The 46,589-nt window shown below is 63.5% G+C and carries 37 protein-coding genes; 18 read left to right on the top strand and 19 right to left on the bottom strand.

The window, feature by feature from the left end; translation table 11 throughout:
- Positions 1-478 precede the first annotated feature (478 nt).
- The 3 genes from ACFQ24_RS09075 to ACFQ24_RS09065 are packed head-to-tail and all read left to right on the top strand — an operon-like array spanning position 479 to position 2,600.
- Positions 479-796: a ketohydroxyglutarate aldolase gene (locus tag ACFQ24_RS09075; RefSeq protein WP_380910485.1), complete on the top strand. Its 318-nt coding sequence runs from the start codon at positions 479-481 to the stop codon at positions 794-796.
- The gene (locus tag ACFQ24_RS09070) at positions 793-2,283 is read left to right on the top strand and encodes a PepSY-associated TM helix domain-containing protein (RefSeq protein WP_380910483.1); all 1,491 of its coding nucleotides are present in this window, start codon (positions 793-795) and stop codon (positions 2,281-2,283) included. Before ACFQ24_RS09075 ends, ACFQ24_RS09070 begins: the two co-directional genes overlap by 4 nt.
- Positions 2,280-2,600: a DUF3325 family protein gene (locus ACFQ24_RS09065; RefSeq protein WP_380910482.1), complete on the top strand. Its 321-nt coding sequence runs from the start codon at positions 2,280-2,282 to the stop codon at positions 2,598-2,600. The genes ACFQ24_RS09070 and ACFQ24_RS09065 overlap by 4 nt, the downstream gene beginning before the upstream one ends.
- A gap of 9 nt (positions 2,601-2,609) precedes the next feature.
- Here ACFQ24_RS09065 and ACFQ24_RS09060 read toward each other — a convergent pair whose 3' ends face one another.
- Both ACFQ24_RS09060 and ACFQ24_RS09055 read right to left on the bottom strand, forming a co-directional pair.
- The gene (locus tag ACFQ24_RS09060) at positions 2,610-3,968 is read right to left on the bottom strand and encodes an ATP-binding protein (protein WP_380910480.1); all 1,359 of its coding nucleotides are present in this window, start codon (positions 3,966-3,968) and stop codon (positions 2,610-2,612) included.
- Positions 3,965-4,693 carry a response regulator gene (locus ACFQ24_RS09055; protein WP_380910478.1) on the bottom strand — a complete coding sequence of 243 codons (729 nt, stop codon included), beginning with the start codon at positions 4,691-4,693 and terminating at the stop codon, positions 3,965-3,967. The genes ACFQ24_RS09060 and ACFQ24_RS09055 overlap by 4 nt, the downstream gene beginning before the upstream one ends.
- Before the next feature lie 343 nt (positions 4,694-5,036).
- Here ACFQ24_RS09055 and ACFQ24_RS09050 point away from each other — a divergent pair, with 343 nt between their 5' ends.
- The 4 genes from ACFQ24_RS09050 to ACFQ24_RS09035 all read left to right on the top strand — a co-directional run bounded on the left by ACFQ24_RS09050 (position 5,037) and on the right by ACFQ24_RS09035 (position 10,869).
- Positions 5,037-6,107 carry an efflux RND transporter periplasmic adaptor subunit gene (locus ACFQ24_RS09050; RefSeq protein ID WP_380910494.1) on the top strand — a complete coding sequence of 357 codons (1,071 nt, stop codon included), beginning with the start codon at positions 5,037-5,039 and terminating at the stop codon, positions 6,105-6,107.
- Positions 6,108-6,118: 11 nt separating this feature from the next.
- Complete coding sequence (locus ACFQ24_RS09045) at positions 6,119-9,271, top strand: efflux RND transporter permease subunit (RefSeq protein ID WP_380910476.1); 3,153 nt, start codon at positions 6,119-6,121, stop codon at positions 9,269-9,271.
- Entirely contained in the window at positions 9,268-10,632 is a 1,365-nt protein-coding gene (locus ACFQ24_RS09040; protein ID WP_380910474.1) for an efflux transporter outer membrane subunit, read from the top strand. The genes ACFQ24_RS09045 and ACFQ24_RS09040 overlap by 4 nt, the downstream gene beginning before the upstream one ends.
- A gap of 105 nt (positions 10,633-10,737) precedes the next feature.
- Positions 10,738-10,869: a hypothetical protein gene (locus tag ACFQ24_RS09035; RefSeq protein WP_380910472.1), complete on the top strand. Its 132-nt coding sequence runs from the start codon at positions 10,738-10,740 to the stop codon at positions 10,867-10,869.
- 188 nt (positions 10,870-11,057) lie between these two features.
- Here the strand turns inward: ACFQ24_RS09035 and ACFQ24_RS09030 are convergent, their stop codons facing one another.
- The 4 genes from ACFQ24_RS09030 to ACFQ24_RS09015 all read right to left on the bottom strand — a co-directional run bounded on the left by ACFQ24_RS09030 (position 11,058) and on the right by ACFQ24_RS09015 (position 14,206).
- On the bottom strand, positions 11,058-11,477 hold the full coding sequence (locus tag ACFQ24_RS09030) for an SWIB/MDM2 domain-containing protein (RefSeq protein ID WP_380910470.1): 420 nt from the start codon (positions 11,475-11,477) through the stop codon (positions 11,058-11,060).
- Between the two features lie 53 nt (positions 11,478-11,530).
- Positions 11,531-12,688 carry an L-lactate dehydrogenase gene (locus ACFQ24_RS09025; protein ID WP_380910468.1) on the bottom strand — a complete coding sequence of 386 codons (1,158 nt, stop codon included), beginning with the start codon at positions 12,686-12,688 and terminating at the stop codon, positions 11,531-11,533.
- Positions 12,689-12,699: 11 nt separating this feature from the next.
- Positions 12,700-13,629, bottom strand: a complete 930-nt coding sequence (locus ACFQ24_RS09020; protein ID WP_380910466.1) for a cupin domain-containing protein — start codon at positions 13,627-13,629, stop codon at positions 12,700-12,702.
- A gap of 172 nt (positions 13,630-13,801) precedes the next feature.
- The gene (locus tag ACFQ24_RS09015) at positions 13,802-14,206 is read right to left on the bottom strand and encodes a c-type cytochrome (protein ID WP_380910492.1); all 405 of its coding nucleotides are present in this window, start codon (positions 14,204-14,206) and stop codon (positions 13,802-13,804) included.
- A gap of 283 nt (positions 14,207-14,489) precedes the next feature.
- Here ACFQ24_RS09015 and ACFQ24_RS09010 point away from each other — a divergent pair, with 283 nt between their 5' ends.
- From ACFQ24_RS09010 to ACFQ24_RS08980, 7 genes are all read left to right on the top strand, one after another.
- Positions 14,490-15,143, top strand: coding sequence for a TetR/AcrR family transcriptional regulator (locus ACFQ24_RS09010; RefSeq protein WP_380910464.1), 654 nt, complete (start codon positions 14,490-14,492; stop codon positions 15,141-15,143).
- A 69-nt stretch (positions 15,144-15,212) separates the two neighbouring features.
- On the top strand, positions 15,213-16,469 hold the full coding sequence (locus ACFQ24_RS09005; protein WP_380910463.1) for an MFS transporter: 1,257 nt from the start codon (positions 15,213-15,215) through the stop codon (positions 16,467-16,469).
- Positions 16,470-16,536: 67 nt separating this feature from the next.
- Complete coding sequence (locus ACFQ24_RS09000) at positions 16,537-17,715, top strand: amine dehydrogenase large subunit (RefSeq protein WP_380910461.1); 1,179 nt, start codon at positions 16,537-16,539, stop codon at positions 17,713-17,715.
- A gap of 2 nt (positions 17,716-17,717) precedes the next feature.
- Positions 17,718-18,251, top strand: coding sequence for a MauE/DoxX family redox-associated membrane protein (locus tag ACFQ24_RS08995; protein WP_380910459.1), 534 nt, complete (start codon positions 17,718-17,720; stop codon positions 18,249-18,251).
- Between the two features lie 4 nt (positions 18,252-18,255).
- Complete coding sequence (locus tag ACFQ24_RS08990) at positions 18,256-18,858, top strand: methylamine utilization protein MauD (RefSeq protein ID WP_380910457.1); 603 nt, start codon at positions 18,256-18,258, stop codon at positions 18,856-18,858.
- Between the two features lie 26 nt (positions 18,859-18,884).
- On the top strand, positions 18,885-19,430 hold the full coding sequence (mauA, locus tag ACFQ24_RS08985) for a methylamine dehydrogenase (amicyanin) small subunit (RefSeq protein WP_380910455.1): 546 nt from the start codon (positions 18,885-18,887) through the stop codon (positions 19,428-19,430).
- An 11-nt stretch (positions 19,431-19,441) separates the two neighbouring features.
- Positions 19,442-19,954: a c-type cytochrome gene (locus tag ACFQ24_RS08980; protein ID WP_380910454.1), complete on the top strand. Its 513-nt coding sequence runs from the start codon at positions 19,442-19,444 to the stop codon at positions 19,952-19,954.
- 92 nt (positions 19,955-20,046) lie between these two features.
- Here the strand turns inward: ACFQ24_RS08980 and ACFQ24_RS08975 are convergent, their stop codons facing one another.
- Positions 20,047-20,346, bottom strand: a complete 300-nt coding sequence (locus tag ACFQ24_RS08975) for a hypothetical protein (protein WP_380910452.1) — start codon at positions 20,344-20,346, stop codon at positions 20,047-20,049.
- A gap of 23 nt (positions 20,347-20,369) precedes the next feature.
- Entirely contained in the window at positions 20,370-23,027 is a 2,658-nt protein-coding gene (locus tag ACFQ24_RS08970) for a TonB-dependent receptor (protein WP_380910490.1), read from the bottom strand.
- Between the two features lie 426 nt (positions 23,028-23,453).
- Here ACFQ24_RS08970 and ACFQ24_RS08965 point away from each other — a divergent pair, with 426 nt between their 5' ends.
- Positions 23,454-25,490 (top strand): tetratricopeptide repeat-containing sulfotransferase family protein, encoded by a 2,037-nt coding sequence (locus ACFQ24_RS08965; protein WP_380910450.1) that lies wholly within the window; start codon positions 23,454-23,456, stop codon positions 25,488-25,490.
- On the opposite strand, the gene qhpE is transcribed toward ACFQ24_RS08965, so the two are convergent.
- From qhpE to ACFQ24_RS08910, 11 genes are all read right to left on the bottom strand, one after another.
- Positions 25,466-26,122, bottom strand: a complete 657-nt coding sequence (gene qhpE / locus ACFQ24_RS08960; protein ID WP_380910448.1) for a subtilisin-like serine protease QhpE — start codon at positions 26,120-26,122, stop codon at positions 25,466-25,468. The genes ACFQ24_RS08965 and qhpE overlap by 25 nt on opposite strands.
- Complete coding sequence (locus tag ACFQ24_RS08955; RefSeq protein ID WP_380910446.1) at positions 26,115-27,863, bottom strand: ABC transporter ATP-binding protein; 1,749 nt, start codon at positions 27,861-27,863, stop codon at positions 26,115-26,117. The genes qhpE and ACFQ24_RS08955 overlap by 8 nt, the downstream gene beginning before the upstream one ends.
- Entirely contained in the window at positions 27,860-28,738 is an 879-nt protein-coding gene (locus ACFQ24_RS08950) for a hypothetical protein (protein WP_380910488.1), read from the bottom strand. Before ACFQ24_RS08950 ends, ACFQ24_RS08955 begins: the two co-directional genes overlap by 4 nt.
- Before the next feature lie 140 nt (positions 28,739-28,878).
- A complete protein-coding gene (locus ACFQ24_RS08945; RefSeq protein ID WP_380910444.1) occupies positions 28,879-29,892 on the bottom strand; it encodes a hypothetical protein in 1,014 nt (337 codons plus the stop codon).
- A gap of 86 nt (positions 29,893-29,978) precedes the next feature.
- Positions 29,979-30,359: a quinohemoprotein amine dehydrogenase subunit gamma gene (qhpC, locus tag ACFQ24_RS08940; protein ID WP_380910442.1), complete on the bottom strand. Its 381-nt coding sequence runs from the start codon at positions 30,357-30,359 to the stop codon at positions 29,979-29,981.
- Positions 30,356-31,804 carry a quinohemoprotein amine dehydrogenase maturation protein gene (gene peaB, locus ACFQ24_RS08935; RefSeq protein WP_380910440.1) on the bottom strand — a complete coding sequence of 483 codons (1,449 nt, stop codon included), beginning with the start codon at positions 31,802-31,804 and terminating at the stop codon, positions 30,356-30,358. Before peaB ends, qhpC begins: the two co-directional genes overlap by 4 nt.
- Complete coding sequence (peaA, locus tag ACFQ24_RS08930) at positions 31,801-33,525, bottom strand: quinohemoprotein amine dehydrogenase subunit alpha (RefSeq protein ID WP_380910438.1); 1,725 nt, start codon at positions 33,523-33,525, stop codon at positions 31,801-31,803. Before peaA ends, peaB begins: the two co-directional genes overlap by 4 nt.
- A gap of 175 nt (positions 33,526-33,700) precedes the next feature.
- Entirely contained in the window at positions 33,701-35,884 is a 2,184-nt protein-coding gene (locus ACFQ24_RS08925) for a xanthine dehydrogenase family protein molybdopterin-binding subunit (RefSeq protein WP_380910436.1), read from the bottom strand.
- Positions 35,881-36,348 carry a (2Fe-2S)-binding protein gene (locus ACFQ24_RS08920; protein ID WP_380910434.1) on the bottom strand — a complete coding sequence of 156 codons (468 nt, stop codon included), beginning with the start codon at positions 36,346-36,348 and terminating at the stop codon, positions 35,881-35,883. Before ACFQ24_RS08920 ends, ACFQ24_RS08925 begins: the two co-directional genes overlap by 4 nt.
- Positions 36,349-37,516: 1,168 nt before the next feature.
- Positions 37,517-38,536, bottom strand: coding sequence for a LacI family DNA-binding transcriptional regulator (locus ACFQ24_RS08915; protein ID WP_380910432.1), 1,020 nt, complete (start codon positions 38,534-38,536; stop codon positions 37,517-37,519).
- The gene (locus ACFQ24_RS08910) at positions 38,533-39,783 is read right to left on the bottom strand and encodes an MFS transporter (RefSeq protein WP_380910430.1); all 1,251 of its coding nucleotides are present in this window, start codon (positions 39,781-39,783) and stop codon (positions 38,533-38,535) included. The genes ACFQ24_RS08915 and ACFQ24_RS08910 overlap by 4 nt, the downstream gene beginning before the upstream one ends.
- A gap of 153 nt (positions 39,784-39,936) precedes the next feature.
- Between ACFQ24_RS08910 and ACFQ24_RS08905 the strand changes: the two genes are divergently transcribed.
- From ACFQ24_RS08905 to ACFQ24_RS08895, 3 genes are read left to right on the top strand one after another with little or no spacing between them, the layout of a single operon-like run.
- A complete protein-coding gene (locus ACFQ24_RS08905) occupies positions 39,937-42,399 on the top strand; it encodes a TonB-dependent receptor (protein ID WP_380910429.1) in 2,463 nt (820 codons plus the stop codon).
- Positions 42,400-42,423: 24 nt separating this feature from the next.
- A complete protein-coding gene (locus tag ACFQ24_RS08900; RefSeq protein ID WP_380910427.1) occupies positions 42,424-43,959 on the top strand; it encodes a tryptophan halogenase family protein in 1,536 nt (511 codons plus the stop codon).
- Between the two features lie 52 nt (positions 43,960-44,011).
- A complete protein-coding gene (locus ACFQ24_RS08895) occupies positions 44,012-46,237 on the top strand; it encodes a beta-glucosidase (protein ID WP_380910486.1) in 2,226 nt (741 codons plus the stop codon).
- Positions 46,238-46,589: the final 352 nt, after the last annotated feature.

Genomic DNA, 46,589 nt, shown 5'->3' with positions numbered 1-46,589 from the left:
GGCGTCTTGCACTTCCAACTCCCTTGATCGTCCAAATTATGAGCGAAACACAATGGACAGGTTTATCGCCTGCAAACCATTGAAACTAGGACACAAGACACGAATTGGTGTTGATATATGTAAAATTACACTTCCGTTTATTGCGACTTATATGTCCACTTCGCTGTCGCCCGGCCCGCAATTTCGCCCGGCTTGCAGCCGCGCCGATTATAGCCGCCGATGGAATTTCGCAGCGAGCTTCGGAGATCGCGAGCGCCGGTCCGCTCTCCGAAGAATATGCCGATTTCACTAACGGTTTGCTGCCGAGTCTACGCAAGCCGTGGTTCGGTCTTAAGCATCCGATCCCGCACCACCGTTCCTTGCTAATGCGATTGACTTGCAAACAATGGATGGTTACCCCTTTGGCGTCACCTCCGCGGAGAAGTCATGCATATCATCGCGTCCTCTTCAAGCCGCTCGTGCCGCAGCGACGACTGACATGGGAGATGCGAAACAGGCTTTCGGGAAGAGAGAGCGCCACGGCTGGCGTTATCGCACCAATGTGGGCATGCGGATTCTTGCCGCTACCCTTGGGGCGTATCTGCTGGCGTCGCTGGCGGCCACGGGTCTGGCGCTGCTGCTGCCAATGGGTCGTACCGAAGCCGTACTGATCGCCACCATGGCCGCCTTCCTCATTGCGCCTGGGGTGACGATCTGGGCCTTCCTGACCCGTCGTCCCCGCGATGCACTCGGGGGGATACTGCTCGCAGCGGGAGCGATGGCTGGTCTGATCTGGCTTGGAGGACGAGGCGCATGAGCGCGGTTCGCGAAGGCGCGCGGCAGTGCATGGCGTGGCTGCACGGCTGGACCGGCCTGCTGCTTGGTCATTTCCTCTTCATCATGTGTCTTGCCGGCACGCTCAGCCTCTTTCGCCCGGAGATCGGCCGGTGGATGCGGCCAGAGGTGCAGGGTGACCCCGACCCGGTCGCGGCGATCAGCGCTGCGACATCCTGGCTCAGCGTCCATGGTGGTTCCAACGGCTGGTATCTGTCCGCGCCTGACGAACGGTCCAACACGGTCGAGGCGACCTTCGATGGCGGCGATGGCTTCATCACGCGGGCGCTGGATCCCGTCAGCGGTGCCCCCCTGCTACGCGACACTCTGGGCGGTGAGTTCTTCTATCGACTCCATTTTGAGCTGGAACTGCCGTATCCCTGGGGGCGATGGCTCGCTGCGCTCGCCGCCATGGCGATGCTCGTCGCGATCATCACGGGCGTCATCGCGCATAAGCGCTTCTTCAAGGACATCTTCACCTTCCGCCCCGGCAAAGGCCAGCGGTCTTGGCTGGACGGGCATAATGTCGTGGGTGTGCTGTCCCTCCCCTTCCACATCATGATCACCTTCACCGGACTGGTGACGCTCGCCTCGCTGACCATGCCCTGGCCCGCGGCCGCGCTCTATGGCGACGATCTGACGGCGCTCTATTCCGACATGGCGCCGGGTGCCGTCACCCGCCCGGCAAGCGGGGCCAAGGCACCACTGGCCCCCATCGCGCCCATGCTCAGGCAGGCGCAGGCCTATTTCGGCGCTCCGATCGGCAGGGTGTATATCTTCAATCCGGGTAACGCGTCCGCGGTGGTCACCGTCTATCCCACGGAACGGCAGGCGATCGGCACTCTGCCTGCGGAAATGAGCTTCGATGGCGCAAGCGGCAAGCCGATCAAGGCTTGGACCGAAAAGCGGACGGCGGTGCGCGCCTATCATACCATCTATGGCTTGCACCTCGGCCATTTCGCGCCGCTTTTGACCCGATGGCTCTATTTTCTTGGCGGCGCGATGCTAACGATCGCCATCGCCAGCGGTTTGATCCTGTGGGTCGTCAAACGGCGGGAGCGGGCGCCGCTCTCCGTCGGCAACCGTCTGCTGGAACGGTTGAATGTCGGGATGCTGGGCGGCGTACCACTCGGCATGGCGGCCTTCCTCCTCGCCAACCGGCTGCTGCCGCTCGGCATGGCCGGGCGCGCCGAGGCCGAGGTATCCGTCGCGCTGTGGAGCGCAGGCGCCGGATTGGTGACGGGTCTTGCCTTGCCGCCTGCGCGCGGTTGGCCGCTGTTGCTTGGGCTGGTGGCGGCGACCTGCGGCCTCACGGTGCTGACGGGGCCTTTCTGGTCCAACGACGCAGTGATACCAGCCGGCAATATGATGCTGCTTGCGACGGCTGCCGTGCTTGCTGCGATCGTCTGGGCGCAGCTTCGCCGCCCGAGCCAGCCTGCCGGTCGGCGGTCGAGGGCGATGCCGGTATGACCGCGTCGGCCGGCTTTCTCTATCTGGCGCTCTTCGCCCTCGCCGCGCACAAGCAGCGTCATCGGCCTGCCCTGCTCGGGCCGTGGGAGCGCAAGGCGTTCGTGCCGCACCTCGATCTTGCGGGATGGCTTCTGATGCTGGTGTCGCTGCTCAGCCTTTATCCGGCTGACGACATCGGTATGGCGTTCGTCGGCTGGATCGGGCTTGTGGCGGCCGTCGCGTGTCTTGTGACCCTCGGCATGACCTACAGACCCTCGTTGGTGCAGAGCGGCGTCGCTGTCGCTTTGGCTATGATTATCTTCGGCCTGCTCGGTTAGGCTTTCCTCTCACCCCTTCATATCAATGGTGGCGATGAGCCCCCCTTCTTCCGCGTTGCGCAACCGCACGGATGCCTCGAAACTGAGCGCGAGCGAACGGGCGATGGTAAGGCCGATCCCGGTGCCGTGCCGCCCGCCCGGTTGGCTGCTCGCGCCACGCGTGAACGGCTCGAACATCTGCGAAATCTGATCGCCCGGCACGCCCGGTCCGGAATCGCGAACATGAATCAAGAGCCTGCCGTTCGCCCGCGCGCAGCTGATGTCGGCGCTATTGCCATATTTGACGGCGTTATCGACCAAATTGCCGACGCAGCGTGTCAACGCGTTGGGCTTCACCCGCACCGTGCCGCCGCAGCCGCTGACGAACCGAACGGGCTGGCCCAGATCCTGCGCATCTTCCGCCATGCTGGCGAGGAGGGAATCGATGTCGATGGCTGACCATTCCTCCCGCAATTCCGTGCTGCTGGCGAGGTCGAGCCCCTCCCGAACAAGGGTCTGCATCGCGTGATGATCGGCCAGAAGCCGCTCGCGCAGTTCCAGATTTTCGACCAGTTCGAGCCGCAACCGCAGCCGGGTGAGCGGCGTTTGCAGATCGTGGCTGATGGCGGCGAGCAACTGGGTGCGCTCGGTGAAGCCCGCCCTGGCGCGCCGCTGCATCAGGTTGAAGGTCGACAGCGCGGCGCGCACCTCTTCAGGGCCGCTTTCCGGGATTTCTTCCGGATCAAGGGACAGCGAGAAGGCTTCCGCCGCCCGCTCCAGCCGCCGCAGCGGCTTCGCCACGAAGCGCGCGACAAGAATGGCGAGCGCCGCCGAAGCCACGACGATCACGATCAGGTAAAGCGGGTTGAAGATGGTGCTGGGCGGCTTGGCGATCCGGGGAAAGGTAAGCGCCATCGCCCGTCGCGCCCCATGCATGTCGGTAAAGCGCACGATCCAGCAATCCGGTTTCGGCGCATCGATCAGCCCTGCCGCGCGGTCCTTCCGCTCATTGGGGAAGCAGAGACCGACAGGCACCTGCCCCGCCTCCGGCTGAGAGCGGGGACCAAACCGCTGCTGCAGTGCTGCTTCGAGGTCAGCGTCCGGCTCGCTCAACGCCACGCCTTCCGGGGCGGGATAGGCACCGAAGATGTCACGCGCCGCCATCATCTGTTCGACCCTTGCCGGATCGCGGCGGAGCCGCTCGGCGATGTCGACGGCGCTTGCAACCACTCTTTGCCGCCTGACGCGTTCGAAATCATGATGCCGCGTCCGCTCGGCCACGGTCAACGCGATCAGGGCTGCGACGGACATGCCGAGGGTAAGGATCAGGAAAATCTGCCCCGCCATGGTCCCGAAGAAGGTGCGGGCGCGTTGCAACGGCCGGATCATGAATAGTGAACCTCGCACGCCAGAACATAGCCCTCGCCCCGGACAGTCAGGATGAGTTCGTCGCCGCCCGGCACGGCGGCCAGCTTCTGCCGAAGACGGCTGACCTGAAGATCGATGGACCGGTCGAAGGCGGCGGTCGCGCGCCTTTCGGGCAAGAGCGTCTCGCGCGTCAGCACGGCGTTGGGTTCTTCGATGAAGCGGGTGATCAGGCGAAACTCGGCCGATGACAGCATGACCAGCCGATCGTCCGGCGCGACGAGCCGTCTTTGCTGAAGATCGAGCCGCCATGGTCCGAACGCGGCATAGCGCGTGGCAACGCGGCGCGGAGACGGTTCACTGCGCGCACGGCGCAGGAGATTGCGGATGCGCACCAGCAATTCGCGCGGCTCAAACGGCTTGGTCAGATAATCGTCTGCCCCCAGCTCAAGCCCCAACACCCGGTCGATGGCGCTGCCCCGGGCCGTCACCATGATGATCTGGACCGCCGATCCCGTTGCGCGGAGCTCGCGGCAGAGCGACAGGCCGTCCCCATCGGGCAGGTTGAGGTCCAGCACGATAAGGTCGATCTGCTCCTGGCGGAGTGCCTGACGCAGGTCGGCAAGGTTACCCGCGCCGAGCAGACGATAATTTTCCTGCCTCAGCTGTCCCAATATCAGGTTGCGGATATCGGCGTCGTCATCGACGACCATGATTGTCGCGGGACCGTTATGGGCAAGGTCTGGCATGGAGCCTCCCTATCGTCGATCGGGCGAAAAGTCGTCATCCCGAACGCGCATGATACAGGGTGATACAAAGTGATACTTTGCGAGAGCGGACGCAGACACAATGAAGACAAGTTCCTCTTTCCTGTAACGTGCAAAATTTCAAAGAGGGCTGTGTCGGCGCGCCGCCGACGCCAGCCGGAGCTCTCGACCAGCGTCCGCTGCGCGGCTCTCCCCCTTCCCCTGTCCTGCGGCAGGACGGTGGCGATGCTTCGGCTGGTCAGGCCAGGGACAGTTCGCCGCCATGCTTGCATCTTCGGTTCTTCAAAGCCTTCGGGTCGCACCATTGGCGCTTTGCATCCTCGTGATGGGATGCGCGGACAAGAAGCCGCCGAAGAAGGGGCCTGTCGAAGTGGGCGTGGTCACGCTGAGAGCGCAGAACGCGACCATCTCGACGGAACTGCCCGGGCGCACCGTATCGACCATGATGTCGGAGGTGCGCCCGCAAGTTGCGGGCCTGATCCAGAAACGGCTCTTTACCGAGGGCGCGATGGTGACGGCGGGGCAGCCGCTCTACCAGATTGACCCCCGCCTCTATCGCGCCTCGCGCGAGCAGGCGGAGGCAAGCCTGGCCAGCGCGCAGGCGACGCTGGTGGCCGCGCAAGCCCGAGCGCGGCGCTATCGCGGGCTGGGCGACACAGAGGCAGTAAGCGCCCAAGAGCGGGACGATGTGATCGCCACGGCGCGCCAGGCTCAGGCAGCGGTGCAGCAGGCGCGGGCCAACCTGCAGACGAGCAACGTCAACCTGGAATTCACGCTCGTGCGCGCGCCGATCAGCGGACGCGCGGGCCGGACGCTCTTCACTCCCGGTGCGCTCGTGACCGCCAGCCAGGCGGACCCGCTGACCACGATCCAGCAGCTCGACCCCATTTATGTCGATGTTACGCAGTCCAGCGCACAGCTACTACAGCTGCGCCGGTCGCTGGCCGCAGGAAAAACCTTGCCGGCAAGCGCCACGATCCGCCTGAAACTTGAGGACGGAAGCGATTATCCGGCCGAGGGCCGCATCGAGTTCGCCGAGCCGATCGTCGATGTCAACAGTGGCACGGTTACGCTGCGTGCCCGCTTCCCCAACCCGGACGGGCTGCTGATGCCGGGCATGTTCGTGCGTGTGATCGCGCCGCAGTCCGTGGTGCCCGGCGCCATCCTCGCGCCGCAACAGGGCATCAGCCGCGACCCCAAAGGCAACGCCACCGCGCTGGTGGTCAACAAGGCCAATCAGGTGGAGCGGCGGACGGTCACGGCCGGCCAGGCCATAGGCGATAAATGGCTGATCACCGCCGGTTTGAAGGCCGGCGACCGCCTGATCGTCCAGGGCACAGACAAGGTGCAACCCAAAGACAAGGTGAAGCCGGTCGCCATCGCGGCGTCGAAATAGGAGCCGGGGCCGTGCTGAGCCGCTTTTTCATCGACCGGCCGATCTTCGCCTGGGTTATCGCCATCGGCATCATGCTGGCGGGGCTTGGCGCGATGCTGTCGCTGCCCATCGCCCAATATCCCGACATCGCGCCGCCCGGCGTCGGCATCAACGCCACCTATCCCGGCGCGTCGGCCGAAACAGTCGAAACCAGCGTGACGCAGATCATCGAACAGCAGCTGACCGGCATCGACGGGCTGATGTATTTCTCATCCTCGTCTTCCGCGACGGGTCAGTCGCGCATCAGCGTGACGTTCCAGAAGGGCACCGACCCCGACACGGCGCAGGTGCAGGTCCAGAACCGGGTGCAGCAGGCGCTCAGCCGCCTGCCCAATCCGGTGCAGCAGCAGGGGCTGACGGTCACCAAACAGCAGACCGACTTCCTGATGCTGGTCGGCCTCTATGATGAAACCGACACCGCGACGCAGGCGGACATAGCCGACTATCTGGTCAACAATTTCCAGGACTCGATCGCGCGCATCGACGGGATAGGCGCGACCCAGATTTTCGGGTCGCAATATGCGATGCGGATCTGGCTCGATCCTTACAAGCTAGCCGCCGTCCGATTGATGCCATCGGACGTCACCGCCGCTATTCGCGCGCAGAATGTCGAAGTGTCGGCAGGCCAGATCGGCGCCGACCCTGCCCCCGCAGGCCAGCAGATCAACGCCACCGTTACGTCGCGGATGCGGCTGCAAACGCCCGAGCAGTTCCGCGCCATCGTGGTCAAGACGCAGAGCGACGGGTCTGTCGTTCATTTATCCGATGTGGCGCGGGTCGAACTGGGCAATGAAAGCTATACGACCACGGCGCAACTGAACGGCCATCCGGCTTCCGGCATAGCCTTGCAGCTGGCCCCAGGCGCAGACGCGCTCAAGACGGCCGAGCTGGTGAAGAACAGGGTCGCGGAACTGTCGGCCAACCTGCCCCACGGCTATAAGGTCGTCTACCCGCGCGACACCACGCCCTTCATCAAATTGTCGGTGGAGGAAGTGATTCACACGCTGATCGAAGCCGTGGTGCTGGTGGTCATCGTGATGTTCGTATTTCTGCAAAGCTGGCGCGCGACGCTGGTCCCTGCCATCGCCGTGCCGGTCGTGCTGATGGGGACGTTCGGCATCCTCGCCCTGTTCGGCTATTCCATCAACACGCTGACGCTGTTCGGCATGGTGTTGTCCATCGGCCTGCTGGTCGATGACGCCATCGTCGTCGTGGAAAATGTCGAGCGGCTGATGGAAGAGGAAGGGCTGTCGCCGCGCGACGCAACAATCAAGTCGATGGCCGAGATCGGTAGCGCATTGATCGGCATCGCCCTCGTCCTGTCCGCCGTGCTGCTGCCGATGGCTTTCTTCGGCGGGTCGACGGGCGTCATCTACCGCCAGTTTTCCATCACCATCGTGTCTTCGATGCTGCTTTCGGTGCTGGTCGCGCTGATCCTGTCGCCGGCGCTGTGCGCGACCTTGCTCAAGCCCACCGATCATGCGCAGCGCGACAAGGGCTGGGCCGGCAAGTTCAACCGCTGGTTCGAGCGGGTGACGAACGGCTATGTCCGCCGCACCGAGCGGGTGATGACGCGGCGCAAGCTGTTCTGGAGCCTTTATGCCGTGGTCCTGGCCATCCTGATCTTGGTGTTCGTGCGCCTTCCCTCCAGCTTCCTGCCGGTGGAGGACCAGGGGCAGGTGATGGTGCAGCTGACGCTGCCGGCGGGGGCCAAGTCGAGCCGCACCGCCGCCGCGGTGGACCAAGTGCAAAATTATTTCTCCAGCGACGAAAAGGACAATGTCGCCTTCGCCTTCATCTTGACGGGCTTCAGCTTCCAGGGGCAGGGCGAGAATACGGCGCAAGGCTTCATCAACCTGGCACCTTGGGACGAACGCAAGGGCGCCGCGAACACCGCCGGCGCGATCGCGGGGCGCGCGACCAAGCAGCTGGTCGCGATCCGCGACGCCAAGGTGCTGGCGATGACGCCGCCCGCGATCCGGGGTCTCGGCCAATCCAACGGCTTCACCTTCGAACTGTTGAACAGCGGCGGCTTGCCCCGCGAACGGTTCCTGGCGTTGCGCAACCAGTTAATGGCCGCGGCGCAGAAAGACCCCCTGCTATCCGGCGTGCGCGCGGCGACCCTGGAAGACACGCCCCAGCTGAAGGTCGACATCGATTCCGAAAAGCTCGCGGTTCTGGGGCTCACCCAAGCCGACGTCGATGACGTGCTCAATTCCGCCTGGGGCAGTCGCTACGTCAACGACTTCGTCGATCGGGGCCGGGTGAAGCGCGTGTTCGTGCAGGCCGATGGGCGCTATCGTTCGCTGCCCACGGATCTCGACAACTGGATGGTGCGGTCGGCCAGCACGGGGCAGATGGTTCCCTTCTCGGCCTTCGCGACGACGCACTGGACGATGGGTCCGACCACCCTCGCCCGGTTCAATGGCCTTTCGGCCTATGAGCTTCAGGGACAGGCTGCGGACGGCGCGAGTTCGGGCGAGGCGATGGACCGGATGGTTGAACTGCAGAAGCAACTGCCCCCCGGCACCAGCTATGCGTGGAGCGGGCTCTCCTATCAGGAGCAGCTATCGGGCGGACAGGCCCCTCTCCTCTATGGCCTTTCCGTCCTCGTTGTTTTTCTGTGCCTTGCGGCGCTCTACGAAAGCTGGTCGATCCCATTGGCGGTGCTGCTGGTCATACCGCTCGGGCTGGTCGGCGCGGTGCTGGCGGTGTGGGCGCGGGGTCTGGAAAACAACATCTTCTTCCAGGTCGGCTTGTTAACGACGATGGGGCTCGCGGCGAAGAACGCCATCCTGATCGTGGAGTTTGCGGAGCTGGCGCATCATGAGGGCAAGAATGCCTGGGACGCCGCTCTGGAAGCCGCGCGCCTGCGCTTCCGGCCGATCCTCATGACGTCGCTCGCCTTCATCGCCGGCGTCATCCCGCTGGCGATCGCCACCGGTGCCGGCGCGCAAAGCCGCGTCGCGATCGGCACGGCGGTGATCGGCGGCATGACGTCCGCGACGGTGCTCGCCATCTTCTATGTGCCCCTCTTCTTCTTCGCGATCGCCCGACTGTTCGGCAACGACAAGACAGGCTCGCCATCGCCGCACGCCGCTCCTGACGCAGGGGCGCTGGCATGATGCGCGGTGCCTTGCCGATCGTTGCGATCATGACCTTGGGGGGGTGCAACATGGCGCCCCATTATCAGCGGCCCGTCCCGCCTGTGCCCGCCGCCCTTCCCAAGGGTGAAGCCTATGCGCCGCAAGTGGCGGGCGCGGCCGGCCTGCCCTGGACCAGCCTGGTTCAGGATGCGCGGCTGAAGACGGTGATTGAGCGCGCGCTGACGAACAATCGCGATCTGCGCGCCGCACTGGCCAATGTTCAATCTGCACGCGCGCAATATCGTATCCAGCGCGCGGCGCAGTTGCCGACGGTAACTACGGATGCGGGAGCGAGCTTCACGCGGCGCAATGGCGAGAGGGCGGACAGCTATAGCGCCGATCTGGGGTTCAGCGCGTTCGAGATCGACCTGTTCGGTCGGCTGCGTAACCTCACCCAGTCCGCTCTCGAATCCTATCTGGCGACCGAGGAAGGCGCGCGGGCCACACGGATCGCGCTGATCGCGGAGACCGCCACCGCCTATGCCACGTTGGCGGCGGATCAGGACCTGCTGGCGCTGTCCCGCCAGACGGTGGCTAGCGCGCAGCGAACACTGGAACTCACGCAGTCCCTCAACAAGGCCGGGCTGGCCGGCAAGCTGGACGTGCGCCAGGCCGAGACGATCGTCGAGCAGGCGGCGTCCGATGTTGCCGCCAACATCACGCAGGTGGCGCAGGATCGCAACGCACTCGACCTGCTGGTGGGGGCACCGGTGGAGGAGGCGCTGCTGCCTTCGAGCCTTGCCGCATTGACGGAAGACATAGCGACCGTTCCGGCAGGGCTGTCGTCGGACACGCTGCTTCAGCGACCTGACGTCCTTCAGGCGGAGCATCAGCTGAAAGCAGCCAATGCCGACATCGGCGCGGCGCGAGCGGCCATGTTCCCCCGGATCAGCCTGACGGCTGCAATCGGCGTCGCGAGCTCCGCCCTCTCCTCGCTGTTCACAGGTGATGGCTTTACCTGGCAGACGACGCCGTCAGGAAGCCTGCCGATCTTCGGTGGACCCAACCGCGGCAATGTCGAATACAGCAAGGCGCAGCGCGATCTCTATCTCGCGCAATATGAGAAGGCGATCCAGACGGCCTTCCGCGAAGTTGCTGACGCACTGGCCCGAGATGGGACCATCGATGCGCAGCAGGCGGCGCAGCATCGGCTGGTGACGGCAAGTCGGCTCGCCTACGACCTCGCTGAACAGCGATACCGCGCGGGCATCGATCCATTTCTAACCGCGCTGACCAGCCAGCGTAGCTTCTACGCCGCCCAGCAGTCGGCGATCGCGACGGACCTGGCGCTGGTCAGCAACCGCATTCGCCTCTATCGCGTCATCGGTGCGGAACAGTAGTTCAATCGCATACTGGCCAGTATCATTTCATGCTCGGCTATTTTGCCCGCTTCCCGGCCATGCAGGCTGTGATAAGATGTGGCAAAAGAGAGGATGGAGACGGCCATGCTGATTTTGGCACGGTTGCTGGACTGGCTATGCAGCGCCTTTGCATCGGGCGCTCAGGACGCGTTGCGCATCAATCAGTTGATATGCCCATTCAGCGAAAAGGCTGGGCATCGATCGCCTCGCAACTGACACTAAGCGCTTGATTTTGCAATCTCGAGGCCCGCAGGCATGGTAGCCGCGGTAAGTGGCGCCCCAGATACTGATACAGCTTCCGATATAGACACGCACCATCGCTGACGCTCGCCTCTCCGGGTGGCGGCGCGATTGTGGATCGCAAACAGTCGGTTCTGATGTGCGCTAGTACGAACCGGCCAAACTCACCCTGTCTTGGCCGTCAAATGCTTGCTCAGATGCTTGTTCATCTCAAACATGCTGACCGATTTCTTGCCGAAAATCTTGCCCAGTTTCTCGTCGGCATTGATCTGGCGACGGTCTTTCGCGTCCTGAAGGTCGTTCTTTTTGATATAGTCCCAGATCTTGGACACGACTTCGCTGCGCGGCAGATCCTTCGCGCCGATGATGTCGGCAAGTTCGGGCGAAGGTGTGACGGGCGCAGTGATGCCGCCGCGGGCGCCGCCGGCGGGCTTGCCGGTCGCCTTCACCTTCTTGGCGGCCGCCGCCGTTTCTTCCTTGCCACGCTTCTCCGCCGATCGTGCCATTTTTCGCTCCTTCGCTGCACCAGGGGCAATCATTGCATTTCCGAGGCATATACGCTGGCCATCGCTCTTGGTTGCCAAACGCTGACGATCTTTGCCCTCGTCCGTCCGCTAAGAGCCGTCAGGAACTTCGATCAAAGCAGGGAAGTGTCAGGCAAGAGAGCATCGCCGCCTATGTCCGCGACGCGGCTGTGGCCGGTCAGAGCCATGGCCACGCTGAGTTCATGGTGCAGAAGTTGCAGCATCTGCGCGACCCCCTGCTGCCCGTCCGCGGCCAGCGCGAATGCCCAGGCCCGACCCAGCAGAACGCCGTCGGCCCCCGAAGCCAGGGCGCGCAACACATCGATACCGGACCGTATGCCGCCGTCCATGAGGATTTCCATGCGCCCTGCGACCGCATCCGCCACATGCGGAAGCGCGCGGATCGCCGAAGGTGCTCCGTCCAGCTGGCGCCCGCCATGATTGGACACGATGATCGATCCTGCGCCGACATCGACGGCACGAAGCGCATCTTCCCGGTCCAATATGCCTTTCAGTACCAACCTGCCGGGCCAGTGGTGGCGCACCCACGCAAGATCGTCCCAGGTGATGGACGGATCGAAATTGCGTGACACCCAATCGGTGAATTGCGCCAGGCCCGCGCCTCCCGGCATGGCCGGCGCGAAATTGCCGAGAATATGGGGCCGCCCGCGCACGCCAACGTCCCACGCCCAAACAGGATGGGACAGGATCTGTACCATGCGGCGCATGCGGTCCATGATCGTCTGGCGTCCGGTCAGGGTCGATCGCATATCCCGATACCGCGGACTGTGCATGATGAGATCAACCGTCATGACGAGCGTCTCCACCCCCGCATCCCGGGCGCGCCCGAGCATGTCCGCCATGAAGGCGCGGTCCTTGATCATGTAGAGCTGGAAGAGCAGTGGCTTGGAGACGGAAGCCGCCACTTCCTCGATCGCGCAGCAGGCGGAGGCCGACAGGATGAAAGGGACGCCCGCGGCTTCGGCTGCCCGCGCGGCCTGCACCTCTCCCCGGCGGGCATAGAGGCCGGCAAGCCCGATCGGCGCCAGGGCGACGGGCATGCTGACCTCTCTTCCCAGCAGAACCGTGCTGGTGCGAACGTCGGACACGTCGCGCATCACCCGCTGCCGCAGCGCAAGCCGCTGGAGATCCGACACGTTGCGGCGCAACGTTTCCTCCGCGTAGGAACCGCCGTCGACATAGTCGAACAGGAACCGGGGAAGGCGCCGGCGCGCCTGATGCCGGAAATCCTCTACGCAGGCGATCGCCATCGGACTTGATGTCAATCTGTTGCGAAATTATGCAGGATGACTGGGCGGGGATTGAAGGGGATGCGTGTCGACATGGGCGCGCCTGGCGCGCTGCCTGGCCGATGCCACCGTCCCTTCTGTGCCGTCACGATATCCCCCTGCTCCGCTTCGAAATAGGGGAAGCCTTCGATCTGATAGCCGACGCGCCCTTCCATGATGAACCAGAATTCTGTCCAATCGCCATGGAAATGCCCCCGATTGGTGGCGGGCGCGACAGGCTGCGGCTTCGTTCGCAGGATGTTGGAGGTGAAATGATCGTCCCAGACGAACTTGCCGTTATAAGGGGCATCGCTCGCCGCGATCTGCTTCCAGAAATCGACATAGATGGGGTTGGTGTCTCGGTCCTTCGCCGGGCCGGGCGAGCCTGTCACCTTCACATAGGTGCGGCCGGCAATCGGATCGGGGGTTTCGTTTAGCGGAAATAGCGGGGCGGAGCCGGCCTGCCGCACCTCGAACCGGAGCGAGGGCTGGTCGCCGACCGTCTCTATCGAATAGAAGTGGCGGAACGGCACATTGACCATGAACCCCTTGGTTGCGACGAATGGCTCCTGTCCGTCGATCGACACGCGCATTGCGCCGGCCTGGACGATCCACACCACCCGGTCGTCAGCATACATAAGCCGCTTCGTCCGTGTACCCGGACTCATGGAAATATAATCCGCATCCTGTTCCGGGTTGCGGACGATAGGCTGAACCCAGTCAGTCCTGCCACGATGAGCGGCGAGGATGTCGGACAATTTCCAGTGCACCTTGTTGGGCGCTGCATAAGGCGTGGGCGCCGCCGGCTTTGCAGACCAATAGGCGTCGGCGATCTTGGGCGCGGTCACGGGCATCGGATCTTCGCGCCCATTGAACTGCGCTCCCGCGGGCGTACCGATCGCCGTCGTGACGAGAGCAATCATCAAAAGACGCGTTGGCCTCATCCTCTCCATCCCTTTTCCGTGCACGCGCTTTTTTTGAAGAACATGCTGCTTATTTTTGGAAGGATAACAGAGGATTGGGCTCGATCAATAGTCGTCGCTCAAGAAGTACGGCGAGAAAGAACAGGAGCGGCGCGACCCGAGGCGGCACGGTTCAGCGGATCAGCCCCTTGGCCGCCAGACGTCCTCGTTCCGCTGCGACTTGCGACGCGGTCAACTTGCCTCCGGCGCGAACCTTGGCGATTTCCGCCGCAGTGAAGGGAGGAGCAGGCTTTGCCGCCTTCTTGAACGCCACCGCATGGTTGAGCACGTCGGCGACATCCTGATCGCTCATCGTCCCCATCCCGGGCATCAGACCGGCTATCTTCTTGTCGTCCACGGTGATGGGGCCATAGAGTCCGTAAAGCAGCACCATGGTGAGATAGCGGCGGCCGTCCGGGCTTCCGGCAATTTCGGATACCCGGCCACTCAGTCGCGGGAACTGTCCCGGCAGCCCGGCCCCGGAAGGTTGATGGCACATGGAGCAACGACTTGCGAAAGTCTGCGGTCCGCCGGCCATCGCCGTTCCCGACGTCGCCGTCAGGACGGCGAGAAGCAGAAAGCGGATGTGCCTGATTGATTGAAGCATTGCCCGAAACTTCCCCCTAAGCTGGCCGCGGTGTCACAGAATGTGGTGCCGGAGTGCAACCGCCCTCCAAATTCCCCCATCATCCCAACATTCTATGAAGAGCCCAATATTGGACATTCTTCAAATATTCGTCAACCCTTCCTTTCATTCCGTTGCGAGAAGGGTGGCATGATCGGCCGCGCCATGATAGGTCGGACAACAAGGTAGATGTAACATGATAACCGCTCCATCCCGACCCGGCATCTATGCGCGCGGGTCAGAAACGGTCGACCAGATCCTCAAGGCAGCGCTCGGCGTGCTGATCGATGAAGGTGCGGAAGATTTCACGCTGCGCCGTATCGCCGCGCGATGCGACCTGAAGGTCGGTAATGTCAGCTATCATTTCCCCCGAAAGGAAATGCTGATCCAGGTGATGCTGGATGAGATGCTGGAATCTTACGACAAGTTGCTGGACGAGATGGTGCGTAAGCCGGGGCTTACCGCAGAGGAACGGTTGAAGCTGGTGATCATCCTGTGCCTGGAGGATATTCAGACCAAGCGGACAACCCATTTGTTCACCGAATTGTGGGCGCTCGCCAATCAGAGCGAGTTCGTCGCAGACCGTGTGCGCCTTTTCTACGGAAAGGTGCATGAGGTGATCGGCGAATATGTGTCTCAGATCAATCCTGCGCTGAGCCCGGATGACGTGCATAGCCTCTCGCTGTTCATCAGTGCGTCGATGGAAGGATCGACCCCCTTCTTGGGCCACCAAAAGCCATGGGCGAACAAGATGCCGGTCTTCACCGCGCTTGCGGCGATGTCGTTCGTGCATCTTGCCAAAACGGTGACTTCGCGCGATCTTGCGGGGCTGATGACTGAAGCGGCCTGATACCGCTCAAGGGGGATGGATCTGATCGGCAGGGCGCCGTGCGCGCCGCTCTTGCTCGGGGGATTCGTCGTGGGAGGACATCGCCTACTGCCCACAGGGGCATCTGAACGGACCGGTGTCTGCATCCTTGCAGCCGCGCTGGCGCTTTTGCAGCCTGGGATCGACCCTGTCTTTCTCACCCTGCTGGCCGCCGCGACCAGCCTCGATCCGTCCAATCACGGCTGGATTGTCGGCGCGACTCAGGCAGGCATGGCGATGGGTGGCATCATCATATGGCGAGGCGGCACATCCATGCCGCGTATGGCTCCGGCTTTCGCGGCATTGATCGCCTTCGTGACCAGTGTGATGACACCTGCGCTGGACGACCTGTGGATGCTGATCGCCGTCCGCGGCCTGTTCGGCATCGGCATGGGCGTTGCGTACACATATGCCATGAGCATGGCGGCGGCGAGCCGGCCTGCCCTCGCCTATGGGGCGGTCTTCATCATCCAGTTGCTGCTCTCCACTCTTGTGGCGTTGGTTCTTCCGGCCATAAGCGATGCGGCACGCCCCGTCGTGGCGTTGCGCCTTCTGGCGGTGTTCCCGGCCGGCCTGCTGCTGCTGCTGTCAGCGCTGCCCGCCAGCCCCGTGCCCAAGCGCGCCACCGTCACCGATCGGACCGAGAACGTCGCTCCGCCGCTGCGTGCCTGGGCACTCGCGACCGCTCTTTTCTGCTTCATCGCCGCGACCATGATGGTCTGGAGTTTCGCCGGCGCGCTCGCGATGGCAGCTGGCATTAACGACGATGTGATCGGGACCGCGGTCGCCATTGGATCGGTGGTCGGCGCATTGACGGCTCTGACCGTCATGCGCGATCACATGGTCGTGCCGCTGCCGTTGACCGGGCTGCTCTCCAGCCTTTGCCTGCTGGCACCGCTGGTAATGACCCGCCCCGGCTCTCCCGCCCTTTTCATCCTCTCGATCGGCCTTCTCAATGTTGGATCGACCGCCACCATCGTCCGCTTTTCCGGGGAAGCGACGGCCGCTCACGGAACCCTGCTTTTCCGCCGCTTCGTATCCTGCATCCACGGCCTCGGCATGATCGCCGGGCCGGTGGCCGGCTCAATCCTGTCGACCGCTTTTGGTCCATGGTCCCTGATCGATGGCGTGACGGCCACCCTGTTGTGCGGATGTGTCGCGCTGCTGGTGGCAACCAGGGCGCCCGCCCCCGGCCTTCCTCAAGTTGACAATATGGACGAGCCGCCGCCCGACCTGCTTCAGGCCGAGAAATTTTGTGTATCGCGTCCTGACCCTCTTGACCAATCCTTGACACTTGTCCAGCCTTAGCCGCAGCAGGAAGTCGGACCAGCACAGAGTTCGCCCCCTGTCGCACCGATCAAGGGGATCACGCGAGATGTCGAGCAGCGTCTTTAGGGGATTTTTCGCCGCAACCGCCTTGGGCCTGGCGTTGAGCGTAGCCGTCACCAGCCACGCCGCGCCTGCTGATGTGGCGGCGACGCTGGAGCCGGAAACATCCGACGTCGTGACGATGGAACCGCCCAAGCCCAACTGGTTCTTCATAGATGGCGGCTGGGATATGCCGGGCACCAGCATCTTCGACGGCGAAGCCGGCAAGATGAAGGGCATGGTTGAAACCCGTCGCCTTGCCGACATGGCGATCGATCCCGCGGGCAAATATTATTATGTCGCGGAAACCATCTGGTCCAAGGGTGATCGCGGCACCAGGCAGGACATGGTGTCGGTTTACGACACGCGCGAGTTGAAGTTACTGGCGGAAATCGCCATTCCCGACCGGATACTCATCGGATCGCGAAAGAATAATTTCATCATCAGCGACGATGGCAAGACCGCCTTCGTCTATAATCTCAGCCCGGCATCCTCGGTCAACATCGTCGACCTGGTGACGCGCAAATTCGTCGCCAATGTCGAGCTGCCCGGATGCGCCAGCATGATGCCCAATCCGGGCGTCGGCTTTTCCGCATTATGCGGGGACGGATCGCTCGCGACGGTCAAGCTGACAGGCAAGAAGGCTGATATCACCCATAGCGCCCCCTTCTTCTCGGCGACGGACGATCCGATCTTCGACAATTTCACTTATGACCGGAAGAAGAAGGAAACGACCTTCCTGAGCTACACCGGCCAGATCTGGGTCGCGAAGCTTGGGGCCGCGCCAACCATATCAGCGCCCTTCTCGATCCAGGCGGCCGCAGGCATTCGACCCGGCGAAACCAAGCCGCTGGAACTCAACTGGTATCCGGGCGGGCGTCAGCCGATGGCGTTGCACCGGGCGACGGGCCATTTGTTCGTGCTGATGCACATGGGCGAATATTGGTCCCACAAGGCGTCGGGTTCCGAAGTGTGGGAGGTCGATCTCGCAAGCCAGAAAGTGGTGAAGCGCCACCCTCTCGAAGAGCCGATGAACAATATCGAGGTCACCCAAGCGGACAAGCCGTTGCTCGTGATGAATGGGGAAAAGGGCACCGCCATTGTCATCGACCTCGCCACCTGGGAGGAAAAGCACAAGATCGAGAAGGCCGGTGGCAGCACCATCACGGTCCTGGACCCCTCCTGACGATGGAGATGGGTCTGGCGATCGCAGCCTTCGCGGCCGCTGTCGGGGTCGGATTGATCCTGCTGCAGGCGGGTCTTTCGAAGCTGCGCCATAGGCACTTGCTGCCCGGAGTAATCGCCAATTATCGGCTGCTTCCGTCCGCTCTGGTGACTCCCGCCGCGACGGTCCTGCCGCTGGCGGAGATCGCAATCGGAGCCACCTTGATCGCAGGCCTTACGACCGTGCCAGTCGTTCTCGCGATGCTGCTGCTCGCTCTTTTCGCCGGAGCGATGGCAGTCAACATAGCGCGAGGACGCAGTCAGATCGATTGCGGCTGCGGCCGATCGCAGCTGCGCCATCCGATCGGCTGGCCGCTGGTCGGTCGCAACCTGCTGCTGATCGCGCTCATCGCGTTGCGCCTGGCGCCTGCCCCGGCCCTGTCGGCGCTCGATATCGGCACCGCCGCCGTCGGCGGGGTGGCGCTTTTCCTCGCTTATCATCTGCTCGGCCACATTCTGGCGCTGATCGCCGCGCCGGCCGCCGCCTACCGGAGATAGACATATGCTAACGTCTCTCATCATCGCGCAAATCCTGTCATGGGTCGTTCTGCTGGCGCTTGGCGTCGGACTGCTGGCGGTCGCGCGGCAGGTGGGCGTGCTGCATATCCGCGTGGCGCCCGCCGGAGCGCTCGCCACCAGCGGCGGCCCGGGGGTCGGCGACGCCATCGTCAAGATCGACGCTCGGACCATCGATGGTGCTTCCGTGACGATAGGCGGCCACGCGCATGGCACGTCGTTGCGGTTGTTGATGTTCGTGTCCGCGCAATGCCCGTTGTGCAAGAACATCATCCCGATGGCCAAATCCTTCGCGCGGGACGAACGGGTCGCATTGACCTTCGTGGGAGACGACGATCTCGCCGTTCAACGGTCGATGATCGCCCAGCATGGGCTGGAAGCCTATGCCTTCGTCAACGGTCCCGAGGTCGGTCAGGCCTATGGCGTGGCCAAGCTGCCCTTTGCGGTACTGCTGGACGCAGATGGCACGATTTTGTCCAAGGGGCTGGTCAACAGCCGCGAGCATCTCGAAAGCCTGATCGTCGCACACGAGATGGGGATCAAGACGGTGCAGGACTATATCGGTTCGCTCAAGGCTCAGGCCGCCTGAATCATTGCCATAGGGGGTTCCGTGACATGAAGAAGTTCGACGCCGACGCCATGGGGGAAAAATTGCTGCGCAAGCTGGCGGGCGGCACCTCGCGCCGATCGATGCTGGCTCGGCTGGGCACGGCTCTGGTCGCAGCACCTGCCTTTCCGCTGCTACCGGTCAGCCGCGCGGAGGCGGCGAAGCCTGATCGCTCGCCCGAGGCCAAGACCGCTTTCGCCCGCACCGCGCAGAGCAAGGATGACAGCAAGTGCGACTATTGGCGCTATTGCGCCATCGATGGCGCACTCTGCACCTGCTGCGGCGGCGGCATCCACAGCTGCCCGGCCGGCGCGGAGCCCTCCCCCGTTTCCTGGGTCGGCACATGCATCAATCCCGATGACGGCAAGGCCTACCTCATCGCCTATCGCGACTGTTGCGGCAAGCCGGCCTGCGGACAGTGCGGCTGCGACAATACCGATCGCGAAACCCAGCTTTACATGCCTCAACTCAACAATGACGTAATCTGGTGCTTTGGTACGAGCAGCATGGAATATCATTGCTCCACCGCGGTGCTGGTGGGTGCGGCCAGCTGACGCAGCCCGGCATGACACGCGCGTTACTGACGGCTTCGCTGCTGCTGTTCGGCGCAGTCGGCATCGGCAGGGCCGGGCTGCCGCCCATGGGCGTGCTTCCGGCCGCGATCACCGATCCCGACCTCGCCCGATCAGACTATGTCGAAAATTGCGGGGGCTGCCACGGAGTGCAGGGCAGTGCCGCGCCCGCCGCCTTGCCCGAATTGCGCGGCAGGGTGGGCTGGTTCCTGTGCACGCCGCGGACGCGTGCCTATCTCATCCGCCTTCCCAATGTCGCGCTGAGCCGGATAAAGGATAATCAACAACTGGCCGACATGATGAACTTCGTCGTCTTTGGTCTCGGCGGGGGTAGCGTGCCGCAGGGCAGCGCCCCCTTCACTGCGGAGGAGATCGCGCACGAACGGCGTTTCGCCCTGTCCTCCGCCTCCCTTACCGCTGAACGCGCCCGCCATGTCGAAACCGCAATCCGGCAATGTCACGCGCCCGCATCGTTGCGGCAGCTGTTTCCGTCAAAGGCGCGATAGAGCAGCCTTCTATCGGTGAGGTCGGCGGCGGATATGCGTCCCTTCACGAACCGGGCTGGCAGGAGATCGGGGTTGGCCTTCGCGGTCATGCCTTATTTTGGCACGCTGCGCAGATCCTTCGGCCAGCAGGTGGTGCAGCGACGCCAGCAACTCACTCCCGGCATCGCCACCGCCGGCGGTAGCCCTGGTTCGGGATGAAGGCCCGCCAATATCTCCGGCGACACGCCCTCAGGCGCGGAGCGGCTGTGGCACATCAGGCATTTGCGGCGATAGCTTTCCCGGTTGAGGCTGGAATGATCCTCCTGCGCTCCGGCACCGTGCGGCATATGGAGCAGCAGGATTGCCGCTCCAGTGGCAATGGCCATGCCGCGCACAGATAGAGTGCGAGGCATGGCCACCATGCTGAACGATATTCCTAGAATTTCTGGCCGAACCTGACGCCGAAAAATTGCGGCTTGATGGTGAAGGTGCGCGACGACCCTGCGCAGAAGTCGATCGAGCAGAAGGTGTTGCGCGTCAGCTGTCCCCGCTTGTCGAACGCATTTTGCAGGAACAGCGTCAGGCTCCATCCATCCTTCTTCACCCCGCCGGAAAAGTCGAAACTGATGAACCCCTTGGTGTTGCCCAACAAGGCATTGTTGTCGACGTTGAGGTCTTGGGTCGCGCCGGTCTGATACAAGGCCGCACCCTGGAGGAAGGCGCTATAGGCGCCCAGCTCTGTATCGTAGCGAACCGATGTCGTGCCCTTGAACTTGGGCTGGCGCGGCAGGCGCGTTCCGTCCGCTGCCGCGACCTGCGGCGTGGGAGGGTTGGAGCCCGGCACGTCCTCTCCCAATGTACAACTGGGCAGCTGGGAAATGGTGGCTGTCGCCCGATCCAGCGCAAAGTTGCAGAAATTGCCGCTGAGGCTCGCATCATTATAGGCACCGGAGGTCGAAATGGTGACCTTGCCGAGCTTCAGGTCGGCGTCATACTCGATGCCTTTGACCTCCGCCTTGCCGGCATTGCCGGTCATGCCCGCGCCCTGCGCACCGGACACGACGACGCCATATTGGATATTGTCCCATTTCTCGAAATAAGCGGCGACGTTGAGGCGGAATATGCCGCCCCAAGTCGTCTTCATGCCAAGTTCGTAATTAGTGAGCGTTTCGGACTGGAAGGGTGCCACGTCTACCGGCCCAAAATTACGGATGCGCAGCGGACGGTTGAAGCCACCGGGTCGGAAGCCTGTGGAATAATTGGCATAGACCATCTTGTCCGGCGTAATCTGCCAATCGAGCGCGATCTTGTGCGTCTCGCCATCCTCCTTGTAGCGCCCGGTCTGATCCGCAGCGCGGAAGTTGGTGTTGAGGCATTGAAGCCGCTCGGCCGGCAAGGGCGTCGGGCATCCCATCTGGCCCGTGGGAACGAACAGCGATGTGACCGTATTCGCAGCCGACGCCGCAACGCCGGCAAAGCCCTTCACGGCATAATCGGTCCAGAAATAGCGGATTCCGCCTGTCAGCTTCAGCGTTGGCGTGATGTTGTAATGACCTTCCGCGAAGATGGCAGTGTCATGGTAAAGCTGATTCTGCTCCACAAAATAGAAGGCGTCGCCCTTCACCGCCGGCGTTCCGTATAGCATCGTGCCCAGCGGATTGCCGTTGGGATTGACGATGTCGCTGGTGTCGAAGAAGGGATTGCCGTCGTCGTCATAAGCGATGCCGTACATGGCGGGAACGCCGATCAGGCCGCCGGGAACATCGCCGCCGCCGGTCGCGGTATAGCCGGTGATCGTATCCAGGCCGCGAATGGCGTAGCTGGTGTTCAGTTCGTTCTTCTGCCGTTGGTAGAATCCGCCCAGCGTCACGTCGAACGGCCAGTCCTTCGGCGTGCTGATCCGCAGCTCCTGGGTGAATTTGTTGCGGTGGGTGTCCGCGTGATAGAATTGCGTCGGATCGATCAGCGAACAGCGCTGTGCCGCGCCGGTCCCGGTGCAATCGTCGAAAAATTGCAGATAGCTTTCATAGCCAGGCCCGAAGCCGTCATAGGTGACGGTGTAATAGGTATAATCGTTCAGCGTCCGTTGCCGGCGCTTGAAATAGCCGGTCGCGGAAACGATGTCCCAGTCGCCGATATGGCCGTGGATCGACAGCGCCGCCTGATACCAGCGATCGTCATTTTTGGTCTGGTCATAATCGTGGACTTCCAGATCGCCGACGCGCGGGTCATAGCCGAAATAGCCGTTGGACACCTGCTTCTGCGCGGTGATCGAGGGATTGAAAGCCCATCCCTCGACCGGCTCCCACAGCAATTGCAAGCGACCGCCAAATTCCTTGATCGTGTTGTAATCGTCCTTGGCGATGTCGCTGTTGTCCAGGTTGAAGAAGGTGTTGGGGTTGTTGTCGCCCAGGGTATAGACCGCCGGCGCGCCATTGTTCAGGCGGCCATTATTGGGCGTGTTGTCGATATAGCCGCCATCGCGCCGATAATAGCCCATCGCCCGCACCGCCAGCGTCTCGCTGACGGGCACGTTGATGTAGGACTCGAACTGCCCGCCAAAGTCGCCCTTGCCATATTTGTTGGCTTCAACATCGTAACCGAACTCGAACTTGTCCAGCGTCGGCTTGTTTGTGATCAGGCGGATCGTCCCCGCCAGCGATCCCGCGCCATATAGCGTCCCCTGCGGCCCGGACAGCGCCTCGACCCGTTCCATGTCATAGGCGTGTATGTCCGGCACCTCGGTTCCGGTGATCGGAATATCGTCCAAATAATAGCCGACCGACGCATAGGCGCCGCCCGCGGGCACGATGCCCCGGAAGAAGGCGGTGTTGCGGCCAGGCCCGATGCCCTCGAAGGAAACCGACGGCAGCAGGGTGGCGAAATCGCTGAGGCCCTTTACCTGCCGCTCGGCCAGTTTCTCGGCGCCGAGCGCCTGCATGGAAATCGGCACTTTCTGAATGCTCTGCGCGCTGCGCGTCGCTGTGACCACGATCACGCCGAGACCCGCTTCCGCATCGACTGCCGCGGCGTCGGCTTGGTCCGCTGCCTGTGGAACAGCTTCCTGCGCCACCGCACCAGTCGGCAGCAGCATGGGCGTCAGGAACGTGCTGGTGCCTAGAGCACACAGCGCGCGCATCCTACCTGAACGGAGACGAATGGCCATACGAATACCCCCCTGATATGCGTTGCTACTCGTCCTCTCCTTTTGTGCCCGGCGTTCCGGTTCTCTCTCGACGGCGCTCCATCTCCCGACCCAGACAGGTCAAAGAAACGCGCGCCCAAAGGAACTCATCCTTCAGGATCGCCCACCGGCGCCGCCATATTCTACGTCATCTACACCCATGGACGGCTCGCTCTTGCAGCAATCATAACAACCGTCCTAAATCTGATACTGCCGATAGGACGCGGCGTGTCAAGCGGCTGCTCGGCGGGTTTTTGAAACATTTGCGACAGACTCGCTCGACGGACGCTTGCAAAGGCAATAGGATTCTTAGCAGTCGCACAAATGTGAGGGGCTATGGAGAAGGCGCCCGCCGCTACTGCTACCGAAAGCGTCCGGACGGCCGTGGCCCAAGCGGCGAGCTGGCTGGACACGCATCCTGACAAGGCACTTGCGCAGGCGGAGGCGATCCTGCGCCGCACTGGACGCCTTGCCCCCGCCGAATTGCTGGTGGGCCAAGCGCTAAGGCGATTGGGTAAACCCAGGGCAGCCCTGGCCCGCCTTGGCCCCCTCGCCCGTCAACATCCGGACGTAGCGGCCATCTTGTGGGAACTGGCGCAGGCAGCGAGAGACGCCGGCGCTCTGCCTCAGGCCATTGCTGCCCTTGAAAGGCTCACCCGCCTGCAACCGGCAGCGGCCGCCGGCTGGTTTCTGCTGGCCCGCGCGTTGCGCGCGGCAGGACGCGATTCGGATGCCTGGCGCGCCGATCTTTCGGGCGTCCATGCCGCGTCCCGCGACCGCGACCTGCTCGAAGCGGCGATGGCGATGAACGAAGGTCGGCTGGACGAAGCGGACGCGATGCTGCTGACCCGTTCGAAACGCCTGCGCGACGATCCCGCCGGCACCCGCTTGCGTGGCGAAGTCCAGTGGCGGCGCGGCGACATGAACGCCGCATTGGCGCTGGTCGAGCGTGCCCTCGATCTCGCGCCGGGTTTCGATCTGGCGCGCGATTTCCTGATCCGCCTGCTGTTGCAGAATAATCGGCTGCCCGACGCGCTGGCTCATTCCGAGATATTGGCGCGGTCGCCGATCCATAATCCTGGCTATGACCTGATCCGCGCGTCCGTGCTGGTGCGATTGGGCGATCAGGAGGGAGCGAGCGCCATCTACCAGCGGTTGCTGCGCGAGCGCCCCGATCAGCCGCAGGTCTGGCAAAATCTGGGTCACGCGCTCAAGACGCTGGGTCGCCAGGCGGACGCAGTCCATGCCTATCGCCAGGCTGTCGATCATCGCCCGACGATGGGTGAAGCCTGGTGGAGCCTCGCCAATCTCAAGACGGTGAAGCTGGACGCCGACGACATCGCCACGATGGAGCAGGCGCTAGCGACTCTGGCGCAGGATGGCCAAGGTGAGGGCGAAGACGCCTTCCACCTTCATTTCTCGCTGGGCAAGGCGTGGGAGGACCGGAAGGCGGACGAGGCTGCCTTCCGCCATTACAGCCTTGGCAATCAGATGCGCCGCGCGATGATACAGCACGATGCCGATGAATTTTCCGCCGAGGTGGCGGCGGCAGCGGCGACGTTCACCGCCCCTTTCCTCGCGACGATGGGCGATGGTGGTTGCCCATCCCCCGATCCCATCTTCATCGTCGGGCTGCCACGCGCCGGATCTACGCTGGTCGAGCAAATCCTTTCGAGCCACAGCCAGGTCGAAGGCACGATGGAACTGCCCGAGATGATGGTCATCGCCGGCCGCCTGCAATCGCGCGTCGATGACGGAGAATTTCCCGATTTCCGGGCTATGATCGCCTCGCTCTCGCGCGCGGACCGGCAGCGGCTGGGCGAGGAATATGTGGAACAGACCCGCGTTCATCGCCAGAGCGGCAAACCGCGGTTCATCGACAAGATGCCCAACAATTGGCAGCATGTGGGCCTCATCAAGCTGATCCTGCCCAACGCCAGCATCATCGACGCGCGACGCCATCCGATGGGCTGCTGCTTTTCCGCATGGAAACAGCATTTCGCCCGCGGTCAGGCATTCAGCTACGACCTACACGACATCGGCCGCTATTATCGCGACTATGTCGCCCTGATGGCGGCCTATGATGCGGCGGCGCCCGGTCAGGTCTACCGCGTCATCTACGAACGCATGGTGGCAGACACGGTCGGAGAGGTCGATCGGCTGCTCGCCTATCTTGGCCTAGATTTCGAGGAAGCCTGTATCGCCTTCTGGCGCAATGAGCGCGCCGTGCGCACGGCGAGTTCGGAACAGGTGCGGCAACCCATCTATACGAGCGGCGTCGACCACTGGCAGCGCTTCTCGCCCTGGCTGACGCCGCTGGCTGACGCGCTCGGGCCACTGGTGGACGCTTATCCGGACGTGCCGGCCAACTGAAGCCAATCAGCCGGAGCAACCCTGCCGCGGCGAGCGATCAGTCCGGCCATATTGGCAACGGCGAAACTGACCCCGAAGAGATTGCGCCGTTGCGGCACGCCAGGAATCGGGCGCGCACGGCCGGACGCGAAGGCAAGTCCGTTGCGGATCGCGTAGTCGCTTTGCGGGCAGTCCCAATCCACGCCCACGCCCAAGACCTGCTTGAGACTGCCCGGGTAGCAGGGTGTCCCTTCATTGTCCCTTGCGGCAACGATCAAGATGTCTGCGGCCAAAGCATGATCGGCGACCGCCGCGAAAATATCGCGATGGGCCGAATTGACGGTGCCGAGGCTGAGATTGATGAGATCGACACCTTCGGCCACGGCCAGTTCGATCGCTGCCACGAGCGCGCGCGCCGTGCTGCTCAGCCCATCATGAAAGACCCGGATGGGCAGGCAGATCGCATCGGGTGCCTGATACTGGATCGCAGCGGTAACAGCGGTGCCATGACCAAGCCGATCAGCCGTATCCTGCCCCAGCACGGAACCATCTTTCGCGATCGCAAGGCCGCGCAGCAGTCTGTCGGCGTCGATATGGGGATGACTCGACTGAACCCCGCTGTCGATCACGGCGATGCGTAACGGATCAGGCATGGGCCGGCAAAAACATGTCGAGATGCTGTGGAGGCGGCTGCCGATCCAGCGCGGATTGCGGCGCGACGTGCGCCTGACCGTTGGCGATGGTCACCACCTGGTCTGCGATCCGTGCCAGTGCCGGCTTATGCGTGATGACGATGATCGTAGCGTCGGGCAGCGCGCTGCGCAGCCGTTCGGCCACGAGCGCTTCGGTGTCGCCGTCCAGTGCCGATGTCGGCTCGTCTAGGATCAGCACCGACGGCCGGCGCAGCAAGGCGCGGGCGATGACGATGCGTTGCCGCTCCCCCGCAGACAGGGCCAGGCCCCGTTCACCGCAACGGGTCTCCAGACCCCCCGGCAGGCGCATCAGGAACGCGTCTAGGCCGGCCGCATGGGCGGCTGTTTCGATATCCGCGGTGCGCGCGTCAGGCAGAGCAAAGGCGATATTGGCGGCGATACTGTCATTGAACAGCCAGGGCGACTGATCGACCAGCATCACCTGACGGCGCAGATCGTCGAGCCGGATGTCGCGCAGGTCGCGGCCGTCCAGCAGAATGCGGCCCGCACAAGGATCAAGATAGCGAACCATGAGGTCGGCCATGGTAGACTTGCCGGCTCCGCTCGGCCCAACGATGGCGCACAAGCAGCCAGCTTCGATGGTGAGGTTGATCTCGTGCAGCACCGCATCGCGATCGTAGCGCATGCCGACGCGGTCGAAGCAGATGCCCTGCCGCATAGGCCCGATCGCGACCGCCCCAGCGCGTTCCATCACATCGGGCTTGGTGTCCAACAGTTCGAATATCCGCGCCAGCGACACGCGCGCTGAGGCCAGTCCCGACGTCAGCCCCATCAGTGTCTGGATGGGCGACAGCAGTCGCATATGGTAGGCCATGAATGCGACCAGCGTGCCAATGCTCATGTCGCCCTCTATGATGCGCCAGCCGCCATAGAGGATCAGCGCGGACGTCGCGCCGGTCATCACCGTACCGGGCAGCGCACTGGTCATATAGGACGCAATCTGCATCTTCAGCATCGCGCCGACGAAAGCGTCGTTTTTTGCCTTGAACCGCCCGACCTCATGCTCGCCCGCGCGCAACGCCGTGACGATGCGCATCCCCATTACCGTATCGACCAGCAAGCTGCCCAGATCAGCCCCGCGCTCGCGCATCTCGCGGGTCAGGGCCGTCAACTTGCGCTGATAGTGAGCGAACGCGGCCAGGCTTGCCGGCACCAGCACACTGCCGACCAGGAACAGCCGCCAGTCAAGCCAGAGCATCATTGCGACACAGCCGACGAAGAAAAGCAGGTTGCTCACCACAGAGAGCAGCGTATCGGACGCGACGCGCTGCACATCGCTGACGTCGCTGTTCATGCGTGAGACGAGGTCGCCCAGCCGGAAGCTGGCGTAGAAGCGCGGCGACAGTGTCTGGAGATGGCGCAGCAGCGCGGCGCGAATGTCGTAGAGCATCGCCGCCGACAATCGAACATAGCGATAGCTCGCCAGGATATTGACGCCAAAGCCGAGTACGGTCACCACAACCATGATGCCGGCAATCAGCAGCAGTGCCCCCATGTCCCGCCGCAGCAGCGCCTGGTCGATCATCAGTTTGGACAGATAAGGCTGCGCCAGTCCCAGCGCCGTCGAAAGCAGGCTGATCGCCAGCACCAGCAACAGTCCCCGCCAATAGGGACGGATATAGGGCAACAGCTTGCGATAGCTGCCCCAATCGGCAACCGGCGAAGGCTGCGGCCCGCTCAAGCCGCAGCCCGCCGGGGCACCAGCCGCAGCCCTTGCAGCGAGAATTGCGGTTCGGGAAGTTCTGCAAGCAGGCTGGTGCACCAGCCATGTCCTTGAATCAGTGCGTGATGCTGCGCCCGCCACCAATTGCCCTGCCCGCCATTGGCATAGAACTGAGCGCAGAGCAGCAGATGCCGGCGCATCGTGGCGATGAGCATCGCCTGATAATGGCCGAGCAATGCGTCCTGATCCCCGCCTTCGGCGATCGCGCGCACCACCGCACTCGCCAATATGGCCTGCCTTACGGATTGAGCCGCACCATCGCCGCAGATGGGGTCGAAGCCCAGTGCTGCCGTGCCGCAGGCGAGCCAGTCGCCACCGACCAGCGGCAGATGCAGGCGAGGCGCAGCCGGGAAGGCCTGTGGCGGTCCGTCGATCGGTTCGACCACTGGCGCGATCAGACGGCTTTGCGCCAATAGGGCGTCGAGGTCTCCCCCTATGCCGAGCAGCCACCCGTCCTCTCCCCCCGCAGGAGCCAGGAACAACCAACCGGCCTCGACCGCCTCTATCCGACTTTCTTCGCGGCAGGCAGGATCGCGCAGTCGCACACGCGCAACGACAGCATGACGCTCGCCGAACACGTGAAGTTGGCCTGCCGGCAGCGGGGGAGCGGCATGGATGGTGAAATCGGGTGCCCCCTTCGACCCGTCATCCGCTGGCACAGCCAGAGCGCGCTGCAAGGTGGGTTCCGATGCCAGCACCGCGTCATGCGGCACCATGACCGGTTCGCCGCCCCACGCGACCAGTCGGCGGCGAACGCGCGGTGCGTCGGCCAGCAGATCCCGGCGGCCGAACAGATCACGCATCAGCGTCAACGCGGCTTCGCTTAGCATCATACTGGGCAAGGGCGGGCGGCTTGCGGCCTCACTCGCGACCCGCAGCCCGGCTCCTTTCAGCAAATAAGCGCACGCGGCAGCGGCCACCCCGTTTCCCCGAATGGCCACCGCCATCGAAGTATCGGGATGGTCAGATTGGTTCACGGCACCGCCACCATGCCTGCGCCAGTCGCATCATTGCCCAGATCCCAAGTGGCTTCGAGCTTCAACGTCTTCGCGTCATACACCTCTATGTCGAAGCTCGCGCCATATATGTAGAGCTTCCTGCCATCCATCGACATGCCGAAGCGAAAGCGCGATCGGCAGGGGAATTCCGCCTTGTCCACCACGGCGTTGGTGGAAAGGTCCATATGCCAGAATTCGCATCGCTTGGCGCCCAGCGTGCCGTTGGTGACCACGGTGTAGGCCTGCTTCCCATCCGGCGTCACCTCAAGCCCGGCCATGGCGGCGGGCGCCGGGCCGATCGGCGTGAAATCGAATTGCCGGCTGTTGAGGTCGAACCGCGCGACGCCGAACATCTTGCTGTGGATATAGGGATCGGCGGCGTTGAACAGGGACACATATTGGTCGGGCGTGCGCAGCGTCTCCAGCGCGCCGCCGAAGCCGACATTCTCCAGCCCCGTTCCCTCAGGCTTGGCCAGGTCGATACGGTCGGTAGCCTTCAGCGTCGCCGTGTCGATGATGATGACCTTCTCGCCGAAGGCGTAGAGATATTTGCCGTCGCTCGATACCTTGAAGGCGACGCGGTAGCCACCAATCGCCTTCTCGTCATCCTTTTCGATTTCGGCGGTGCGCACCAGCTTGCCGAGCTTCAGGTCGATCACGCCATAGAGCGGCTTGCTGACGGTGTAGCGGTCGATCTCTTTGTCGATCTTGCTGATGATCGTGTAAAAATAACGGCCGGCCGGGTCCGGCACCCCGCCCCAGAAGCGCACCCGGCTGGGACCGTCGTTCAGGCTGAACTTGCTGACCACTTTGCGGCTGGCGGCATCGATCACCTCGATCCCGCTGGTGGTGATGGTCGAGACATAGATGCGCTTGCCGTCATCCGACAGGGTCATGGATGTCGGCAGGCCCGTGTCCAGCTTGATCTTCTGCGTCACCGCGCCCCTGCTTTCGTCAAAGACCAGAAGCACATCGGGATAGGCGCCCATGAACAGCGTCGCTGCCTGAGAAGGAAGCGGGCCCAGACAGGCTAGGCCAGCGGCCAGCGCCAAGCGGATTGTCTGCCTCGCGCGCCTCACGGAAACACCAGATCGAGATTGCGCCAATCCTTGGTCGCCGTGGCGCAATTGCTGGCCCAGTCTGGCGAGTAGTTCACATGATCGGGCACCTGCACCGGCCAGAAGCAGGTGACGTAGCAGTCATAGATGTCGCGCTCCACCGGCTGGCAGAGGCCTGCAGTGCCGCCGCCGGCATCCACTTCCCAGCCGGGCGAGAAAGACAGGGTGCAACCCATCGGCACATGCGGACGCGGTGCCTGTTGCAGGGCGACGACATCCTCCTCCATGTCGGGCGGCGTCACCCCGGAAGCGGCAGCGGCCTCGATCGCCGCTTCCATCTGCGTCACGGCGTCGTCGATGCGCCGCGCCTTTTTGTTGATGGCACGAAGATGCTTCATGACAGCCCCTTTCGTTCAGCGAACCGTTCTAGAAAACCGGGATTTTTGACGGCCAGCTCGCCGTAGATATGCAGGCAGGTGTCGGTCCATTGCCGGATCCAGTCGCAATAATGGAGATTGGCGTGGCCGGTATCGCCGTACCGGACGAAGGCCTCATGATGACAGCCGCCGGCGCAGAGCGGCCGAGCCCAGCAGCTTTGGCAGTCATATTTGGCACCTACATGGCCCCGGCTGAGAAAGTCGCCCTGCTTGGCCCGGTCGATGCCGCTCGACACATGGCCCATCACATGGGTGTCGGCATCGGTGAAACGATGGCAGGGCGACAGGTCGCCTGAAGGACTGACCCCCATCAGCCCCATGCCCGCGCCACAGGGATGCGATTTGTTGACGCCCGAAATCAGTTCGCTGATCGTCTCGCTGACATTGGTGAAGCCGTGCATTTCACCGCGCAGCGCGAATTCCAGCCATTCCTGCGCCAGCAGGTTAAATTGCGCCAGCACGTTGTCCATCCCGTCGGCATCGATGGAATAGGCCCGCGTCTCGCCCGTAGTCACAGGCGCGAAACCAACCTCGTGAAAGCCCAGATCGTCCTTGAGGTGCCGGTAGATTCGCACGACGTCGGTGACGCCTTCGGTCAAAGTCACGCGCGCGGTTACGGCGCGGGTCCGGTGATGGGCGATCAGCGTGCGCAGTCGTGGCTCGATGACCGCATAGCTGCCCTTGCCGTTCTTGTAGACCCGATGCTTGTCCTGCAATTCGGGTGGGCCGTCCATCGATACGGTGACGCCGATCCGGTTGTCGGACAGAAATGTCACGATCTCCGGCGTCAGCAGCGTGGCGTTTGTGGTGAGGCTGTAGGTAATCCCCTTCCCCGCCGCCGCAGTGGCGGCATTGGCATAGTCGACCACGTCGCGCAGAAGCTTGAAGTTCATCAAGGTTTCGCCGCCAAAGAAGGTGATGTGGACCGACGGCCGGTTGGCGGCTTCTGCGATCAACAGATCGACCGACGCCTTCGCCGTCTCCAGAGTCATATATTTGGGCTTGCCGGCTGGGGTCGCGATCTTGTCCGCGCCGAATTCGTAGCAATAGGTGCAGGCGAGATTGCACTGATTGGTGATGTTGAGCACCAGCGCCTGGAGCGGGAAATCGGCCGGCGGCGCTTCAGGCACCGAAACCGAAGCGGCACCCAGATGGATCAGCTGCGCCGCCCGCAATTCGCGCACCAGTGCTTCCGCATCAGGCAGGTCGCCGCCCTCATCGGCCAGTTCGCGCACGAGCGCCGCATGACTGAGTTCCTGCCCGCCGATACGGTCCAGCACCTCCTGCACCTGCTCGTCGATCTCGAAGATCGCGCCGGCGTTTACAAGATAGACGAAGGCGCTGCCGCCCGCGTGGAAGCCGTGATATTCGGCGCGGTGGTAAGTCGGCGTATGGACCGCGTTCATTGCGACACCTCCGGCTGGTCGAAACGTTGGTACATGGGTACGGTGACGACCAGATAGGATCGCGCGCTCAGCGGCTTGCCGAACTTGTCCTTTTCCCGCTTTGCCGTAGCGACGACCCAGACCTCGCCATAATTGTTGCGGCTGAACCGCCGCTCGGGATTTGGCCCCTCCAGCCCGGGCGTAAAGAAGGCGGTCGGGCTGAGCGCGCCGACATATTTCATGTCGTCATCATAATAGACCGACATGAATTCCTGCATGGACCAGGTCGCGTCGATCGGGCCGATCGCGACATCATCGCCAGTTCCGGGCTTGCCGTCCACGCCATTGTCATAGCCAATCGCCTCGAACTGCTGATAGCCCTTGGGGAATTTCGTGCCGCCCAGCCGCGCCAGGCTGGTTTCCGGCGTGACCTTGAGATAATCAACCGCGCGGTAGACGGGGAACGCCTTCTCCAGAACTGCACCGCCAATGCCTACGTCCCGCTGCCCAGCCGATGCGCTGGCCGCCACATCGATCGTCAGCACAGCCTTGCCGGGTGTCGCCGACACGACCTTGGCAACTGTGACGCCCGAACCCAGATCGATATCCGCTGCAGTTAGCGAAGCCGGCAGATTATGCCCCCAGATGGCGACCTCCACGCCTTTCGCTCCAGCCTTCACAGCACCCGGCGTCACCGCCAATATGGCTGGCGCTGCGGTCGCGCGAACCAGCTTCACGTCATAGCCGAATTCCTGATACTCGCCCCAGAACCAGCGCCCTTCGGCATGCTGCTGGTCGGGCGCGAACCACAGCGTTTCCCGCGCCGCGCTGTTCAGGTCATCAGGCTTGCTCGCCGCCGCCCCGCCCCTTGAAGAGCCGCGCCAGCTATAGCCGGAATAGACCAGTCCCTTGCCGCTCCGGCTGACGGTGGCACCATTGCCGAGCGAGGTGAGCGACGCGCTGGTCGCGAACTCGTCCTTCATTTCGCCTGGCGATACCGTCATCGTGCCGACGAACCGACCCTGGCCCGGAACCGAGGCCACAACCAGCCAGTCGCCGGCCAGCCTGGGCGCTCGCAGACGCGAACTCCATGCCGCCCATTCGGGCGTATGCAGAGCCGCCACCTTGGGCAGGTATGTCAGCGCATATTCTCCGCGGGTCAGCTTGTCCTTGGGGTCTCGGCCAGCGGGTTGCTCGGCGTCCTCGGCCGGGCGGCGATATTGCGCGTCGGCCTGCGAATAGAGAGCGACATGCATGTCCTGCAATGTCTTCCATTCCAGCTTCGACCGCCGCCAGGACAAGGGTTGGGCATAGGCATGGCAGCTGGCGCACGCGCCGCGCATTGTCTCATTGGGCAGCACCTCGTCGATAATGCGCTTTTCGGGCAGATACATGACCGGCCGCGCCTCTTCGGGCGCCAGTCCATGCGAAGCGGAAAGCGACTTGATGATCGCGCGCGATTCCTCTGGCGTGATGTTGAGGCCGTTCAGGCGCACCATCCGCTTGATCGCCTGCGCCCAGCCCTCCGGCGTCGTCCGCACCCAACTGATGCGGGACAGGTTGCCTTTCGCGTCGGACGTATGGCAACTGCCGCATTTTTCCGTAACCAGCCGATCGGCGATGGGTATGCCGTCCTCCATCTCCTTCATGGTCGCGCCGCTCGAGCCGCCATCCGCCTGCGCGAGTACGATCGATGACGAGAACAACGCCAACATGCCGAACTTCAACCGAAGCTGCTTCACCCTGGTGCCCCCCAAATCGCGTCCGGTCTCTTGCCTGGACGCAGCCGAGCTTAGCCGGGAGCTTTTCGGGCTCCCTGATCGACATGACGAACAGCGCCACACCGATCCGCCATAATTCTTGACGATCATCAAGAATTTTTCACGGCAAGTAAAGAGGGTGTTGGAAATGCAGCGTTCAGGCGAACATTTCCGGCACGATCGGCAGGGTCCGAATGCGTTTGCCGGTCGCTGCGTACAATGCATTGACCAGCGCGGGGATGACTGGCGGCAGGGCGGGTTCGCCCATGCCGGTTGGCGGATGGTCCGTCTTCACGAACTCGACCAGGATCTGCGGCGTGTCAGGGATGCGTTGCAGCGGATGGGTATCGAAGTTGGCTTGCTCTACTGCCCCTGCGATCTGCGTGATCCTCTGCCCCGCAAGCGCTTGGCCCAGCCCCTCGATCACTGACCCCTGCGCCTGATGCAGCGCGTTCATCGGATTGATGATCTGGCTGCCGACATCGCCCGCGACCCAGACGGTCGCGACCTTCGGAATGCCATCGACCAGCGCCACCTCCAACACCTCGGCAAAATAGCCCATATGGCTGTGATAGAAGGCAAAACCCTTGCCACGGCCCTTGGGAAGCCGACCGCGATCGGCCCAGCTACTCATCGCCAGAACCTTCTCGATCACGCCCTTGGCCCGACTGGTCAGGAAGGGCGGCGCATTGGGGCCGCGCGGCAGCGCGCGCGGATCGGCAAGCAGTTCCAGCATCAGCGTCGGCAGATCCTTCCCGGCCGCTTCCGCCACTTCATCCAGAAAGGCCTGGGTCACGAAGGCAAGCGCATTTGAGCCGGGAGCGCGAAGCCATCCAGTCGGCATGTTGGTGGTGAGGAAACTCTGTTCGAGCAGCACCGTGTCGATGAGGCCGGCGGGCAGTTCGTGCGCCGGCATCTCCGCCGATCGCACCGGCTTGCCGTCCTTGCCGAACGTCACGAAATGATCGTGAAAGGCGCTGAGTTTACCGCTCTTGTCGAGCGCGGCGCGGAAACCATGCCAGCCGGCCGGACGATAGAAATCCCGCTGGAAATCCTGCTGCCGGCTGTAGACCAGCTTTACCGGCACGCCCGGCACTTGCGCCGCGATGGCGGCCGCCTGCACCATATAGTCGTTCATGAGCCGCCGACCGAACCCTCCGCCGATCCGCGTGAAGTTGATGCGGATTTTTTCAGGAGCCAGGTTCAACGCCTTGGCTACCAGCCCCCGCCCGCTCTCCGGGTTCTGAGTCGGCGCCCAGATTTCAATCGCTCCGTCCTTGAACAGGGCGGTGCAGTTTTGCGGCTCCAGCGTGGCATGCGCCAGGAAGGGATAGTCATACTGCGCGCTGACCGTCCTGGCCGCTGTCGCGAAAGCCGCTTCCACATCGCCGCTGCGCACGATGTCGCCATCCGCCTTGCCCTTCAGCCGCTCGGCCGCCTGGCTGGCATAGGCTTGGGTCGAAAAGCCGCTGACGGCGCTCATGTCCCAATCGATCTTCAGCGCCTCGCGCGCCTGATTGGCGCTCCACCAGCTTTTCGAGAGGATCGCGACGCCATCGAACAAGGATTCCGGCGTGCCGTCTCCCTTGATCGTCAGCACATGGGCCACACCGGGCAGCTTGCGCACCGCGTCCAGATTGGCGGACCTCAACGTGCCCCCAAAGGCCGGACAGGTTTCCAGCACCGCGTACACCATGCCGGGGAGTTTGAAGTCTATCCCGAACAGCGGCTTGCCTGCGACGATCGCTGGCGTATCCACCCCGCCTATGGATTGGCCGATGATGCGGAACTCCTTCGGATCCTTCAGCATCAATGTCGCCGGATCGGGTGCTGGCTGCTTGGCGGCGGCGGCAGCCAAGGAAGCGTAGGTAACGCTGCGGCCTGACGCCGGATCGATGACCTTGCCGCCGCGCGTCACCAAAGTTGCAGGGTTGACGGCCCAACTCTGCCCGGCAGCGGCCACCAGCATCGCGCGGGCGGCTGCACCCGCTGTGCGGGTGGGCAGCCATTCGCGCGGTGTGGTGCGGCTGCCTCCGGCGCTTTGCCCGCCAAATATCTTCTGATCGGCATGGGTCTGTTCGATCGTCACCTGCGCCCAGTCGACATCCAGCTCCTCGGCGATCAGCATGGGAAGCATCGTCTTGGCGCCCTGGCCAATCTCCGCATTTTTTGCGCCTATGAGGACTCGGTTGTCAGGCAGTATCCGCACAAAGGCGGTCACAACCTGCCCACCTGTTTCCGCAGCATCCGCCGCCGGAATGCTAAAGTCGAACAGCAGTCCGCCTCCGGCGAGCAGCGAGGCGCTGAGGAAGTGCCGGCGCGAAAGGTCGGACGCTTTCATGCCTTGGCTCCCGCCTTGGCTGCGTCCTTGATTGCCTCGCGGATGCGAACATAGGTGGAGCAGCGGCAAAGATTGCCCGTCATCGCCGAATCGATATCTTCGTCCGTCGGTCGAGGATTGCTCGCCAGCAGCGCGGTCGCGCTCATGATCTGCCCTGCCTGGCAATAACCGCATTGCGGCACGTCCAGCTTTATCCAGCTTGCGGATATCCGCTTTCCGGCATCGCTCTGTGCCACGGCCTCGATGGTCGTGATGGCCATCTCCTGCGCTTCGCCGATCGGCGTCTGGCAGGCGCGCGCTGGATTGCCGTCAAGGTGGACTGTGCAGGCACCACATAGCCCGGCACCACAGCCGAACTTGGTTCCCACCATGTCCAAATCCTCGCGCAGCGCCCATAGGAGGGGCTTGGCGGGATCAGCGTCCACGGTTCGTATACGCCCATTGACCTTGAGGTTGATCGCCATTGCCGTCCCCGCCTTGCCTCACACACATCATGGGTCGACAAAATGACAGCTGTTGTCCAGCCGTTTTATACGGCGCTTGCGCCGATGAACAGCTAAGCGGATTGCTGTGCCTCGATGCGAGGCTGATTCATTTTTCTTATCCAGCCACGAAATCCATGCGTCGAGACGGCCTTCTCGGTCAGAACTCGTTGACCGGACCAAATAATACGGTCACAATGACGGGTGATGTCGGAGAAGACCTGGGTCAGGCCACGCAGCTCCGGCGCTTACAAAACATGATCTGGTCCGCTTACCGCTTTTAAGCAAACTCCTAAGAACGGAAGTAATGCTGCTTACTGTGTTTGCGGAGGCTACGCTGCTGGTTTTAGGCCCATGCGGCGCTCTGTGGCATACGACAACAACGCCGCCCCAGGGGGCCTCCCTGTTGCTCACTCAGTCTGTTGTTTCAGCTTCCTAATGGCGGGCATACGCTGGCAAGTCTTTCAATGGCTGAAATAGGGTCTTGACTAGACCGTCCGCTGTTCGTGAAAGAAGCAGGAAAGCTGACGCACCGCCGCTGTGACGTTCCGAGAACGGAGGCCCATTTCAGCGATCGGGCAGCGTGGCGTTATTTCGACCTCCTTTCACGGCCACTGCACCCGGCTATGCGTCCCGTCCTCTCCATTTGGGCTACCGACATTTTGCGTCAGCGTGGGCGTAGGGCTATGGCGGCAAGCGGGATTGAAGGTGGAGCTCGCGGCGAGCCTTCAAGTTCATCATTACCGACCCCCAGCCGCCTGTTGTTTGATCCGAGGTGCAGCCCGTCCACTCCCCATGAATGAATTTCACTGGAGCTGCCAAATGCAATGCACCAACGCTAAGCGCCCGTCGCTAACGGGATCTTCGGGAAATGCGCTGTATGCCGCTTGCTGTCAGTCCTGCGATCTTGTTCGGTTCGTTACCCTATACGCTACCGATTGCCTGCTAACGTACCGGCAAATGGGACCGTATCTCGCCCTCAATGCTCGTAACGCAGTTGCTCTGACAGCACCTCCTCAACCGCTCGAACCGGCGGAGATTTCCTGAATGAAGCGCAGGTCTGGATCGCTGCATATCGTCGTCGCGGATCAGCAAAACGCCGACTTCAGGTCGTATTCGGATGGTGATGTTGACAGACACAAAGAGGCATTCAAGTCGCTGCCCCCGTGCTGTTGCGGAAGATCAGCTGATAGGGCAGCAGAGGATGGGCATCGGGATCGGCGGGGTTGGTCCTAAGGCGCGGGCTGACGAGGATATCGACCGCCGCCGCCGCCATCTCTGCCTTGGGCTGACGCACGGTGGTCAGCTGGGGCCAAGCCGCCCGCGAAGACGGCGCATCGTCGAAGCCGCAGATCGACAGGGCATCGGGCACCGCAATGCCGCGCTTCATGGCGGTGATCAGCACGCCCAGAGCCATGTCGTCATTGGCGGCGAAGATGGCCGTGGGCGGGGCCGTGCCCGACAGGAGGCGTTCGCCCAGTTCCAGCCCGGCCCGCAGCGCGAAGTCGCCGCGCAGGATCAGGCTTTCGTCCACGCCGATCCCCGCCCGCGCCATCGCCTGCCGGAATCCTTCCTCGCGTCTGGCGGAGGCGCGGTGATGGACAGGCCCCTGCACGAAGCCGATCGTCCGATGGCCCAGCCCGATCAGATGGTCCGTCATGTCTCTGGCCGCGCCCAGATCGTCCATATGCACCGTGCCTGAAGAGGGCGGCACGACACTCGGCGCCACCAGGACGGTCGGCAATCCCAGCTCTTCGAAAAGGCCCGTCAAAGCCGGCTCGTCACAGATTGGCGGCGCGACGATCGCCCCATCCAGCCGAAGCGCGGCGACGCCGTCCCTAACGCGCGCATCCCAGTCCGGCCGGCCAAGGTCCACCGGCTCAACCACCAGATGATAGCTGCGGTCGCGGCAGCGCATCATCGCGCCATGTTGCAGGTCGGCCGCATAGCCCGACGCCGGATCGTCGATGAACAGGCCGATCAGATAGGATCGGGAACCCGACAGGCTGCGCGCGAAGGCGTTCGGCCGATAGTCGAGTTCAGCGACCACCCGTTCGACCAAGGCGCGCACTTCCGGTCGGACATAGGCTTCGCCGTTGATGACGCGGGACACCGTCTTGGGCGACACGCCTGCCCTGGCCGCCACATCCTTGATGGTGACCGCGTTCACCTTGCTTCTCCCCACGGCGCTCGGTTCAAAAGCGCGAACAGCGCGATCACGGCATAGCAGGATACCGGCAGCGCCAGCGCCCGCAACAGGCCAAAGACGTCGGCTGCGGCACCGGTCAGGAGGGGCACGACCGCCCCACCGACCACCGCCATGCACAGCCACATAGAAGCGAGCGGCGCAAGCCGGCTGTCCTGCGGCATCGCCATCGCATAGATGACCGGATACATGATCGCGTTGCACAGGCCGATCGCGATCAGCGCCGCCGATCCCGCCACGCCCGGCAGGACGATCGCCGCCGCCGTCAGCAGGATGGCGCCCAGCGCGGCAAGGAACAGCAGCATGCTTTCCGCTATGCGGGCCATAATCCACGATCCCGCGAACCGGCCGACCATCGCGCCCGCCCAATAAAGGCTGACGAGTCGCCCCGCATTCACCGGGTCCAAGGCAAGCCGCTGCGGCAGCATCAGAATGTTTGTCATCAACGTGCCGATGGTCACCTCCGCCCCGACATAGACGAAGATGGCGACGCTTCCCCACATCAGACGGCGGTCGCCCAGAAGGAGAAATATCTGCTTCCCCCACCGATCGGGCAGGCGATGTCCTCCCGGCTCCCGGCCATGCAGCAGCGTGCGGTGTCGAAAATAGGCCAATGCCAGCAGCGCCAATATGCCGCCTGTGGCGATGAAGGGTACCGAGGCGGTGCTATCCGACCCGTCGCCCGGCCGGATGTCCGCCAGCAGGAACGGCGCGCTCATCAGCGGCCCGAGCACCGTGCCGAGCGAATTGAACCCCTGGAGCAGGGTCAGGCGCGACGCCGCGCGCCGGGAAGGGCCAATGACCGTGACCACGGTATTGGCGGCGATCTGCAGCGCCGTCTGCCCGGCCGACAACAGCAGCAACGCGCCCAGCAACAGGGAGAAGCGCGCGACGGTCTGGGTTGCTGCCAAGGCGAGACAACCGGCCGCCATGATCGACAGCCCGACGCAAATGGCACGCATATAGCCCATGCGGACGATCGTCAGCGCGACAGGCAGCGCGAACAGCAGATAGCTGGAATGGAACGCCAGCTGGATGAACATGGCGCGGTGATAGTCGAGCTGCAACACGGACTTGAGCTGCGGCACCAGCAGGCTGATCGAAGCGCTTAGAAACCCGCCGATGAAGAAGACGCTGATCGACAGCCGGAACAACCGGCCCGCCACCTCTTCCGCCGATAGCGGCAGCCTCCTCTCCCGATGATCCGTCATGACGCCACCATGGCATTGTTTTCCTGCCGGCGGAAAGATGGTGATGCACAAAAAACACAGCATCCTGACATCGATGTCAAACCCATCTTGACAACGATGTCAGATCGTCCGCATAGGCGCGGAAGAAGTAATTATGTTTTCGGGAGGATAGTCATGAAGAGGCGCGCACTTGTCGCGAGCACGGCGCTCGCGGCCTGTCTGGTTTCCGTTTCAACAGCACAGGCGCAGACCGCGCCGGCCACAGCTCCGCAAGGGCCTCAAGTCGATGCCGGCGGCGACATCATCGTCACCGCGACCCGCCGCGAAACCAGCCTGCAATCCACCCCGATCGCCATCTCGGCCTTCAATCAGGACACGCTGACGAAGAACGGCGTCAAGGACGTGACCGATCTCGCCCGCTTCGTGCCCTCGCTGCAGTTCAACCAGCAGGGCGACCAGTCGGCCGTGCTGCTGACGCTGCGCGGCATCGGCAATGACAGCGCCTATACCGAAGTCGCCGACCCCGAAGTCGCCATCTATGTCGACGGCATCTATTCGCCCCGTTCGCAGGGCGCGTCCGTCCTGATGTACGACATGGAGCGGGTGGAAGTGCTGCGCGGACCGCAAGGCACGCTGTTCGGCCGCAACGCCACCGTCGGCGCGCTCAGCCTGATCTCCGCCAAGCCCAAGCTCGGCGCGTTCGAGGGCAATGTCGAATTCACCGCCGGCAATTACGACCGCTTCGGCGTGCGCGGCGCGATCAACATTCCGGTCACCGACACGCTGGCCTTCCGCGTGGCCTTCGTCAGCGACCGTCATGACGGCTATGCCGACTATCAGCCCGCTCCCAACATACCGGGCATCAACCGGTCGGCCTTCGTCACGTCGGGCAAGAAATATTATGCCGCCGACCAGCAGTCCGGACGCGTGTCGATGCTGTGGCAGCCAAGCGATCGGTTCAGCTGGAACCTGTCGGTCGAAGGCTTCCTCGACACCGGCGCGCCGGTGATCGGCCTGCTCCAGACGCCCCGCCCCGGCACCAAGCGCTGGTCGACTCTGAGCGACACGGCCCCCGATACCGACCGCTACTCGGTCGCGGTGCGCAGCACCATGAACTATGACATCACCGACAGCGTGCAGCTGAGCTACATCGCCGGCTGGTCGCGCATCGGCGGATCGACCCAGACCGACGCCGACGCGGGCGCGCTGCCTCCGACCGGCCAGCGGGACGCGGACGGCAACGACCTGCCGTTGGGCGCGTTCGGCGAAAACCGCACCCTTTCGTCGCGCTATGATTTCCAGAGCCACGAAATCCAGCTGAAGTCGACCGGGGAACAGGATCTCGACTGGATCCTGGGCGCTTATTACAGCCACGAAAAGAACCGCATCCGCTTCGACATCGACCAACGCAACGGCTATCGCGACGGCACGTTCAGCTGGGCGGGCAGCTTCATCCAGGCCAATCGCCAGATCGACAGCCGCGCCGTCTTCGGTCAGGCCGTTTGGCATGCGACCGACTGGCTGCGCGTCACCGGCGGCCTGCGCTACACCTCGGACAAGAAGGAAGATATTGGCGGCCGCAACGTCACCTTCTCGGGCTACGGCTGCACCGTTGCGGACCGCGCGCCGGGCGGCATCTGCACCGGCGGCATCTTCGGCGCCTATCCCAATGCGACCGCCGCGGAACTGGTCGACCTGCTGCCGGGCTTCTCCATCTCGAACAACGACGTGAAGGGGAAGTGGAACAAGCTGACCTATCTCGCCCGTGTGGACGCTGACCTCGCGCCGGATACGCTCGGCTATGCCAGCATTTCCACCGGCTTCAAGTCGGGCAATATCCAGGACAATGCCGGCCTCACCGACCCGGAAACGCTGACCAACTATGAAGTCGGCATCAAGACGCGCCTGCTCGACCGCCGGGTGACGCTGAACCTTGCCGCCTATTATTCGGACTTCAAGGGCTATCAGGTCAATCAGGCCGTCACTTTCCGCGATGCGGCCGGCAATGTGGTGCGCAGCCAGATCGTGACCCAGAATGCCGAGGGCGCGAAGGCCTACGGTCTGGAAGGCGAACTCAACGCCAACTTTACCGACAATGACCGGTTGCAGCTGTCGGCCACGGTCCAGAAGACCAAGCTCGATGAACTGCAGAGCGTCGACGGGCGGCTCTATGACGGCGGCAAGGCGTCGTCGATCGTGGAGCTGAAGGGCAATGAGCTGGCGCACGCGCCGCGCTTCTCCGCCACCCTCAGCTACGAACATGATTTCGAGCTGGCGAGCGGCGCGCGGATCACGCCGCGCTTCACCACCCACTATGAAACGAAGAGCTGGCTGAGCTATTTCAACGGCGACGCCAACCCGTTCATGAACGCCAACCTGCCGGCGGACAATATGCCCGACCGTGGCACCAACGGCACCGACTGGGATCGGCAGAAGGCCTATTTCCGGTCCGACGCGTCGATCCGCTTCAACAGCGCGGACCAGAATTATTCGGTGGAGGCCTTCGTCCAGAACATCGAAAACGGCCGCATCCGCACCGGCGCGGGAGCGTTCGGCGCGCCGCGTTACGAGCCGGTGTTCCTGTCCAACCTTCAGCCGCCCCGGACCTGGGGCGTCCGCGCCCGGGCGAACTTCTGATCGGCTGAAGGCGGGGACCTATCCATGACGACCGACCTCCCCCCTCCCCATCGGATCGTCATACTGGGCGGCGGCACGGCCGGATGGCTGGCCGCCGCCTGGCTTTGCCGCGCGCTGCAGATGCCGGACGTCACGCTGGTCGAATCCGGCGACATCGGCATCATCGGCGTGGGGGAAGGCACGTTTCCCACCATCCGCACGACCCTGGCGGCGCTGGGGATCGGCGAGGCCGAATTCCTGGTTCGGGCCGACGCGACCTTCAAGCAGGGCGTTCTGTTCGAAGGATGGTCCACCGGGACCGACAGCTATTTCCATCCGTTCAACCTGCCGGTGGGCGGCGAGGACGAAGCGCTGCTGCCGCACTGGATCGCCGACGCCGACCCGCGCCGTCCGGCCTGGGCTGACGCGGTCACTGTGCAGGAACAGGTCATCCGCGCCGGGCGCGGGCCCAAGCGTCCCGGCGATCCCGACTTTTCCGGCCCGATGAATTACGCCTATCATTTCGACGCGCCGCGCTTCGCCGCCTATATGCGCGACATCTCGATCGCCGCCGGCGTCAATCGGATCGAAGGCACGGTCGCACGCGTGGAACGCGCCGAGGACGGCGACATAGCGGCCCTTGTGCTGGAGGACGGCCGCAGGGTGGAGGGCGACTTCTTCCTCGACTGCTCGGGCTTCCGCGCGCTGCTGATCGGCAGGGAACTGGGCGCCGCCTTCACTTCCTGCGCGTCCGCCCTGTTCAACGACCGTGCGCTGGCGGTGCAGGTGCCCTATCCCTCGCCCGAAGCGCCGGTGCGACCCTACACGCTCGCCACCGCGCATGAGGCGGGATGGACCTGGGACATCGGCCTTACCGAGCGGCGGGGCGTCGGCTATGTCTATTCCAGCCGCCACGCGTCGCAAGATGAGGCAAGCGCCACCCTCCACGCCTATGTCGGCGCGAAGGACGGCAGCTTAGACCCGCGCCTGCTCAAATTCGAATGCGGCTATCGCGAAACCCAGTGGATCGGCAACTGCGTGGCGGTCGGCCTGTCCGCAGGATTTTTCGAGCCGCTGGAATCGACCGGCATCATGCTGATCGAAGCCGCGCTCAAGAAGATTGGCGACTTTCTGGTGCCGGGGGACCGCACCGCGCGGAATGCCGCCGCGCGCAGCTTCAACCGCCTGATGGCCGGCCGATTCGAGCGGATCGTGCATTTCCTGAAGCTGCATTACTGCATCACCCGCCGGACGGACACCGCTTATTGGCGCGACAATGCCGATGCCGCCTCTGTTCCGGAACCGCTGCGGGACATGCTCGTCCAGTGGCGCTATCGGGCGCCGTCGCGCTTCGACTTTCTGGTCGACCTCGAAACCTTCCTGCCGCCCAGCTATCATTATATCCTCTACGGCATGGGCTTTGCGACCTGCCTCCCCGCCGATGTCGCCCGCCATCCCGGCGCAGCGGAGGCGCGCTCGACCTTCGCCCGAGTGCGCGCCGCCCACGCGGGTGCCTGCGCCGCGCTGCCCGATCATCGCGCCCTGCTCGATCATTATCGACGTCAGGCCCCTTCCATCTAGCCAAGGTGAATTGATGCGCCCGTCCAGCAAAACCATCCTGCTCGCCGCCCTGATGGCGGCGGCCTCTCCCGCCATTACCACCCACGCGCAGACGGCACCTGCCGCCGATACGCAACAAGCATCGCAGTCGCGCGCCGACGCACTCGTCAAGGCGATGACGCTGGACGAGAAATTGCAACTCATCCACGGCTATTTCCCGCCGCTCGCCAAGCCCGTGCCGCCGATCAGCATGATCCCGTCAGCGGGCCACATCCCCGGCATCCCGCGGCTCGGCATCCCCACCCTGCGCGAAAGCGACGCCAGCCTGGGCGTTGCCAACCAAGTCGAACAGCGCAAGGGCGACGTCGCCACCGCCCTGCCCGCCAGCATCGCGACGGCCGCGACCTTCAACCCGCGCCTCGCCTATGAAGGCGGCGCGATGATCGGTGCGGAGGCGCGCGCCAAGACCTTCAACATCCTGCTGGCCGGCGGCGTCAACCTGACCCGCGATCCGTGGAACGGGCGTAATTTTGAATATCTGGGCGAAGATCCGTGGCTCGCCGGCGTTATGGCGGGCGAACATATCAAGGGCGTACAGAGCAACCATATCGTCTCGACGATCAAACATTATGCGCTCAATTCGCAGGAAACCGGCCGGACGGTGCTGGACGCCCGCATCGGCAAGGCGGAACTGCGCGAAAGCGACCTGCTCGCCTTCCAGATCGCGACCGAGATCGGCCATCCCGGCTCCTATATGTGCGCCTATAACAAGGTGAATGGCGACTATGCCTGCGAAAATGACTGGCTGCTCAACACGGTCCTGAAGAGGGACTGGGGCTATAAGGGCTGGGTCATGTCGGACTGGGGCGCCGTCCATTCGACGGAAAAGGCGGCGATCAATGGCCTCGACCAGGATTCCGGTCAGGAACTGGACGACCAGGTGTTCTTCGACAAGAAATTCGCCGAAGCGGTGAAGGCAGGGCGCATCTCGATGGCGCGGCTGGACGACATGGTCCGCCGCATCCTCTTCGGCGTGATCGACAGCGGCCTGATGGACCATCCTGTGCCCGACAGCGCGCAGCCGATCGACTATGCCGCCAACGCGCAGGTGGCGCAGCGCGCAGCGGAGGAAGGCATCGTCCTGCTCAAGAATGACGGCAACCTTCTTCCCTTGGCCAAATCGGCGAAGAAGATCGTGCTGATCGGCGCGCATGCCGATGTCGGCGTGCTGTCGGGCGGCGGATCGTCGCAGGTCCGCTCCGTTGGCGGCGCGCCCGTCGAAATCCCGCTGACGAAGGGGGCGGCCGCCTCCTTCGCCCGCATCACATGGCATGCCTCTTCCCCGCTGAAAGCCATCCGCGCCCTCGCGCCGCAAGCCGATGTCACCTATGTCGACGGCAGCGATCCAGCCGCGGCGGCGGCGGCCGCGCGCGGCGCGGACATGGCCATCGTCTTCGCCTGGGCATGGCGCACCGAAGCGCAGGATCCCGAAAGCATGGCCCTGCCCGACAATCAGGATGCCCTGATCGGCGCGGTCGCCGGCGCGAACGGAAAGACCTTGGTGGTGGTCGAAAGCGGCGGCCCGGTGCTGATGCCCTGGATCGACCGCGTGCCGGCGATCCTGCAGGCCTGGTATCCCGGCCAGCGCGGCGGCGAGGCGATCGCCAGCATCCTCTTCGGCGATGTCGATCCTTCGGGACGGCTGCCGATCACCTTCCCCGTCAGCGCCGATCAGGCTCCCCGCCCCGAACCGCTCGGCCTTGCTGAACTGCGCGCGGCTGATGCCCGGCGCGACGCCGGCGACAAGACCGTCTATGGCATGAGCGGCGGCGTCGCCTCTTTTGCGGTGGACTATAAGGAAGGCGCGGATGTCGGCTATCGCTGGTATGCCGCCACGCAGCGCAAGCCGCTTTTCCCCTTCGGTTACGGCCTCACCTACACCCGCTTCGACTATGCCAATCTGCGCGTGAAGGGCGGCGACAGGCTGGTCGTGGATTTCGACATCGCCAACAAGGGCGAGCGCGCGGGGGCCGACGTGCCACAGCTCTATGTAGAGGCGAAGAGCGCCGCTGGAACCACCGCCTACAGGCTGGCGGGCTTCCAGAAGCTGTGGCTCAAGCCAGGGGAGACCGGCCATGTCTCGCTGACGGTCGATTCCCGCGTCATCGCGCGCTTCGACGAAGCCGCACCAGGATGGAAACTGGACGCCGGCGCCTACCGCCTGCGCATCGGCCATTTCGCCGGCGATGCTGCGCTGGAGGGCATTGGGACGCTTGAAGACATAATCTTGCGTCCTTAAGCCCGCGACTTGTCTGATCTATTGACGACGCTGCTCCTGGCGTGAAAGGCTCCAGCGGCGCGCCATGCAACATCTTCCTGGATGGACAATGTCCTCTCTGCGCTCGCCGCCTACCCCCGCAAGCGGATCCCTCCCGCGCAATTCACCAAGCGGCCGCTGTTCCGGCGGCAGGTTGGTGGCGCAGCATGAAGAAGCTGGCAGAAATCGGGCGAGGGCAGCTCGCACTAGAGCATCGAGCCTTTAATCTGACGCATATCCAGCTGCTTTGATGAAGTTCCAGCATTCTTCTGGGGTATAGAGGTCACAGATGTTGCCGATGGCGTGCCATAGGGCATCGATGGTTCTGGCGCCG

It is taken from the genome of Sphingobium olei (assembly GCF_042678845.1).
GTDB lineage: Bacteria > Pseudomonadota > Alphaproteobacteria > Sphingomonadales > Sphingomonadaceae > Sphingobium > Sphingobium olei.
This window is presented reverse-complemented; position numbering and strand designations above follow the sequence as displayed.

Bases quoted from the DNA above. Each gene is read 5' to 3' on its own strand.
- ACFQ24_RS09020 (WP_380910466.1), bottom strand. From the start codon at position 13,629: ATGATTGCTCTCGTCACGACGGCGATCGGTACGCCCGCGGGAGCGCAG.
- ACFQ24_RS09010 (WP_380910464.1), top strand. From the start codon at position 14,490: ATGATAACCGCTCCATCCCGACCCGGCATCTATGCGCGCGGGTCAGAA.
- mauA (WP_380910455.1), top strand. From the start codon at position 18,885: ATGAAGAAGTTCGACGCCGACGCCATGGGGGAAAAATTGCTGCGCAAG.
- ACFQ24_RS08900 (WP_380910427.1), top strand. From the start codon at position 42,424: ATGACGACCGACCTCCCCCCTCCCCATCGGATCGTCATACTGGGCGGC.
- ACFQ24_RS09065 (WP_380910482.1), top strand. From the start codon at position 2,280: ATGACCGCGTCGGCCGGCTTTCTCTATCTGGCGCTCTTCGCCCTCGCC.
- ACFQ24_RS08975 (WP_380910452.1), bottom strand. From the start codon at position 20,346: ATGCCTCGCACTCTATCTGTGCGCGGCATGGCCATTGCCACTGGAGCG.
- qhpC (WP_380910442.1), bottom strand. From the start codon at position 30,359: ATGAAGCATCTTCGTGCCATCAACAAAAAGGCGCGGCGCATCGACGAC.
- ACFQ24_RS08920 (WP_380910434.1), bottom strand. From the start codon at position 36,348: ATGGCGATCAACCTCAAGGTCAATGGGCGTATACGAACCGTGGACGCT.
- ACFQ24_RS09070 (WP_380910483.1), top strand. From the start codon at position 793: ATGAGCGCGGTTCGCGAAGGCGCGCGGCAGTGCATGGCGTGGCTGCAC.
- ACFQ24_RS08905 (WP_380910429.1), top strand. From the start codon at position 39,937: ATGAAGAGGCGCGCACTTGTCGCGAGCACGGCGCTCGCGGCCTGTCTG.
- ACFQ24_RS09060 (WP_380910480.1), bottom strand. From the start codon at position 3,968: ATGATCCGGCCGTTGCAACGCGCCCGCACCTTCTTCGGGACCATGGCG.
- ACFQ24_RS09025 (WP_380910468.1), bottom strand. From the start codon at position 12,688: ATGGCGATCGCCTGCGTAGAGGATTTCCGGCATCAGGCGCGCCGGCGC.
- ACFQ24_RS08965 (WP_380910450.1), top strand. From the start codon at position 23,454: ATGGAGAAGGCGCCCGCCGCTACTGCTACCGAAAGCGTCCGGACGGCC.
- ACFQ24_RS09000 (WP_380910461.1), top strand. From the start codon at position 16,537: ATGTCGAGCAGCGTCTTTAGGGGATTTTTCGCCGCAACCGCCTTGGGC.
- qhpE (WP_380910448.1), bottom strand. From the start codon at position 26,122: ATGCCTGATCCGTTACGCATCGCCGTGATCGACAGCGGGGTTCAGTCG.
- ACFQ24_RS09050 (WP_380910494.1), top strand. From the start codon at position 5,037: ATGGGATGCGCGGACAAGAAGCCGCCGAAGAAGGGGCCTGTCGAAGTG.
- ACFQ24_RS09075 (WP_380910485.1), top strand. From the start codon at position 479: ATGGGAGATGCGAAACAGGCTTTCGGGAAGAGAGAGCGCCACGGCTGG.
- ACFQ24_RS09035 (WP_380910472.1), top strand. From the start codon at position 10,738: ATGCTGATTTTGGCACGGTTGCTGGACTGGCTATGCAGCGCCTTTGCA.
- ACFQ24_RS08950 (WP_380910488.1), bottom strand. From the start codon at position 28,738: ATGATGCTAAGCGAAGCCGCGTTGACGCTGATGCGTGATCTGTTCGGC.
- ACFQ24_RS08980 (WP_380910454.1), top strand. From the start codon at position 19,442: ATGACACGCGCGTTACTGACGGCTTCGCTGCTGCTGTTCGGCGCAGTC.
- ACFQ24_RS08990 (WP_380910457.1), top strand. From the start codon at position 18,256: ATGCTAACGTCTCTCATCATCGCGCAAATCCTGTCATGGGTCGTTCTG.
- ACFQ24_RS08995 (WP_380910459.1), top strand. From the start codon at position 17,718: ATGGAGATGGGTCTGGCGATCGCAGCCTTCGCGGCCGCTGTCGGGGTC.
- ACFQ24_RS09015 (WP_380910492.1), bottom strand. From the start codon at position 14,206: ATGGCCGGCGGACCGCAGACTTTCGCAAGTCGTTGCTCCATGTGCCAT.
- ACFQ24_RS08970 (WP_380910490.1), bottom strand. From the start codon at position 23,027: ATGCTGCTGCCGACTGGTGCGGTGGCGCAGGAAGCTGTTCCACAGGCA.
- ACFQ24_RS08945 (WP_380910444.1), bottom strand. From the start codon at position 29,892: ATGGGCGCCTATCCCGATGTGCTTCTGGTCTTTGACGAAAGCAGGGGC.
- peaB (WP_380910440.1), bottom strand. From the start codon at position 31,804: ATGAACGCGGTCCATACGCCGACTTACCACCGCGCCGAATATCACGGC.
- ACFQ24_RS09055 (WP_380910478.1), bottom strand. From the start codon at position 4,693: ATGCCAGACCTTGCCCATAACGGTCCCGCGACAATCATGGTCGTCGAT.
- ACFQ24_RS08895 (WP_380910486.1), top strand. From the start codon at position 44,012: ATGGCGGCGGCCTCTCCCGCCATTACCACCCACGCGCAGACGGCACCT.
- ACFQ24_RS08925 (WP_380910436.1), bottom strand. From the start codon at position 35,884: ATGAAAGCGTCCGACCTTTCGCGCCGGCACTTCCTCAGCGCCTCGCTG.
- ACFQ24_RS09040 (WP_380910474.1), top strand. From the start codon at position 9,268: ATGATGCGCGGTGCCTTGCCGATCGTTGCGATCATGACCTTGGGGGGG.
- ACFQ24_RS08910 (WP_380910430.1), bottom strand. From the start codon at position 39,783: ATGACGGATCATCGGGAGAGGAGGCTGCCGCTATCGGCGGAAGAGGTG.